Genomic DNA, 54,932 nt, shown 5'->3' with positions numbered 1-54,932 from the left:
CGTTCCAGTAGACGATGCGGCCGCCGTGGGCCGTGTCCACCTGCCCGTCCACGGGGCCGTGCACGGCGCTGCGGTACGGAATGCCCCCAGCCTGAATGCGCGCGAGGATGGCATCGAACTCTGCATCGCCCACTCGAAAGCAGTAGTGGATGGGCGGTATGGGCTCGGGCCATTCGTCGAAATCGATGGTGAAGCCATCGTTCACGAACACGGGCGCAAACGGCCCCACGCCGGTGTCGGACCAGGGCACGCCCAGCAGGTCGGCCAGCAGCCGGGCGGCCGCGATCCTGTCGCGCGCGGGGACCATCAGGTGATCGAGGTGGATGGGCACGGGATATACCTCCGCGGAAATGCGGCGCACAGGCCGCTGTATCCGCATTTTCTGCCTGATGGAGACTTTCTGGCAGGGCATGGGCCTATGTTCCCCCCGCGTTCGCCTCGCACCGCGCCAGCACGGCCAGCTCCTGGCGCAGCAACAGCTCCACCTCCGTGGGCTCGAACTGGTCTCTCAGCAGCGGGATGGCAAAGCGGTACGCGGCATCCTGCCTGCGCAGCACATAGGCCAGCTGCAGGCGTGCCAGCGACTGGCGCAGCGCCTGCGCGTCGGCCGTGATGCCGTGGCCTTGCAGCAGCTGGGCCAGGGCCACCAGGCTGGTCTGCCCGGCCTGGGCCGTGTGGTAGACCACCACGCGGTCCAGGCGGCAGGCGGCCTCGTCCTGGCTCAGGCGCCCCCAGCCGGCCAGTGCGTCCTGCACGGGCTGCGAGGCAAGGGCCTGCGCGAGGTGGCGCGCCTCGATGGCGCGCTCGCCGGGTTGCAGGGCCTCCAGGCATTCCTGGCACAGGATGGCCACGAGGTTGGCGCGCTGGCCGCTGGCGTCCACGAGCTTTTCCACCAGCGTGTCGCTGCCAAAACCCAGGCGCAGGCGGCGCAGCGGCTCGGTGGCCAGCTCGCGGCAGGCGGCGCGCTCCAGCCCGCCGATGGCCAGCACCTCGCCAAAGTTGCGCAGGGGGCTCTGGTAGTCGAGCACGGCGGTGGCGTACAGGTCCCAGAAGCCCGCCAGCATGAACCAGCAGCGCCCTTCCTCGCTGAGCGCGCGCAGCGTGGACAACTGGGCGTAGCCGCTGTTCGACTCGTCGCGGAAAAAGAGGTCGGCTTCGTCGATCAGCAAATACAGGCGCTTGCCCGCGTACTGCGCCTGGAGGTGGTCCACGATGGCTTCGAGCGGCGTGTCCGCCGGCAGGCCGAACTGCAGCGCCATGCGCGGCGCCAGGCGGTGGTCGCGCAGCGAGACGTAGTGGCACACGGTGTGCGGGTGGCCCTGCAGGCGGCGCTGCACGGCCTTGAGCAGGCTGCTCTTGCCCAGCTGGCGCCCGCCCACCACCAGGTAGTTGGCGGGTTCGCGGTTGACCACGCGGGCCAGCAGCTGGGCGCGGCCGAAGAAGGAGCCCTCCCGCGTCACGCCACCGCGCGTCTGGTATGGCGAGATGCGGGTGATGCGCAGTTGCGCGGCCAGCAGGCGCAGCAGCACCTGCAGGGCCTCGCCGCCCACCAGCCATTCGGTCTGGCTGGCGCTGTCCACCATCACGTGCAGGTTGGCGCGGTCATCGGCATGGGCCTGCAGCAGGGGCATCGGCGCGTCCACGCTGTGCCCGCTCAGGATCAGCAGCACGTCGCTGCCGGTCTGCGCGGCGCGCAGCTGGCGCAGCACGGCGGCCTCGTCCACGCCGGGCGTGGGCACGAAGACCAGGCAGCGGTCCAGCGACACGGGCAGGTCCGGCGGGAACTGCCACTCGAACACCAGCCCCGGCAGCGCCCAGTCGGTGCTGGGCTGGCTGCGGGCGGAAACCCGCTCGGCCATCGCGCGCACGAGGCCCCCCGCACCCTCTGCCGCGCCGGGCTGCGCGCACAGCACCGCGCGGCGCCAGTCCACCGGGCGGATGTCGGCCGCGAGCAGCGTGGACTCCCGCCGCCCGGTCCAGCCCAGCAGCCGGTCCAGACGGGGCAGCCGCGCAAGCGGGGTGCGGCGAAGGCGCGCAGGCTGCAGCTGCGAAGGCCCGAGCAGGGGGTGGCGCGCGACCCAGACCACCGCGCCCACGGCGAAGATGGCGGCGCACCAGTAGATGAGCTTGCGCAGGCCTTCGAACGGGTCGCGCTCGGACGGCGGCACGGGCGTGAAGTCGTCGGCCTGCCCCTCCAGGCAGTTGATGGGCAGATAGCCCAGGGGAATGGGCGGGCGCCCGGGGCGGCAGCTCCAGGTGGTCGTGCCGGGCTTGAGCTCCACCACCACCTGGGTGCCCGCGAGCTTGCCCAGTTCGGGGTTGTGGGCGATGTCGGCCTGCAGCACGTAGGGCCGGGGCGACGTGACGCGCAACTGCGGGTTGCCGATGCGCGGCGCATGTGTGCGGATGTCCTCGGGCCAGGCGTCCAGCTCGTTGTGCGCCTGCATCATCGCCACGCGCCACTGCACCAGCTCGCCCCAGACGATGCCCGCGTTCTCGGCCCCCAGCACGGAGCCGCGCGTGGCCGGGTTGAGCTTGGGCGTGAGCAGCGCGCTGCCCACGAACAGCGTGATGGCCGCGATCACCACCGCGCGGACCACGGACCTGGACAGCAGCGGGCTCATGCGGCCGACGAACACGAGTCCAGCACCATGAGGCCCGCGTCGCGGATGGTGGGGCTGCGCCAGTGCAGCCGCGCGGCCTCGCCCGTGCCGCGCACATGGATGAGGTTGCCCCAGAACAGGCGGCGCAGCTCGTCGTCCTGCAGGTAGGGGCGCGCGCGGCCCAGCTCATCGGCCTGCAGCAGCTGCGCCAGCCGTTGCCGGGTGGCCGGTGCCTGCGCGAGGGGCAGCAGGGTCTGCCACAGGCGCGGGCTGCTGGCCAGGTGGGTGCGCAGCGCGGCGCGGTCTGCCTGCGCGCCCTGCAGGCCGCCGCCCGCTCCCTGGTCCACCAGCCACTGCAGGCCTTCCTCGAACAGCGCGGGGTGTCCACCGCTGATCTCCTGCAGGGCCGCCAGCACCGGCTGGGGCCAGGCCTGCTCGGGCCAGCGGTGGCGCGCCAGCTGGGTGAGGTCTTCCAGCGACGGATCGGGCCAGTGGTTGACCTGCGCGATGTTGAGCAGCGACAGGTCGCCGCTGCGGTATTTGAGGTCGGCCAGCGCCTCGCCGCCGCACAGCAGCAGGTGCAGCCGTCCGCTGTGCATCTCGCTCAGGCTGCGCAGGATGCCCGCCAGGGTTTCGCGCAGTTCGGGGGTGCCCTGCTCGAAACGGCTGACCAGGCAGAACAGGCGCTCGCCCGCCAGCAGGCGGCGCTCCAGCGCGGATTCGAATTCGTAGTCGGACGCCACATCGCCAAGCCCGCACTGGCGGCCAATGGCGGCGAAGTACTCGGCCGGCACGGTGCTCACGCTGTAGGGCGGCTGGATGTGCAGCACCGCGCCTTCGCCGTACTGCGCCTTGGCGCGCTGCAGCAGCTCTTGCCTGAACGGCGGCTGGCCCCAGTGGGCGGGCGACAGCAGCAGCGAGATGGGATACGGCACGGCCTGCGCCAGCTGGGCAAACAGCCGGTCCTGGAAGGCAGCGAAGGGCTGCGCCGCGCCCGCCGACTCGGCCTGCAGCGGAAACTCGGGCTCGAAGCCGGCGGCGCTGAGCAGGCGGTTGGCCTCGGTTTCCGTCAGGCGCAGGTAGCGGGTGCAGGCCACCAGTTTTTCTCGCGAGCGGGGGTTGGGCGCCGACAGGCCGTTGCGCCAGTTGTTCACGGCCTCGCGGCTCAGGCCGATCTCGGTGGCCACGCCGGAGGCGCTGGCGCGAATGCGCCGCATGTAGAGCGAGAGAAGCTCCGGAAAGGAATCGTGGGCCATGGCTGTGGGGGTGGGCACTCTGCGCGCCGCGCGGTGAGAGGGCTTTGGAAAGAACACAAACGAAAAGAAGTCGGTGGCTGGCTGGCACGGATTGTGATGCGTGCCGGTGCCGTCCAGCACCCGGCACCTTCCGGCGTTGCCCGCGCAGGCCGCGCTACCAGAGCGCCTGCACCAGGGGCCAGGCCTTGTAGCAACCCAGGCCACAAGCCGCGAGCACCGGGCTGTAGAGCACCAGGGCCCCCAGCACCGCCGTCAGCCAGCCGGTTTCATCCTCCTCGTTTTCGGTCTGCTTTTTCTTTTCCTCTCCCCCCTCCCCCTTGACTGTGTCGAGCGTGGCGGCCTTCTCCGCATCGTCCCCGGGTGCGTCGCCCGTGATCTCCTGCACCAGCATCACCAGCACCACCAGCAGCGAGACACCCAGCACGCCCAGGTAGCCGTACCGCAGCCACGGGCTGTCCAGCGGATAGAAATACGCGGCCAGCACCACGGCGGGCAGCAGGAAGAAGGCGTGCATCTGAAGCCGGTACCAATGGATGCCATCGTCCTTCTTTTCCAGCGCGCCCATCACGAGCTTGTAGGTGATCGCGCCCAGCACGAAGATCAGCCCGCCCCACCATTCGATCTGTGTCAGCATTTTGTGTGTCTCCCTCGGATTCAATGGCTGGACTTGCCGGCGTTGCCGCCCTGCGGCGCTTCGCCACCACGGCCCTCGCTCTCGCCGCCATCTTCGCTGTCGTCGTCGGCGTCTTTGTCCGGGTCGCCGTCCTCGTCGCCATCCCCGTGGAGGTCCTTGTACTCGCTCAGCATGTAGTACAGCGGCAGCACGATGGCCAGCACCAGGCCCAGCCCCAGCCAGAGCCACAGGCCCTTGAACAGCAGCACGGTGACCACCGTGAACGCGATGGCCTGCAGCAGCCCCTTGAAGCCGGCGCGCAGCAGCAGCACCGCGATCAGTCCCTGAACGGGAGAGGTGCCGGTCTTGTGCATTTCCTTGGCCATGTCGATGAAGGCCTGCGCGGCTTCCTCGCCCTTCTTCCTGCGCTCGGCCTCCTGCTTGCGCAGCTTGGACACTGAGACCGGCTTGCCCGGGTCCTTGGAGTGGGCGTGGGCATCTTCCTCGTCGGGCCCTTCGCCAGCCTCACCGGCAGCCACGGGTTCGTCCACGGGCTCCACCACCGCGCGCCACTGCGGGTTGGCCTCGAAGAACGCCTTGCGCGAGACCCACTGGCCCTTGTCGAAGTGCATGCGCTCGGTTTCGCCCACCTGGTCGTAGAACACCTCCAGCACCGCCGACTGCAGGCCGTGGGCAAACAGTGTTTCGAGCGCCCGCAAGGGAAGGTCGTCGTGCGTGCCGGTGTCAAAGCGCAGCAGCAGGTGGGTGCGTTGGGCCAGGACCTCCTGGTTGAACCACTGTTCGTCCCACAGCGCCGCCAGATCCGCGCCCCCCAGTTTCTGGGCCCAGCGCTGCGCCTGTTCGGTATTGCCGGCGGCCAGGTACTGGTAGACCAGCTGGCCGGTCTTGAGCTTGATCGCGTCTTCGAAGAACAGGTGCAGGGTGTGTGCGTTTTGCGACATGGTGCGGCGGTAGGGAGAGTGGGTTCGCGGTGGAAGTACACGAATTGTTACCGGCTTCGCGGGCACCGTCCCTCTCGGCGTTGTCCATCGTCCGGGCCCTGGCACTTGACGCCATGTCAACCACCGTCCTTCAGCGGCACGGCCGTTGGACGGATGCGGTGGGCGCCACGCGCCTCCACGGTTCCAGCACCCGCCGCTTGCCTTGGCGCGCGGGAGCTTCATGCATACTCGACGGCCAGCCCGCCGCGCGGCCGGGCAGCGCCGCGCGGCACGCCACCGGCAGGCCCGCAACCCGTGCGTGGCCCCGCCAGGTTGGCCTGCGGGCCACCACCATCACAAAACCCCGAGGGAGATTCACCATGCGTTCTCACGCACGCTCTGGCGCGCTTTTGCTCTGCGCCACCTTCACGCTCGGCCCCGTTGCCGCCCAGACGGACACCGCCGCCACACCCCAGGCCCGCGCCGCCGCTGTCCGCGCCGCAGCCACGGCCCCATCCCCCGCCTTCAGCGGGACGCGCGAGAAGCTGGTGGTGGCCATGCCCAAGACCTACGCCAAGAGCGAAACCATGCTGCTGTGGGGCGACTACTTCAATCATCTGGCGCGCTGCGGCAACATCGACCTGCAGAACCTGCAGGGCGAGTCGCTGGAACGCAGCACCAACATCGACGTGCTGGGGGAGAAGGACCTCATCGACAGCCTGGTCGCCGGCAAGGCCCAGCTGGCCCAGGTGAACCCCGGCCTGGTGCCGCAGCTGGTGGCCGCCGGCCAGCCCGCGCCGTTTGGCGTGCCGGGCAACAAGGCCAGCGGGCAGCGCAACTCGTACAAGCTGATCCTGATTGCGCGCGTGGACAGCCCGTTCACCAAGCCGCAGGACCTGGTGGGCAAGAAGATCGCGCACACCACGCCCACATCCAACTCCGGCAACCTGGCGCCGCGCGCGCTGTTCCCGGCCATTGGCCTGGTGCCGGACCAGAACTACGAGGTGGTGTTCTCCAACGGCCACGAGCGCTCGGTGACGGGTGTGATGCACGGCTTCTACCCCGCCGCCGCCGTGGCCAGCGACCTGTACCAGCGCATGGTGGTCAAGGGCGATGTGAAGGGTTCGAGCATCCGCACGCTGTGGGAAAGCCCGCCGTTCATGACCGAAACCTGGACCCTGGGCAAGGACGTGTCGCCCGAGGTGCAGGCGCGCGTGAAGAAATGCTCGTACAGCTACAGCTTCTCGCCCAAGCTGCGCCAGCTGCTGCCGGGCAACGACACCTTCTTGCCCATCAACTTCGAGCGCGACTTCGCCACGGTGATGGAGGTCTACAACAAGACCGCGAAGGCGGCGCAGGCCGGCAAGCCCGCCGCCAAGTAGGTGCCCCGCGGCGCCAAGGCGCTGGCGGTTCAGGCCTGCGCGGAGGCGGCCCCAAGCCGCTCGCGCGTGCGCCGCGCGACATCCTTCACCCAGGGCTGCGCGGCCCAGTGCCGCTGGGCAAAGGCATCGATCTGCGCCTGGTAGGTGAGCGAAGCTCCAATCACATCCAGCCCGTCGAGGAACATGCGCCGGTGCCGCTCGGAGATGGTGAACGGTGCGCTGTGCCCTGCCGTGCGCACCTGGCGCTGTTCCACGTCGATCTCCATGGCCAAGGGACCGTTAGTGGCACGGGCCTCGCGCATGAAGGCCTGGGCATCGGCCTCGGTCACCATGGCCAGCAGCAGGCGGTTGTTCATGGCGTTGGAGTAGAAGATCTCGCCAAAGCTCGACGCCACCACGGCCTGGAAGCCGTACTGCTGCATGCCCCACACGGCATGCTCGCGGCTGGAGCCGCAGCCGTAGTTGCTGCCGGCCAGCAGCACATCGGTGCCGGCAAACGCCGGCTGGTTGAGCACGAAGTCTTCGCGCGGCTGCCCGGCGCCGTCAAAGCGCAGGTCGTACAGCAGGCCCGGCGCCAGGCCCGACTTGTCGATGCCGCGCAGGAACTGCTTGGGCATGATCTGATCGGTGTCGAGGTTGGCGATGTCGAGCAGGGCCGCCTGGCCGCGCACGGTGGTGTGGTTGTGGTCGGCGCTCATGCGGTCACCTCCAGGGTTCTTACGTCGGTGATGCAGCCCGTGACGGCGGCGGCGGCGGCCATGGCCGGGCTCATCAGGTGGGTGATGGCGCCACGGCCCTGGCGGCCCTCGAAATTGCGGTTGGTGGTGGAGGCGCAGCGCTGGCCGGGGGCCAGCACGTCGTCGTTCATGGCCAGGCACATGGAGCAGCCGGGCTGGCGCCACTCGAAGCCCGCGGCCACCAGGCGCGCGGCGATGCCCTCGGCCTCGGCCTGGGCCTTCACGGCGCCCGAGCCGGGCACGACCATGGCGCGCACGCCACTGGCCACGTGGCGGGTGCCGACGATGCGGTCCACCTCGCGCAGGTCCTCGATGCGCGCATTGGTGCACGAGCCGATGAACACATGCTGCACCGGCACGCCCGCCAGCGGCTGCCCTGCCGCCAGGGCCGTGTAGCGCAGGGCCTGCTCGGCGCTGCTGCGCTGCACGGCGTCGGTGATGTCCTCGGGCCGGGGCACGGTGGCGTGGATGGCCATGGCCTGGTCGGGGCTGGTGCCCCAGGTGACGAAGGGGGCCACGGCGCTGGCGTCGAACACATGCTCCACGTCGAACACGGCGCCTGCGTCGCTGCCCAGCGTGGCCCAGTAGGCCAGGGCCTGCGTGCGCACGCCGCCGGTGATGTCGGGGGCCTTGGCCAGCACGTAGTCGATGGCGGTGGCGTCGGGTGCGATCAGCGCACCGCGCGCACCCGCCTCCACCGCCATGTTGCACAGCGTGAAGCGCGCCTCCACCGACAGGGCTTCGATGGCGCTGCCGCAGAACTCCACCACATAGCCCCGTGCGCCCTGCGCGCCGATGCGGCTGATGACCATGAGGATCAGGTCCTTGGCCGTGGTGCCCCTGGGCAGCGTGCCGTCCACGCGGATGCGCATGTCCTTGGCGAGGCGGTAGACCAGGGTCTGGGTGGCCAGCACGTGCTCGACCTCCGACGTGCCGATGCCGAAGCCCAGCGCGCCCAGCGCGCCGTACGTGGTGGTGTGGCTGTCACCGCAGATGATGACCATGCCCGGGCGCACCATGCCGTGCTCGGGCGCGATCACGTGCTCGATGCCCTGCAGCGGGTCGTTGGTGTCGAACAGCGGGATGCCGTGGCGGTCGCAGTTGGCCTTGAGGTTGCTGGCCTGCAGGGCCGAAGGCGGGTCCTGGATGGTGCGCCAGCGCACCGGGTGCGTGGGGATGATGTGGCTCACCACCGCCACGTTCTGCCCCGGCACGGGCACGCCGCGCCCGGCCTCGTGCAGGCCGGCAAAGGCCTGGGGGCTGGTGTATTCGTTCATCAGGTGCAGGTCGCAGAACAGCAGAACGTTCTGTTCGTCCAGAACGGCCACGGTGTGCGATGCCACCAGCTTTTGGTAGAGCGTTGAGGGAGTGGTCATGGTCAGCGTCGGGGGTTGTCGTTGGGTGCAGCCTTACCGGTCGGCCAGCAGGAAGGGCAGCGCCGCGTCGAGCAGCGCATCCGGCGCCTCCTCGGCGATGTAGTGGCCGCAAGGCAGTGCGTGGCCGCGCACGTCGGCCGCCACGCGCTGCCACTCGGCCAGGGGCGCAAAGCACTGGTGCACCACGCCCTGCTCGCCCCACAGGGCCAGGAGCGGCATGGCCAGCTGGCGGCCCGCGTCGCGATCGGCGCGGTCATGCACCAGGTCGATGCCGGCGGCGGCGCGGTAGTCCTCGCAGATGCCGTGGGCCGTACCGGGCAGGCCCAGGCAGCGCACGTACTCGGCCAGGGCCCGCGGGTCGAACGGGGCCAGGCCGGCGCTGCGCCGGCCCATCACGTCGCGCACATAGGCGGCGGGGTCGGCCTCGATCAGGCGCTCGGGCAGCGGCGCGGGCTGGATCAAAAAGAACCAGTGCCAGTAGGCACGCGCAAAGGCGTTGCTGGTCTGTTCGTACATGGTCAGCGTGGGGGCGATGTCCAGCAGCACCATGCGCAACACGGCGGCCGGGTGGTCGGCCGCCAGGCGGTGCGCCACGCGGGCGCCCCGGTCGTGGGCCAGCACGGTGAAGCGTGGGTGGCCCAGGTGCTGCATCACGGCCAGCATGTCGGCGGCCATGGTGCGCTTGCTGTAGAGGGCATGCTCGGCATCCCCAGCAGGTTTTGCGGAATCGCCATAGCCCCGCAAATCCGCCAGCACCAGCGTGAAGTGCCGGGCCAGCACCGGCGCCACCTTGTGCCAGATGGCCGAGGTCTGCGGGTGGCCGTGCAGCAGCAGCAGGGCCGGGCCCGTGCCGCCCACCAGCGCGTGGATGTGCTGGCCGTCGGGCGTGGGCACACGGTGGGGGGTGAAGCCGGGGAAAAGCGGGGTCGTCGTGGTCATGGTGTCGTTGAAATTGCGGCGGTGCCTATTCGGCGGTGATGCCCCGCTCCCTGATCAATTTGGCCCACTGCGGCATCTCTTTTTCGATCCGTGCGCGGGCCTGCTCGGGCGTCGATGGAATGGGGTCGAAACCGTCCTTGGCCATGCGCTCCTTGAGCGCCGGGGTGTTGAGCGCCTGGTTCAGGGTGGTGTTGAGTTTGTCGACGACCGGCTTGGGCGTGCCGGCCGGCGCGAACACGATGAACCAGGTTTCAAACGCGTAGCCAGGCAGGCCCGCCTCGGCAATGGTGGGCACGTCGGGCATGAGCGCCGAGCGCTTGGTACCGGTGACGCCCAGCGCCCTGAGCTTGCCCGCCTGCACGTGCGGCTGCGCGGCCGACAGCACCGGAAAGCTCAGCGCCACCTGGCCCGACATGGTGTCGATCATGGCCGGGCCGCCGCCGCGGTAGGGTATGTGCACGATGGGCGTGCCCGCCACGGCCTTGAACAACTCGGCCGACATGTGGAAGGTGCTGCCCGCGCCGGCCGAGCCATACGAGTACTTGCCCGGCTGCGCCTTGAGCAGCGCCACCAGTTCCTTGATGTTCTTGGCGGGCAAGGCGTTGTTGACCACCAGCACATGCTGCGAACTGGCCACCATGCCGATGGGCGCCAGGTCCTTCAGGGTGTCGTAGGGCATCTTGGCCGTCAGGCTGGGGTTGATGGCCAGGGACACGGTCTGCAGGCCGATGGTGTAGCCGTCCGGTGCGGCCTTGGCCACCATGTCCACGCCGATATTGCCGCCCGCGCCGCCCTTGTTCTCGATGAACAGCGAGCCGCCCAGGGCCTTGCCCCATTCATCGGTGATGAGCCGCGCGGCGATGTCGGCGCTGCCGCCCGGCGCATAGGGGACCACGAGCTTGATGGCCTTGTTGGGATAAGCCGCTGGCTGGGCCAGGGCCGCAGCGGGCGACAGCAGTGCCAGCGTGGCGGCGGCCGTTGCCGCCACAGCCAGCCGGCGGGGAAACAGGGACGGTGTCGGGAGGGTGGAATCGGTCATGGGTTGTCTCCTGAGGGTATTTGTTGTGGCTGGATCTTATGAGTGATGTTCAACGCCATAAATACCGTCAAAATCATTTCATTCATAAATTCAACGCACGAATAAGGTACCCATGGACGGCTTTTCGGACCTGCGCTTCTTTGCCTTGCTCATGAAGGAAGGCAGCCTGGCCGCCGCCGCGCAGCAGATGGGCATCACCCCGCCCGCGGTCAGCCGGCGCCTGGCCCAGCTGGAGCACCGGCTGGGCGTGCGCCTTCTGCACCGCACCACGCGGCGCATCCACCTCACGCCCGAGGGCGAGACCTACCTGCTGGATGGTGCCCGCATCCTGGGCGACCTGGAGGCGCTGGAGCGCACGGTGGCCGGCGCGCGCAGCTCGCCGCGCGGGCTCATCAAGCTGGCGGCCACGCTGGGCTTTGGCCGCGTTCACATCGCGCCCGCCCTGTCGGCCTTCTCGCGCGCCTACCCCGAAGTGGAGGTGCAACCGCACCTGACCGACCGGCCCGTGAACCTGGTGGAACAGGGCCTGGATGCCGCCGTGCGCTTTGGCGACCTGCCCGACTCGCGCCTCACGGCCCGCAGGCTGATGGCCAACCGGCGCGTGCTGTGCGCGTCGCCGGCCTACCTGGCCCACGCGGGCGAGCCCGCCCAGCCCGCCGACCTGCTGGCCCACCTGTGCATCGTGATCCGCGAAAGCGATGAAACCTATGGCACCTGGCACCTGCACCAGGGCGGGCGGCAGGAAACGGTGAAGGTGCGCGGCATGCTCAGCACCAACGATGGCGCGGCCGCCACCACCTGGGCCCTGGAAGGCCACGGCGTGCTGATGCGCTCCGAGTGGGACGTGGCAGCCCACCTGGCCGCTGGCCGCCTGCGGCGCGTTCTGCCCGCCTGGGCCTTGCCCGCGGCGGACGTGACGCTGGTGTACCCCACCCGCAGCGACCTGTCGGCCAAGACGCGGGCGCTGGCGGATTTCCTGGCGGCCTGGTTTTCCGGCGACCGGAAGGACCTCGTGGCGCGGCCGGCCGGAGAGCCCTGACATCACCGCCCTGGCCGACAGGTGCCGAGACGCGCCCCCCGTCCTGAAAGGCCGCCCCGCTGCCATTCATCGCAGGCGGGGCGGTGCCCTCCGCCCGCGGTGTCAGGGGAAGGTGAAATCCGTGGTTTGCACGGCACCCTCCGTCAGGACAGGCAGTGCCTGCGTCTTGTCGGCAAAACCACCCAGGCGGGCCTGAACAGCGTAGCGCCCCGCCGCCGCGGAGTCCGCGGCAAACACCAGGCTGGTGCCCGGCGCGGCATAGGGGGCGACCCGCGGCGCGAGGGTAGGTACCGTGAAGCCGTAGGCCCCTGTCACCCCGTCAACGCCCCGGCCGGCCACTTCGATCGTGCCCCCCAACGACAAGGGCTGGAGCACCCGCACCATGGTGTCCACCGGGGCGGTGCCCTTCACCGTCGCGACCGGAGATGGCTGCAGGCTCAAAGGCGCGGCGCCCGCGCCCACGGAAGTCACTGTCTCGGCGGCCACCGGGACCCCCGTGACCACCGTGGTGGTGCGCCCCGCACCCACGACGACCAGCGTGTAGCTGCCCGGGGCCACCGGCTGGAGCAGGAACCTGCCCGCGCTGTCGGGTGTGGTGGCGCGCACCAGCTCACCGTTGAACTGCAGGGAGACGCTGGTGCCCGTGCCGGGTTCCACATAGCCCTGCACACCGGAAACGAAGCGCGGGATCACCGACACCACGGGTTTGAGAAGATACTGGCCCGAGGCGCCAGCGGCCACCACCGACTTGCAGGCATCGAAGTCCAGAACGAAGTCGGCCATCTGATTGGCGCCCACGTCGATATTCACATTCGTCTTGACGCCCGATTGCTGCCCGCTCGGCGTTTTCAGCGCGACTTCCGATGCGCCGGTGGGGACCACTGAATTGGCCAGCGGCTGGGCCCCTGTGTTGCTGGCCAGCACGAGCCGCAACTGCGTGTACTTTCCCGCGGGCAGCGGCACCTGCCCCAGCTCCATGAGCACACCGTTCGTCAGCGTCAGCAGGTCCACCCTGCGTGCCGGGTTCAGCACGATCTCTGACCAGCCCGCATCGTTGTCCGAGGCATTGCTGCTCTGGTGGACGCGCACTTTCTCGACCGTGACATTCACGGCGGAATAGCCGCAGCTGGGGGCATCCGTCATCGCCAGGCGCAACGTGCCATTTCCGCTGGTTTCGCCACCTCCACCACCGCCCCCGCAGGCGGCAAGGCTGGCGATGGACAGTGCACACAGGACGGTGCGCAGACAAGGGTGTGTTTTCATGGGGGTGGCCTCTTTGGTGAGATGTTGGCGGCTGCGGGACCAGGGGAGCGCCCCGAAGAATGTGAAAAATTCACACAAACAACCTTAGAGGCATCCCGGCGCGTGTCTGTAGGACAACACCCAGACTTGGCGACGAGCGGCGCACGCTCTCCGCGCCGCTTTCCACCACATGCCCGCACCGTCCAGCGTTGGGCCACCCATCGGCCCCCGGCCCCTCAGGCACCGTCCATCAGCGTGAGCGACCCGAACGGCATGTGGTGCATCAGCTCGCGCAGCACCAGCAGGGTGGCCGCGAATGCAGCGCGGGCGGGCAACCCCTCCTGCGAAGCCGGACGCCCTTGGGATACGGAGACAAGCCGGTTGAACACATGCTCCAGGGCATCGAGAGTGAGCATGCGCCGCGGCCCTGGCGCAATGCCCGCCAGGGTGGCGATCTCGTGCAGCGCCGGGTCTGCGGAACAAGGCGCGACCACCGCACCCTGCGGCACCCAGGGGCGATGGCGGACATGGGCGGCGTAGACCTCGTCCTCCACCTGCGCAATGGCGGTCTCCAGCTCGAAGGGGGTGGGAAGTACCCCGCGGAAAAAATCGCGCGCCGTCTTCTGGCTGCCCAGCGCCAGGGTCAGCACGACGGAGGGCAGCTGAGGATCCAGCCCCGTCGCCACCACGGTGTGCTCCGCCCCCATGTGCAGGGCGGTGGCCAGCTGCCCTGGCACGGCAAGGCCATGGACCCGGCGGTACAGCGACGCGATATCGACGTCCGCATCACCCCCCTGGGGCGACGGCGATGAAGCCACCGGCGGGGCCGGAGGGGACGAAGGAGATGGCGGGGATGGTGGGGGCATGGACATTCCGCGGTGTGGTGGGCAAGGAGCAGGAGGGCATGGCCCGGGCCCGCGTGGATGGCGGGAAGTCGTTCGTGGATCCGTCCCGTCACGGCCGCGCGGCCTGCGTGACAAATCGCTGGTGGATCTCCACAGTCAGTGCTTCGACGCGCAGCGTGAGCTGGCGCGTCTGTTCGGTCAACAGGGTGTTTTGCTGCAGCAGCTCCAGCACCTGCGCGGCATTCTGCGCGGCAATGGCCTGACGTTGTTCGCTGGCGATGGCCAGCGCCTCGCGGTGCTGCGCATCCGCGTCGGCGTGGTGCTTGTCGCGGGCGGCCTGCCGCGTCTGGGCGAGCAGGATGAGCGGCGCGGCGTAGGCCGCCTGCAGGCTGAACGCAAGGTTGAGCAGGATGAACGGATAGGGATCGAACCTGGCGGCACCCAGCACGTTGATCAAGATCCACGCCGCCACGATCAGCGTCTGCGCACCGAGAAACAGCGGCGTGCCAAAGAACCGCGCAAAGGCCTCGGCCTGCAACGCAAACCGGTCCGTGCCGAAGGTAGGGGCCAGGTGCTCATGGCGCCGGTGAAAGCGCAAGGGGTCCACCCGGGGCGGGCCGTCTTCCAGGGGTGGGGCGTTGTGCGCAGGGTGGGGGTGGGCGGTCATGGGTGTTCCTCTCCGATCGGGGCGCATTCGCCAACAGGCAGCAAACAGGCAGAAGGCGCCTGGCCCCACTCTACGCCTGGACGACTGCCGCCGGTCCGTCAACGCCGCGCTGCCGGGCGTTGAGCCCCGCACACAACCCCTGCGCCGCGCCGACAGGCGCTGCCAGCCTGCGCCTACACGCCGGGGCAGCCACCGTGCCTACAGTCGAACGCACAGACAACCGCCGCGCAGCGCATGCCCACAAAGCCCTGCAACGCACCCTCGAAAGCCGCCACCGCAGGAGCAATCCCATGCGCATCCACGCCATGCCTCGCCGCCACTCCCCCTGGTCCCTGGTGATCGGAGCCACCGCACTGATGGCGCTGCTGGCGCTCACGGCCTGCTCCACGCCACGCACGCCCGAAGGCATCCAGGCCGTGACCGGCTTCGATGTGGACCGCTACACCGGCCACTGGCACGAGGTGGCGCGCATCGACCACTCGTTCGAGCGCGGGCTCACCCAGACCAGCGCCACCTACAGCCGCAACCCCGACGACACCGTGAAGGTGGTGAACCGGGGGTACGACCCGGTGCGCAAGGAGTGGAAGGAGGCCGAGGGCACGGCAAGCTTCGTCGATGCGCCCACGCGCGCGGCGTTGAAGGTGTCGTTCTTCGGGCCGTTCTACGGCGGCTACAACGTGGTGGCGCTGGATGAGAACTACCAGTGGGCCATGGTGGTGGGCTCCAGCAAGGACTACCTGTGGATCCTGTCGCGCACCCCCACCCTGCCCTGGCATGTGCGCGAACACCTGATCGAGCGTGCGCAGTCCATGGGCATCGACGTGGGCCGCATCCTGTGGGCGCCGCCCGCCAGTGAACAGCACGCCAGGCGCGCAGTGATGACCTGAGGCAAGGCCAGGCGCTGCAGGCGTGGAGCCCGTGCGCCGGATGCCAGCACCTGGCCGCGGCGAAGCACCGCGATGCGATGTGGTGCGCCGCACCCAACCGGCATCAAGCCTCTTTTGCTACCAATTAAATAGCGCCCCGCGCTTTCACCACAAGCGCCAGCGGCCATTTCGGCCAGAAACTACTCCGCCCCGGGCACGGTGGCGGCGGCCACCAGGCGCTGGGTGTACGGGTGCCGGGGTGCGTCCAGCACCTCGTCCACGCTGCCGCTTTCCAGCACGGTGCCATCCTTCATCACCAGCACCTGGTGCGCCATGGCCCGGATCACGTCCACGTCGTGGGTGATGAGCAGGTAGCTCAGGCCCTTTTCTTTCTGCAGGCGCTGCAGCAGGCCCAGCACCTGCTGCTGGATGGTGACGTCGAGCGCGCTGGTGGGCTCGTCGAGCACGAGCACCTGCGGTTGCACGATGAGGGCGCGCGCGATGGCCAGGCGCTGGCGCTGCCCACCGGAGAATTCATGCGGGTAGCGCTCGAGCAGCCGCGGGTACTGGGCCTCGGCCAGACCCACCTCGGCCAGCGCGGCCTCGACCCGGGCGCGCCGCTGGGCCACGCCCAGCGCGGGCTCATGCACCTTGAGGCCCTCGCCCACGATCTCTTCGACCGTCAGGCGCGGAGAGAGCGACGAGAACGGGTCCTGGAACACCACCTGCACGCGGCGGCGCAGCTGCTGGTTGGCGGGCGTGTTGCGCGTGGCGGGCTGCTGCCACGCCTGCCCGCCGACCTGCAGCTGGCCGGTGCAGGGCAGCAGGCCCAGGATGGCCTGCGCCAGCGTGGATTTGCCCGACCCGGATTCGCCCACCACGCCCAGCGTCTCTCCGGGCGGCAGCGCGAGCGTGGCGGCCTGCACGGCCACGAACTCGCCTTTCTGGAACCATCCCCGCAGGCCGGGGAGCGGCGTGGGATACACCACGCGCAGGTCCCGCGTCTGGACCACCGGCGGCGTGCCCGCGGGGGAATCGGCGGGTGCCACGTCACGGCGCGGCTGGCTGGCGATCAGGCGGCGGGTGTAGGCATGCTGCGGCGCGCCGAACACCTCGGCCACGGGCCCCTGCTCCACCAGCACGCCCTGCTCCATCACGGCCACGCGGTCCGCGAAGCGGCGCACCAGGTTGAGGTCGTGCGTGATCAGCAGCACCGCCATGCCGTTCTGCCGCTGCAGATCGGACAGCAGGTCCAGGATCTGGCCGCGCAGCGTGACGTCGAGCGCGGTGGTGGGTTCGTCGGCCAGCAGCAGCTGCGGCTCGCTGGCCAGGGCCATGGCGATCATGGCGCGCTGGCGCTGGCCGCCCGAGAGCTGGTGGGGAAAGCTGTTGGCGCGGCGCGCGGGCTCGGGAATGCCGGTCTTGGCCAGCAGCGCAACGGCGGCCTGCGCGCATTGCTCGCCCGTCAGGCCTTTCTTGAGCTGCAGGATCTCGGCGATCTGCGTGCCAATGGTCATCAGCGGGTTGAGCGCGGTCATCGGCTCCTGGAAGACCATGGCGATCTCGCCGCCGCGCACGCCCCGCATCTCGCGCTCCGTGAGCGCCAGCAGATCGCGCTGCCCCCGCAGCATGGCCTGGCCGGTGATGGCGGCATTGCCCGCCAGCCGCAGCAGGCTGAGCGCGGTGATGGTCTTGCCGGAGCCGGACTCGCCCACCAGCGCGAGTTTTTCGCCGGCTGCGATGGTGAAGCTGGCCCCGCGCACCACCTCCTTGGCGCCGAAGCGCACGTGCAGATCCCGCACGTCGAGCAGCGGGGCAGCGGGAGCGCCCCCGGGGGGCAGCGAGGACATGCCGGTGCCAGGCGTGGGGGCGATCATTGATCGGCCTTTCGGGGGTCGAGGGCGTCCCGCAGCGCATCGCCCATGAAGGTCAGCAGAAGCAAGGTGGTGACCAGCACGGCGAAGGTGGACAAGGAAATCCACCACGCGTCGATGCTGTTCTTGCCCTGGCTCAGCAGCTCGCCCAGCGACGGCGTGCCGGGCGGCACGCCCAGGCCCAGGAAGTCGAGCGAAGTGAGCGCGAGGATGGCCGCGCTCATGCGAAACGGCAGGAAGGTCACCACCGGGGTGAGGCTGTTGGGCAGGATGTGGCGCCAGATGATCTGCGCATTGCCCACGCCCAGGGCCCGCGCCGCCTTCACGTAGTCGAGCTGGCGGTTGCGCAGGAACTCGGCGCGCACGTAGTCCGACAGGCCCATCCAGCCAAACAGGGAGAGAAGGATGAGCAGCAGCGAGATGCTCGGGGCGAACACGGCGCTGAAGATGATGAGCAGGTACAGCTCGGGCATGGAGCCCCAGATTTCCATGAAGCGCTGGAACGCCAGATCGGTCTTGCCCCCAAAGAACCCCTGGATCGCCCCCGTGACCACCCCAAGCAGCACGCCCGTCACCGTGAGCGCCAGGCCGAACAGCACGCTCACGCGAAAGCCGTAGAGCAGCTGGGCCAGCAGGTCACGCCCCCGGTCGTCGGTGCCCAGCCAGTTGTCGCCGGTGGGCGCCGACGGGTTGGGCGACTTGGCGAAGTAGTTGAGCGTGTTGGGCCCGTACGGATTGAGGGTGTACAGCGCCCAGTTGCTGCCCTGGCTCAGCCGGTTCTTGATGAAGGGGTCCAGGTAGTCGGTGGGGGTCTCGAAGTCTCCGCCGAACGTGGTCTCGGGGTAGTCCTTGAGCATCGGAAAGTAGGTGTGCCCCTCGTAGCGCACGATGAGCGGCCTGTCGTTGCTGACCAGTTCGGCGCACAGGCTCAGCAGCACCAGGGCACTGAAGATCAACAGGCTCCAGTAGCCCAGGCGGTTGCGCCGAAAGCGCAGCCACGCGCGGCGCGCGGGAGAGAGCGAAGGCGATGGAGAGGCAGGGCTCATCAGGGCTGGCTGTTCGTTTGGTTCAAGCTGGCTGGGCGGGCTGGCGGGCTAGTCAAACTTCACGCGGGGGTCCACCCACACGTAGCACAGGTCGCTGACCAGCTTGGTCACCAGGCCGATCAGCGTGAACAGGTACAGCGTGCCCAGCACCACGGGGTAGTCGCGGCGGATGACGCTGTCGTAGCTGAGCAGGCCCAGCCCGTCGAGGGAGAACAGTGTCTCGATCAGGAGCGAGCCCGTGAAGAACGCACCGACGAACGCGGCCGGAAACCCGGTGATGATGGGGATGAGCGCGTTGCGAAACACGTGCTTCCACAGCACCTGCCGCTCCGACAGGCCTTTGGCGCGGGCCGTGAGGACGTACTGCTTGCGAATCTCTTCCAGGAACGCGTTCTTGGTGAGCATGGCCGTCACCGCGAAGCTGCCCAGCACCATGGCCGTGACGGGCAGCGTGATGTGCCACAGGTAGTCCACGATGCGCGCGCCCCAGGAAAGCTCGTCCCAGTTGGCCGAGGTCAGGCCCCTGAGCGGGAACCACTGCAGCTGCCCGCCAAAGATCACCAGCAGCGCCACGCCCAGCACGAAGCCCGGAATGGCATAGCCCACCAGGATGATCAGCGTGGTCACGAGGTCGAACCGCGAGCCTGCCCGCACCGCCTTGGCCACACCCAGCGGCACTGCCACCAGGTAGCTGATGAAGAAGGTCCACAGGCCCAGACTGATGGAGACGGGGAGCTTTTCCTTCACCAGATCCCAGACGGCCTTGTTCTGGAAAAAGCTCTGGCCCAGGTCGAAGCGCGCAAACTGCCCCAGCATCTGCAGGAAACGCTCGTGCGCGGGCTTGTCGAAGCCGTACAGCGCCTTGATCTGCGCAAGCCGCTTGGGGTCCACGCCCTGGTCGCCCCGGTAGGCCATGCCGCCCGATTCCACGCCGCTCTTGCCCGCGGCCGTGCGCGCTTCGGCCAGGTACTGCTCCACCGGCCCCCCCGGCACGAACTGGATCACCGCGAAAGTCACGAGCAGCACCCCCAGCAGGGTGGGCAGCATCAGCAGCAGGCGTTTGGCGATGTAGGCGAGCATGGGATGGAAAGGGTGACTCTCAGGGCTGCGGCGGCTTCGGGGTCATGGCTTGAGGCTCCACCATGAGTACATGAGCCATTCCTCCGCCTTGGCATAGGGCGGCATCGGCTCCTTGTAGGCCAGGCGCTGCTGGTTGTACACCACGCGGTGCGAGGCCAGCGTCCACTGCGGTATGAGGTAGTGGCTGTGCATGATCACGCGGTCCAGCGCGCGGCAGGCGGGCAGCATCTCCGACTGGCTGCGCGCACGGGTCAGCGCCGTCACCAGGGCATCCACCGCAGGGCTCTTCACGCCCGCGTGGTTGCTGGAGCCTTCCACATCGGCCCCCTTGCTGCCGAACAGCTCCTTCATGGCCTGCCCCGGGTTGTAGGTGCCGGGGTAGTTCAGGCTGACCATGTCGTAGTCGAACTTGTCCATGCGCTGCAGGTACAGCGCAAAGTCCACCGACGAGAACCGCAGCGTGATGCCGAGCTTTTCCAGATTGCGCATCCAGGGGGTGACGGTCCGGGCCCCCGCTTCCTTGCTGTCCAGGTATTCGATCTCCATGGGATCGCCCTTGGCGTTGCGCAGGGCGCCGTCGCGGTACGTCCACCCCGCATCGGCCAGCAGCTGGCGGGCGCGGCGCAGGTTGTCGCGCAGCGAATGGCCGTCTCCCTCCGTCACGGGCGGCGTGTACATGGGGCCGAACACGGCGTCGGGCACCTTGCCGCGCCAGGGCTCCAGCAGGGCCAGCTCCTCAGGCCCTGGCGTACCCGTGGCTTCGCAGCTGGTGTTTCCGAACAGGTCCTTCACGCGCGGGTAGCCACCATAGAACATCTGGCGGTTCATCCACTCGTAGTCGATGGCCAGGCCCAGCGCCTCGCGCACGCGGACGTCCTGGAGGATGGGGCGGCGCGTGTTGAGCACGTAGCTCTGGAACCCCGCGGGCAGCCTGTGCGCCATGTCCTTCTTGACCAGCACGCCCTGCTTGAAGAGCTTGCCATCGATGCGGCGGGCCCAGTCGCCCGCCGAATAGATGGTCATGAAATCGAACTCGCCGGCCTTCATGGCCTCCAGCCGCGCGGTGTTGTCCTTGTAGATCTTGACCGTGATGCGGTCGAAATTGAAGGCGCCGCGGTTGACGTTGAGGTTGCGGCCCCAGTACTGGGGATCGCGCTCGTAGGTGATGTCGCGGCCGAACTTCATCGGCCCGATGCGGTAGGGGCCGCTGCCAATGGGAATGTCGGTCACGATCTCGTCAAAGCGCTTGGCCTTGCCATCGGGCTGGCGCCCCCAGGCGCGGCTGAAGACCGGGATGCCCCCGGCGGTCAACGGCAGTTCGCGGTTGGGCTGCTTGAATCGAAAACGCACGGTGCGCGTGTCAAGCACGTCGACGCCCGCCACCTCCTGCAGCAGCGTGGCGTAGCTGGGCGACGCGTAGGGGCCGATCAGCGTGTCGTAGCTGTACTTGACGTCCGCGGCCTCGACGGGATCGCCGTTGTGAAAGCGCGCCTCGGGACGCAGGCGGAACGTGGCGCTCAACCGGTCGTCGGCCACCTGCACATCCTCGGCCAGCAGGCCATAGGCGGAGGCCGTCTCGTCCATGGAGCCTGTCAGCAAGGTCTCGAACAACAGGTCGCTCAGGTACGCGGGCACCGAGCCCTTCATGGTGAACGGGTTGTACTTGTCGAACGTGGAATAGCGCAGGTTGCTCACCATGCGCAGCTCGCCGCCCTTGGGGGCCGCGGGGTTCACATAGTCGAAATGCGCAAAACCCGCCGGGTACTTGAGGTCGCCCCACAGCGCGTACCCATGCGCGGCCCACGCCGGGACGGCACACCCCATCAGCAGAAAAGTCAGCCAGAACCGCATGCGACAATTCTGCACTACGCCGAAGGTGCCGCCGCGCAGGCTGTGGAGATTCCCCCGCAGGCCGCCAGGGCGCCACGGCCCACGCCAATTTCCGCATTCCACAGGAGAACAACAATGGGTTTTCTGACCGGCAAGAAGCTGCTCATCACGGGTGTGCTGTCCAACCGTTCCATCGCCTACGGCATCGCCAAGGCCTGCCACGCGCAGGGCGCCGAGCTGGCCTTCAGCTACGTGGGCGACCGCTTCAAGGACCGCATCACCGACTTTGCCGCCGAGTTCGACTCCAAGCTGATCTTTGACTGCGACGTGGGCAGCGACGAGCAGATCGAGCGCATGTTCGCGGACCTGGCCCAGGTGTGGCCCAAGTTCGACGGTTTCGTGCACAGCATCGGCTTCGCCCCCCGCGAGGCGATCGCCGGCAACTTCCTCGAGGGCCTCTCGCGCGAGGGCTTCCGCATCGCCCACGACATCAGCGCCTACAGCTTCCCGGCCATGGCCAAGGCCGCCCTGCCCTACCTGAACGACAAGTCGTCGCTGCTCACATTGAGCTACCTGGGCGCGCTGCGCACCATTCCCAACTACAACACCATGGGCCTGGCCAAGGCCAGCCTGGAAGCCTCCGTGCGCTACCTGGCCGAAGCCGTGGGCCGCACCGAGGACGGCCGCGCCATCCGCGCCAACGGCATCAGCGCCGGCCCCATCAAGACGCTGGCCGCCAGCGGCATCAAGGACTTCGGCAAGCTGCTCAGCCGCGTGGCCGACGCCTCGCCGCTGCGCCGCAATGTGACGATCGAAGACGTGGGCAATGTGGCGGCGTTCCTGCTGTCCGACCTGGCTTCGGGCATGACCGCCGAAATCACCTACGTGGACGGAGGCTTCAGCCAGACGGCCGGGCTGAGCGCCGACCAGGTCTGATCCGCCACGAAATACGAACCAGAATTCGCACCAGCGCTTGATGGCAAAGCGCAAGCCGCTACACATTCAATAGCATATGCGCCGCAGAAGCTGCCTGGCATGGCTGGCGTGGGCCACGGCCCTGCCCGGCGCCCGTGCGGCGGATGCGCCCGCGCTGCTGCTGGCCAATGTGCACCGGCCTGGCATGCCGTTGGCGGACTACTGGGTCAGCGAAAAATACGACGGTGTGCGCGGCTACTGGGACGGCCAGGTCTTGCGCACACGCGGCGGCGAGACGATTGCCGCCCCGGCCTGGTTCACCGCCGGGTGGCCTGATACCCCCATGGACGGCGAACTGTGGGCCGGGCGTGGCCGATTCAGCCAGGCGCAGTCCACCGCGCGGCAGCAGCAGCCCGATGACGCCGCCTGGCGCCAGATGCGGTTCATGGTGTTTGACCTGCCCCGGCACGGCGGCACATTCGATGAACGGCTCGCCGCGCTCAACGCCCTGGTCGCGGGCATCGGCCAGCCCTGGGTGCAGGCCGTGCCGCAACAGCGCGTGGCCAGCGACGCCGCCCTGCAGTCGCTGCTGCAGCGCACGGTGCGTGCGGGGGGCGAAGGCCTGATGCTGCACCGGGGCGCCTCGCTGTACCGGTCAGGACGCAGCGACGATCTGGTCAAGGTCAAGACCCACGAAGACACCGAGGCCCGCGTGGTCGCCCACCTGCCCGGCAAGGGCCGTCATGCCGGGCGCATGGGCGCGCTGCTGGTGGAGATGCCTTCGGGCCAGCGCTTCCGGCTGGGCGCAGGATTCACCGAAGCCGACCGCAGCCATCCACCGCCGGTGGGCAGCTGGGTGACCTACCGCTATCGCGGCACGCACGGGGGCGGGCTGCCCCGGTTTGCCAGCTTCGTGCGGGTACGCGAGGACATGCCCGCGCGCTGAGCAGGCATGTCTTGCGCGCATTTGCTATTGAAAATATAGCAATGAGCGCTTGTCATTCAAGCGCTCCCGCCATCTTCATGCCCCAACCAAGAGTCCGCGCGGGCCTTCAGACAATGCGCCCGTAAGGGCCGTCGTCCCCCACCTGCACCAGGTTCTTGGCGGTGGCCAGCGGCTTGGGGTTCTTGCCGGGGGCCTTGTTCGCATCGGCCACGCAATCGGCGTAGTACCGCACCTGGCCGTTCTCGTCCTCCACCTCCACCAGGCCGTGGATGTCGGTCTCGAAGCCCGGGCACAGCTTGGCGAATTCGCGGGCGAACTTGAGGTAGTCCACGATCTTCTTGTTGAACACCTCGCCGGGGATCAAGAGCGGAATGCCCGGCGGGTACGGCGTGACCAGGCCCACGGTGATGCGGCCTTCCAGGTGGTCGATCTCCACCCGCTCGGTCTGGCGGTGCGCGATGTGCGCGTACGCGTCCGAGGGCTTCATGGCGGGCGTGAGGTCCGACAGGTACATCTCGGTCGTCAGGCGCGCGATGTCGTACTTGGCATACATCTCGTGCACGTGCTGGCACAGGTCCTTGAGGCCCATGCGCTCGTAGCGCTTGTGCTGCTGGCAGAACTCGGGAAGGATGCGCCACATGGGCTGGTTCTTCTCGTAGTCGTCCTTGAACTGCTGCAGCGCCGTGAGCAGCGTGTTCCAGCGGCCCTTGGTGATGCCGATGGTGAACATGATGAAGAAGCTGTACAGGCCGGTCTTCTCCACCACCACGCCGTGCTCGGCAAGGTACTTGGTCACGATGGACGCGGGAATCCCGGTCTTGTCGAACTTGCCGTCCAGGTTCAGGCCCGGCGTGACGATGGTGGACTTGATCGGGTCCAGCATGTTGAAGCCGTCGGCAAGCTGGCCGAAACCGTGCCACTTGCTGCCGTTCTTCTTGCCCTTGCCATCGCTGCGGATGATCCAGTCCTCGGCCCGGCCCAGCCCTTCGTCCACGAGCTTGTCCGGCCCCCAGACCTTGAACCACCAGTCGTTCTTGCCGAAGTCATCTTCCACCTGGCGCATGGCGCGGCGGAAGTCCAGCGCTTCGAGCAGGCTTTCTTCCACCAGGGCCGTGCCGCCGGGCGGCTCCATCATGGCGGCGGCCACGTCGCAGCTGGCGATGATGCTGTACTGCGGGCTGGTGCTGGTGTGCATCAGGTAGGCCTCATTGAAGAGGTGCCTGTCGAGTTTCGTGGTCTGCGAATCCTGCACCAGCACATGGCTGGCCTGGCTGATGCCCGCCAGCAGCTTGTGGATGGACTGCGTGGCGTAGGTCACCGAATACTTGGGGCGCGTGCGCTTCTTGCCCATGGCATGGTAGCTGCCATAGAACGGGTGGAAGGCAGCGTGCGGCAGCCAGGCCTCGTCGAAGTGCAGGTTGTCCACATAGCCGTCGAGCATGCCCTTGATGGTCTCGGTGTTGTACAGCACGCCGTCGTAGGTGGACTGGGTGAGCGTGAGCACGCGCGGCTTGACCTTCTTGGCATCCACGCCCTTGAGCAGCGGATTGGACTTGATCTTGGCCTCGATGGCCTTGGGCTCGAACTCGCTTTGCGGGATGGGCCCGATGATGCCGAAGTGGTTGCGCGTGGGCTTCATGAACACGGGGATGGCCCCGGTCATGATGATGCTGTGCAGGATGGACTTGTGGCAATTGCGGTCCACCACCACCACGTCGCCCGGGGCCACCGTGTGGTGCCACACCATCTTGTTGGACGTGCTGGTGCCGTTGGTCACGAAGAAGCAGTGGTCGGCATTGAAGATGCGCGCGGCATTGCGCTCGCTCTCGCCGATGGCGCCGTTGTGGTCCAGCAGCTGCCCGAGCTCTTCCACCGCGTTGCAGACATCGGCGCGCAGCATGTTCTCGCCGTAGAACTGGTGGTACATCTGGCCCACGGGGCTTTTCAGGAACGCCACGCCGCCCGAATGGCCGGGGCAGTGCCAGCTGTACGAGCCGTCTTCGGCGTAGTCCAGCAGCGCCTTGAAGAACGGCGGCTGCACGCTCTCCAGGTAGCTCTTGGCTTCGCGGATGATGTGGCGCGCCACGAACTCGGGCGTGTCCTCGAACATGTGGATGAAGCCGTGCAGCTCGCGCAGGATGTCGTTGGGCAGGTGGCGGCTGGTCTTGGTCTCGCCGTGCACGTAGATCGGCACCTCGGTGTTCTTGCGCCGCACCTCGCCGATGAAGTTGCGCAGGCTCAGCACGATGGGGTCGAGCCCCTCGCCCACGGTGAATTCTTCATCGTCGATGGACAGGATGAAGGCGCTGGCACGGCTTTGCTGCTGCGCGAACTGCGACAGATCGCCGTAGCTGGTGACCCCCACAACCTCGAAACCCTCGGACTCGATGGCCTGCGCCAGCGCGCGGATACCGAGGCCCGAAGTGTTCTCGGAACGATAGTCTTCATCGATGATGATGATGGGAAAGCGAAACTTCATGCGCAGCCTCCGTGCAACCGTGCCCTGCCCGGCCAAAAAACGAAATAGGCGCGAAGTGTAAGGAATAACGTTGACGCGCCTTTGAACTGCCATGCTTTTGACCCAGAATGTGGTGCACTAAACACAAACAACGAGGAGTCGGCTATGGAGGAATCCACCATCTGGTGGCTGGCCGCGGGCGCTGTGGTCGTCGCGGAATTGCTCACGGGCACTTTCTACCTGCTCATGGTGGCGGTGGGCCTGGTGGCAGCCGCCCTGGCCGCGCACCTGGGCCTGCCGGTCACGGTGCAGATCGTGGCCGCCGCCATCGTGGGCGGGGGGGCGGTGGTGGGCTGGTACTACCTCAAGAAAAAACGTCCCGGAGACCCGTCCGCCCGCGCCGACCGCAGCGTGAACATGGACGTTGGCGAGACCATCCTCATCGAAGGCTGGAACCCGGACGGAACCACCACGGTGAAATACCGCGGCGCCACCTGGACAGCCATTCACCGCCCGGGCGTCACGCCCTCCACGGGCATGCACCGCGTGGCCGAACTGGTGGGCAACCGCCTGCTGGTCGATCCGCTGTAGGTAGCGGCCGCCAACGCTTCACTCCCAGAAAAGAAAAGAGAGGTTCTTCATGGAAATTGCCATCGTCATTCTCGTCATTGCCGTGATCTTCATCGCGCGCTCGGTCAAGGTCGTCCCCCAGCAGAACGCCTGGGTCAAGGAACGCCTGGGCAAATATGCCGGCACCCTCACACCGGGACTGAACTTCCTGGTGCCCTTTGTCGACAAGGTCGCCTACAAGCACAGCCTGAAGGAAATCCCGCTCGACGTTCCCAGCCAGATCTGCATCACGCGCGACAACACCCAGCTGCAGGTGGACGGCATCCTCTACTTCCAGGTCACCGACCCCATGCGGGCAAGCTATGGCTCCAGCAACTACATCATGGCGGTGACGCAGCTGGCGCAGACCTCGCTGCGATCGGTCATCGGCAAGCTGGAACTGGACAAGACCTTTGAAGAGCGCGACATCATCAACGCCCAGGTCGTGCAGGCCATCGACGAAGCCGCGTTGAACTGGGGCGTGAAGGTGCTGCGCTACGAAATCAAGGACCTGACCCCCCCGAAGGAAATCCTGCACGCCATGCAGGCCCAGATCACGGCCGAGCGTGAAAAGCGCGCCCTCATCGCCGCCTCCGAAGGCCGCCGCCAGGAGCAGATCAACATCGCCACCGGCGAGCGCGAGGCCTTCATCGCGCGATCCGAGGGCGAAAAGCAGGCCGTCATCAACAAGGCCCAGGGCGAGGCCGAATCCATCAAGGCCGTGGCCGAAGCCAATGCCCAGGCCATCGAACGCGTGGCATCGGCCATCCGCCAGCCCGGGGGCGAGCAGGCCGTCCAGCTCAAGGTGGCGGAAAAGGCGGTGGAGGCATACAGCCAGGTGGCTGCGGACTCGAACACCACGCTCATCGTGCCCAGCAACATGACCGAGGTGTCGGCACTGATTGGCTCGGCAATGAAGATGGTGCAAACCACGGGCACGCCACGCAACTGAGACCTCGCGACAGGCCGATGCCGTCGGCCTTGACCGCATCCAATGGGTGAACGGCACACGCTGGAGGGCACAGGCCACCAGCGTCCGGCGCCAGTCTTTACTTACGACTCCGTGCATGGAGGTTCGTCCAGACCGCCAGCCGTTGCCCTGACCCCTGCACCGAGCCGGAAGCGTCGTGAATGCATCACGGTGCAGCCAACATGGCGTCGGCTAGGATGAGCGGCCATTTCGCCTTCCCACCGAGACACCTTCACGTACAAGAACCCATGGGCGCCACCCTCATCGTCGGCATGCTATGCGTGCATCTGCTGTGCTTTGGCGCCATGTTCCTGCTGATCAGCACGCGCCTGCACGGCAAGAAGATGGGCATGGAAGTGTTCGCCATCGGAAACTTCCTGCTGGGTTCAGCCTACGTGCTGCAACTGGCGGGCGGCCCTCCGGGATGGAACGCGATGAGCGTGGTCAACCATACGCTCACCCTGTGTGCACCAGCCGTCTACGGAGTCGGTGCCATGCGGTTCTTTGGCCGCCCGGCTCCGCTCTGGCGCCCTCTCCTCACACTGGCACTGGCCTACACCGCAGCGCAGGTGGTGGCGCAGTGGACGCTGGGAACAGCGGCCCGTTATGCCATGCTGGCGGGCGCGTCTGCCCTGCTCTTTGCGGCCATGATGGCCACCGTGATCCATGGCGCACGCACGTTTGCCAGAGATCTGCGCGTGGAGATGGTGCTGTTCGCCGCCCTGATCGGCGGCATATTCGCCCTGAATGCGGTGAAGTTCGTGACCGTTCTCCAGAACGGACTGGAGGCACTGGACATGGACAGCCGTTTCCAGACCGTGTTCTATCTGTACATGTCCTTTCTGGCGACCGTGCTGGCACCGTCCATTGTCTGGCTGGTGTTGCGCCGGCTCACCGATGAACTGCGCGCCATGGCGGCCCACGACCCACTGACACGGCTGCTGAACCGGCGCGGCCTGCTCGAAGGGTTGCAGGCGCATTTCCGCTCACGCACTGCAGGTCCTGCGCACCTGCTGATCGTGGACATCGATCATTTCAAACACATCAACGACAGCTACGGCCATCAGGTCGGCGATACCGTTCTGTGCCATGTGGCCGATGTGCTGAGAGAGACTGCCCGCCAGGGAGACCTCGCTTGCCGCCTGGGTGGAGAAGAGTTCGTTGTCATCTGCCTGAACACCGATGCAGAGGGCGCCATGCGCCTGGCGGAACGCACGCGCGCCGCCATCGAAAACACCGAAGTAATGACCGCCGCGGCACCAGGCGGCCCCATCCGCTGCACAGTGACCATCGGCATCTCGCCAGGTTTCGCTGACCCACAGGAACTTGACCGCGCCATGCAGCAAGCCGATGCAGCGCTGTACCGTGGCAAGAATGCTGGACGCAACCGCATCGAGAGGAACGATGATGCCGTACAAGCAAGCCCCTCCATGAAAACAGAACCACTCGCAGCGTCGCCAGCCCACTAAGAGCCACCAGTAAAATCAAGTCGACCACAGAAAACACCCAAAATCACTGCTACAATAGAAGGCTTCGGAGAGGTGGATGAGCGGTTTAAGTCGCACGCCTGGAAAGCGTGTGTGGGCTAATCCCCACCGCGGGTTCGAATCCCGCCCTCTCCGCCAGTTAGCTAAAAAATCAAGGACCTGGACAGATTGATCAATCCGTCCCACGAAGTCCCGCACATCCAAAGCCCCTTCTTCACAGATGGGGCTTTTTTTTGACCTGACGGGTTCAACGCTACCCCGTTGAGGCATGGTGCTCCTCGCTCCTCGAGGCCGAACAGGCTCCACGGGGTTGTCTGTTGCCCTGCATCAACGATGATCCCGCTGATCTCGCCAGTGTTGGAGGCGCCATTGTGCAGGCCCTGCATGCCAGATGCGAGAAGAGCGCAAGGGGTTTATGGTGTTGGCATTGAAACGCCTCATGACAGTCTTTTCCGGCCTCGTCCTCATGGGAACGCATGCCATGGCTCAATCCTTCCAGCCCGTCACGCACCTGGCTTGTCCCGGCGGCGATTTCATCGTCGACGCCCGGCCCTGGGGCGAGAACGAGGCCGGCGGCTCGCGCGCAGAGCTGCGCTACCGCTACCGGGGTGTCGTGCTGGCCGCCATCCACTACGAGGCCTACTACAAGAACCTCGATCCCTGGCTGCGCCAGGCAAGCCCGCACATCTACAACCTGGGCCTGAACCTGGATACGAGCGGCGCCAGCAAGCGCAGCGGCCACGACCGCGGCGACACCTTGTACCTGCCGCCCTCGGCGTTTACGCAGCAGGAGGTGGAGTCCCTGTCAGATTGCCTAGCCCAGCGCCATGCTGCCGCCTTGCGGCGCGACTTCGAGCGCGCGCAGATCACCAGCGGCGCATTCCTGAACCTGATGAAGACGCGCACCGGCACCGGCCGCAACGGCGTGGCGCGCCTGGTGCATGCCGATGCACCGCTTACCGCCATCTACGGCAGCGGCTGGCTGCTGATCCTGGTGGAGCGCGACGGCCGGGTGCTGCTGCACACCAACATGACGGCCAACAACGCGACCGAGTCGGCGGTGTGGGGCCAGACCGCCTCTGGCGCGAACGGCCGGCAGGTGCTGCGCGCGCAGCGCCAGGTGCGCTTCCAGGGCCAGGAGCGAGATGCTGGCAGCTATCTGCCCGAACCCGAAATGAACACCGGGCGGCGGCTAAAAGACGACTATGTGGTGGAGTGGCAGTAAGGCCGGGTCTGGCGGATCCTGATTGCCAGCGAGGAAATTCCACGTGCAAATCCATGAACGAGCCAGCGAGGGGAGAACGAACGCATGAACGCAGGTAAACCGCCTTTTGCCGGTTTCGACCTTGTCGGGTTCTGGGAAGACAGCGACTACGCGCGCAGGGAGTACGGCGAGCCCGCGCCCTCGCCGGAAACCACTGTGGCGGTCGAGGCTGAACTGGGCTACAAACTCCCGGCCAGCTACATCGCGCTGATGCAGACGCAGAACGGCGGCATTCCCGCTCACGGCCGTTTCCCCACCGACCAGCCCACCTCCTGGGCCGAGGACCATGTGGCGATCAGCGCCTTCAAGGGCATCGGATTCGGCAAGCAGTGGAGCCTGTGCGGCAGCCTCGGCAGCCGTTTCAAGATCGAGGAATGGGACTACCCGGACATCGGCGTGTACTTCGGCGACTGCCCCTCGGCCGGCCACGACATGATCGCGCTGGACTATCGCGCCTGTGGCCCTTCTGGCGAACCTTGCGTGGTGCACGTCAACCAGGAGGCGGACTACCGCATCACCCCGCTCGCGGCGGATTTCGAAACCTTCGTGCGGGGTCTCGTGCATGCATCCGAGTACGAAGACGATCCTGAGGACGTGAAGCACGATGCCCTTGCACATGTGCGCAGCGCGCCTTTCAACACGCGGCTGCAGAAACTCTGCGATCAGTGGCCCGATCCGGAGATGCCCGCAAATATTCGCCGCCTGGCCGAGACCATCGTGGAGGACAGGGGCTATTTCACGCTGCATGCGGACACGAATTCGCACCTGATGTACGCCACCCAGTTCCTGCTGCTGAGCCACAGCCGGCCGGTGCGGTCGAAGGAAGGCTTTATGCAGTCCTACCCAGGAGTCATCGCGATGGTGGGCAGCGCACACTTCGGCACCGGCGCCTGGGCACCCGGGTTCGTGGAAGACTGGTTCCAGGCGCGCGCCATGGCAGGTGATCTGCTGCAAGCCGACAACCAATGGCGTTTGAGCCCGGATTTCAGCGCCAGGGTGCTGCAGAGCCTGCGCAACGGGGACGAGGGAGGAGCATGACCCCTACACACACTGTCGATCGCGTGGCGCAAGCCCTGGAATGCGGGTATGACGAGATGTGCACCCTCGTCACCCACTTCACCACCAGCGACCAGCTCGACCGCTTCAGTCGCAGCTACAACGCGAACGACGGTTTCGAGCCTCTGTGTTGCGTGGTGGGTCATCCTGAATGCAGCGCAGGCACGGCCCTCTTCATCTACTGGCAGTTCCATGAATTGCTGGGCGACCCGCAGGCCCGCGCCACCCTGGACGGTGAGCCCGCGCGCTGGAACGCGAATGCACTGCTCTGTGCTATTGAACGACGCTATCCCGACGGCTTTCGACTGCAAGGCATCGCATGCGACCCAATAGCAGACTGCGCCCGGGCGTTTGGCCCGGCCTACGTGGAAAGCATCCGCGCACAGCATGAGGGGTCGCCGCTCATGCAGCCGCCGCCAGCGCCCTCCGATGCAAAAGAGAGTCCCCGATGAAGCCTTCCTTGCGAACAGTACCTGCCTTTGCGTTGCTTGCCACCCTGGGCATGCTCCCTTGCGCTCAAGCCGGCCAACCCACCACCATCCCCGTCGCCGCCTGTGGTCTCGAGTTTGATCTACCCGTGGGCTACAAGACTACCCGCCCCAAGCGGATGGAACTCGCTCCCCACGGGCGCTTGTGCGCAATCAATATCGTCAAGGCCCGGCCCGATCCTGTGCAGCAGGGCGAATGCAAGGACAAGGAAGACGGCGGCCAGCCGCCCTACAACGTGTGCGATTGGGTGATCAACATCGGTACCCCGGGACCGAGTGTGCAGGTGGTGCGCATATGGCCTGGTGGCAGTCCGCTCCTGGATGCATTCATGCGCGAGGAAGACGGCCGATGGATGGTGTCGAATGCCCAGGCCGGCGCACAGCCTGCTGAAGCCACCACCTTCTGCGGCAAACCCGCATGGAAGGGCGAAACCACCGTGCGCATGGGCTGGTCGCGTCAGCGCATCAAAAATTACACGGGCATCTATGCGGGCTCGGGCGGCGCCGATGTCACGCTGGTGCAGTTCGCACCCGACCTCTTCGTCCAATTGCAAAACCCACCCATTGATGAGAAAGGCGAGTTCTCGGTGTTCTGCGCCAGCCTCAAGTTGGGCACCCGCGCACAGGACCTTCCGTAGCCTCTTCTTTCTGCTCCACCTCGCCAGCATCCAGCGCTTCGGATGCAGACGCACTGCCCTGCCGCGACACCCCACGCACCATGGCAAACGACAATCCCATCGTATTGTTCCGTCCCGGCTCGCGCATCGGGCATGTGGAGTGCATGACACCGGCCTTCGCCGGCCTCCAAAAACCTTCTCTGGCCCCTCCTCATGGGAGAGGGCAAAACGCCATGTTCGGACATTCCAGCCAGTTGGGCGCGCAAGACCGGGCCATCGATTTGGGCCTTCACGCCCTGCTGGCGCTGGCTTGCGCGCTTGCATCAGCTCTCGCTGGGGCGGCGGACAAGGTACCGGAGGTACCCCAGCGCGAGTGCGCCCGCATTCTCGCCGTGGCGGCATCCCTCTACCCTGGCCAGGCCGGCAAACTGCGCTGTACGCTCCATGAGCGATCGGCGCACTACACCGTGGTCGGTGTGCACAGCCTCTCACCCGCACCGCAGGGGTACGCCGGCACCTGGACGGGCAGCAGCCTGATAGGGTATTTCGGGCTGCACCGCCCTAGCGGCCACGTACAGGAATGGGACATGGGCGAAAACCGGCCGCGTGCCCGCAACAAGCAGCAACTCAGAGCCCAGCCGGGCCCTCTTCACGGGGCGCCAGAACGCCGTTGAGGCCGGGCGCGGTGACATCGGGGTTTCACACCCGCATGGCCGCGGGCGAATCTGCGCTGCCGTAGCGCACCCCGCCACACCCAAAGCCGGTGCGCGGGTCGTACCCCACCCAAACCTCGCCCCAGGCATGGTGCCCAGAAGCCCAGCCCCGCGCGCCCAGCCAGTCGCGCAAAGCCTTGGCGCGCCGACGCTCCTTGCGTTCGGACCAATCGCTCCAATCCCTGCCATAGCGGCTGTCGTCATCGTGGAAGAGCCAGCATTCGGACAAGGAACCTTGGAAGAACGCCAGCTCGATGCCCACCATGAAACCGCCGTCACTCCAGGCCTTGAGACGATGCCAGGTCCAGTCCGAACCCTGCACCGCCCGGGGTACGCGCGGCACCACGATCAGTGCCGCATGACGGTCCACCAGGACTGCCTCTTGCAGCCCGCACGCGATGTGCAGGCCCTCCGGGTGATGCAATGCAAAGGCAACCGTCATGGCGTTCGCAGAGCGCAAGAAGTAGATCGGTACATTATTCTGCATGACGACATGCAGCCTGGCTGCACGCTGACCATGACCTGCTACCACCTCAAGTCCATCGCCAGGAGTCCGGCACCCGCAATCACCGGACCCATGCAAGGGCAGCATGAGCATTCCGGTCTGCTCGCGCTGTCACAGACACAGGCCGCGCTGGCGGCAGCACAAAGGCCCCGCACGCCGTCCAGGAGGCAGCCATGACATCCATCTTGCCGGACGCGGCACGCCAGTTCATCGAAGCCGCCATCGTCGCGGGCGACATGGCCTTGCCTTTCCACTACCCCCAGCCCGGGCAATGGGAGGGTTGGCAAAGCGGCTTTCGCCACCACGGCATCACCGGCGAAAGCCTGGTCGGCACCGCACCGGGCGAATGGCAGCCGGGCTGGTACGTGGTCGCTCTCAATGGGTTCGGCGATCCGTTCTTCATCGATCTCAACCAGGAGGCGAAAGGCTTTCCCGTCTACTATGCGCCGCATGGAGCGGGGCGGTGGGAGGCGGAGCAGGCCGCACCCAGTCTGCAGCAATTGGGTGACATGCTGGCGGTGCTGCGCGGGCTGGAAGACGACGCCACGGCTGCACAACACGTGGTCGAAGCCGAGGCCAGCCTGGGAACCCGGCTCTGGCGGGAGGTGCTCGAGAACCGCCAGAACCGCGCGGACACGGCAAAGGAACCTGCGTTCCCGCCCGATACCACGGCCTGGCAGCACGGCACCCTGGTCATCTGCGGCATCGGTCCGCAGAAAATGAAGGTCGTGCAATTCCTCAAGCAGACGTTTGGCTTGTCGCCACAAGAAGCGCTGGCCCTGGCGATGCAACCCGAAATTGCCGTTGCGGAGGGCTATCTTGTGCACCTGCGCCGCTCCCAAGACCACTTGCAGGCGCTGGGAGCCACGGTGGAATTTCGACCCCATGGACCCCGTGCCTGAAGGCCTTCCCGCAAGACGCGTTCTTTCGCATCCAAGAGCTCATCGACTTCGTCAGAACGGGGCAGGAGCGCGGCGGCAAGGGCGCGGCAAGCCAACGGCCCTGCGTCCTGTCTCAATGCACCCAGCATGAGACGCGGCGGGCACCCCTTCGCTACCCAGCACTATCCCTAGGGCGCCCACGGATGGGAAGGGATATAACAGCGAACATAAAGTTACAAACGAGCGGTAAGTCACTAGAGGGCATCATGAATCTTGACCTGCTGGACAGAGACACCTTGCGTGTCGTCCTGGCAGTCGCCGAGTTGACGCTCGCTCCTATTGTTGCCTTGATCTGGAAAGGCAACAAGGACGTCAAAGGCGTCAACTGGTGGATTGCTGGGTCGGTATCCACAATGATCGGCTTCTCGATCCCGATATTCGTGGAACTGAAGGCGCCTGCGGCACGCTTCATCAATGACTTCTTCGGCATCATGGCGCTGGCCTTCATGCTCCATGGCACCTTGCATTTTCGCGGCAAAACGAAACTGGCCAGGATCACCTTCCTGGCAATGCCGTGGTTTGCCGTGGTGATGATCGTCACCATGGCAGCTGTCTACGGCAAGGATGCCGCCAGGTACCTCATTCTTGACGCTGTGGTCGTGGCCTTTACCCTGGGCATGGCCTACCACATCGCTCACTGGAACTGGCCGGTGCGCTTCTCCGCACAGAATCTCTCCGCGCTGTATCTCACATCGCTCTCCATCGCATTCTGCTTGCGCTGGAGTTTCATTTTCTTCGCGGAAGACCGCGCGGCGGTCATCCAGAGTCCGTATCACGCGTATCTATACCTGGTCCTGATCTCGTTCACGATTGCCTGGAACTGCTGCATCATTCTCGTGTGCGAGGAAAGCGCCCACAAGAAAGTGGACAGCATCGCCAATACCGATCCACTGACAAGCCTGCCCAATCGCAGGTCCTTTGACGTCATCCTGAATGAGTCCATCGAGCGTGCGAAACGCGAGACCCACAGGTTCGCATTGGCCTTGATTGATCTCGATGAGTTCAAGCAGATCAATGATCGCCATGGACACTCCGTGGGAGACCAGGTGCTGGTGGAATTCGCGCAGCGCTTGAAGAAGCACGCGAGGAACACGGATTTTGTGGCCAGGCTTGGAGGCGATGAATTCGTGATGATCATTCGCGATGCTGAGAATGCAAAGAACCTGCATTTCATCGTCGACAGGCTGAAGCCGCACCTCAACGGCTTCGCCCTGCTGGGCCACAGCCAGCCCATCGAAATCAAGGTCAGTATCGGAGGCGCCGTCTGGCCCCAGGACGGTGAGAGCTCCAGGGACATCCTGCGCAATGCCGACATGAGGATGTACGAGGACAAGAAGCTGCGCAAGGCCCCCGCCTGCTAGTAGCCAGGCACCCGGCCCAGGAATCGCTCCATGTCAGCCTCGCTGGCGAGCGACACGCAGCCTGTCCCTCCATCCGTACGCAGCTGCGCGACCAAGAGACTAAGAGTCACGTCCGATGATGTTGAAGAACGCCCGGATGAGACGCGTGTCCCTGCGCTCGGCCAGGCACACGACGTGTGCATAGGTCCTGATTTGCGCATCGCTGATTCGCACCGCGTGCAAACCTGAACCGGGCACGTACTCCACCTCCGAGACCGCCGCGACGCCCAGTCCTTGGAGCACGGCCTCCCGGATGATCTCCCGGCTGGCAACCTCCATGACGACTGTCGGCTGCACATCCGCAGCCTTGAGCGCCAGTTCTATGGCCTTGCGCGTGGTGGACCCTTGCTCGCGCAATATCAATTTTTCGCCTTGCAGCTCTGCGGTGCGGATGCTGCGGCGGCGGGCGAACCGATGGTCTGCATTGCAGAAAATCACGATGGGGTGTTCGCTGTACGGAACCGACACGAAACGCTTGTCTTTGAGCACCTGCGCCAGAACACCGACGTCCGCCCGGTAGTCCAGCAGCCGGCTCAACACATCTTCCGAGTTGCCGGTTCCTACCGAAATCTGGATCTCCGGGTATCTCTGGTTAAACGCCGCCAGCATCTTCGTCACATGTGAAGGGCCCACGGCCGCAACACGCAAATGCCCCGAACGCAGTTCGCCTGCGTCTCGAAGAATTTGCACGGCTTCTTGCTCAAGGTCGAACATCTGGCGCGAAAGCTGGAGCAATCGCTCTCCGATTTCTGTCGGGCGAATGCGGCGCCCCGTTCGGTGAAAAAGTTCAACTTTGTACAGCTCCTCGAGTTGCTGAACCTGCGTGGTCACGGTGGGCTGACTCACGTGCAAGGCCTGCGCTGCGCGGGTAAAGCTCCCTTCGGTCGCCACCGCATGAAAAGACCTCAATTGCGTCAACCGCATGACAGTCGCCTCCGTGTTATCCCGGGCCAACTATAGATTAAATGAATGGATCGGTAAAAAAACTTGAATTTGCAAGATAGTCCCGCACCACCGACAGTTGCCCCATGCACTGTGCTTGGTAGGCAGTGCAAAAAGAGGTTCAAACCCACCAGACAGGAGACATCGATGAAACTCACGCGCCGATCTCTGTTGGCCAGCGCATCCGTGCTGCTAACCCCGCCGCTTGCCGGCCTCAACCCTGCCAGGGCTGCCAACGTCCTCACGGTAGGCCTGATCCCTTCCGAGGATTCGCGGGCCATGATCGCCAACAGCCAGGCCATGATGGACATGCTGTCCAAGTCGCTGGGCATGCCGGTCAAGCCCTTCGTGGCGGCGGACTACAACGGCGTGATCGAGGCCCTGCGTTCCAAGCGGCTGGATGTTGCCTACCTCGGCCCCTTCTCGTACGTGATGGGCACCACCGTGGCGCCCATCGAGGCCTTTGCCGTGGCCGAGACCAAGAAGGCCGGCCGGGCCTTCTACCACTCCCTCATCGTGGCCCACAAGGACAGCGGCATCAAGACCGTGGCCGACCTCAAGGGCAAGACCTTCGCCTTCGTGGACCCGACGTCCACCTCGGGCCACCTGTTCCCCAAGGCCGGGCTGATGAAGGAAGGCTTCAACACCGACAAGGATTTCGGCCGCGTGATCTTCTCCGGCTCGCACGACTCGAATGCCGTGGCGGTGCAGAACAAGAAGATCGAGGCCGTGGCGATTGCCGACCGCATCCTCGATGCCGCCATCGCCAAGGGCCTGGCCAAGCGCGAGGACCTGGTGGTGGTGTGGAAGTCGGACCCGATCCCCGAGTCGCCCACCGTCTGGCGCAAGGACCTGGATGCGGACCTCAAGAGGCGCGTGCAGGCCGCCTTCCTGGACGTGAAGGACATCCCCTGGTCGGACCAGGGCATGCTCAACGGCTTTCATCCCACGAACGACAAGGCCTACGACATCATCCGCGAGACGGCCAAGATCCTGAACCTCGACCTGAGGGCCATGAAATGATCAGGATCCGTGGTCTGAACAAGCGCTACGGCGACTTCGACGCGCTCACGGGCATCGACCTCGACGTGGCACCGGGCGAGTTCCTGGTCGTGCTGGGCCCTTCGGGTGCCGGCAAATCGACGCTGCTGCGCTGCATCAACCGCCTGGCCGAGCCCACGAGCGGCGAGATCCACATCGACGGGCAACTGGCCCAGTCCGGCGGCGCAAGCTTGCGCGGCCTGCGCCGCCAGGTGGCGATGATCTTCCAGCACTACAACGTGGTGCCCCGCCTGTCGGTGCAGAAGAACGTGCTGACGGGCCGCATGGGGGCGGTGCCTGCGGTGCTGTCGTGGCTGCAGATCTTTCCGCGCAAGGACGTGGCGATTGCGCTCGAATGCCTGCGCCGCGTGGAACTGCAGGACAAGGCCGGGCTGCGCACCGACACGCTCTCGGGCGGGCAAAAGCAGCGTGTGGGCATTGCGCGTGCGCTGGCCCAGCAGCCCAAGGTGATCCTGGCCGATGAGCCGGTCGCCAGCCTGGACCCCAAGACCTCGCGCACGGTGCTCAACTATCTCAAGCAGGCCAGCCGCGAACTGGGCATCACCGTGGTCTGCAACCTGCACCAGATCGACTATGCACGCGAGTTCGGCGAACGCATCGTGGGCGTGTCGGGCGGGCGCATCGTCTATGACGGCGGGCCCGAGGGCCTGACGGACGAGGTGCTCAAGCGCATCTACCCCGGACTGGACGAAAACGACGCCCGCAGCCGCAGCGCCCCTGCCGTGGCAGCCGCAGCAGCGCCCGCGCTGCGCCAGTTGAAACTTGAGGAGGCAAGCACATGAACATCGGTTCCTACACTTTTCTGGTGGCCCGGCCCAGCGGCGGGCTGGGGTGGTGGCCGCGCATCGGCATCGGTGCGCTGTTCGTCGGCGTGCTGTGGTGGGCCGCGCGCGGCGCGCAGGTCAGTTTTGGCGAACTGGCCAAGGGCCTGCCGTGGATCGGCGATTTCCTGGGGCGCATGCTGCCGCCCAACTGGGCGTTTCTGGACAAGCTGATAGTCCCGGCGATCGAGACCATCCAGATCGCCGTGTGGGGCACGCTGCTCGCCGTGCTCCTGGCGATCCCCGTGTGCTTCTTCGCCGCGCGCAACCTCACGCCCAACATGGTGGTCTACCAGTTCACCCGCCAGCTGTTCAACGTGACGCGCGGAGTCAACGAGATCATCCTGGCGCTGGTGTTCGTGGCCGCCGTGGGGCTGGGGCCGTTTCCGGGCGTGCTGGCCCTGGCGGTGCATGGTGCGGGCATGCTGGGCAAGTTCTTCGCCGAGTCGATCGAGGAGATAGACCAGGGGCCCATCGAGGCACTGCGCTCCACGGGGGCCGGGCCCATACAGACCATCATCTTTGCCGTGCTGCCCCAGGTGGTGACCGCATGGATCGCCGTGGTCCTCTACCGCTTCGAGACCAACCTGCGCCAGGCCACCGTGCTGGGCATGGTGGGCGCGGGCGGCATCGGATTCGAACTGGTGGGCAGCATGAAGCTGTTCCAGTACCAGGACACCGCCACCTGCATCGCCGTGATCATCGCCATGGTGATGGTGGCCGACACCATCTCGACCCGGCTGCGTGCCTGGATTCAAAAAGGAGCCCGTTGATGAATACCGTTGTTGACACCGTGCAGGCCAACGGCCGGCAGTATGCCCGACCCCAAGCCCCGGTGGTGGTGGTCTGCGTGGATGGCTGCGAGCCCGACTACGTGACGCAGGCCATACAGGCTGGCGCGGCGCCGTACCTCAAGCGCATGCTGGCGCGGGGCAGTTCGCTGATCGGGGACTGCGTGGTCCCCAGCTTCACCAACCCGAACAATGTGTCCATCGTGACCGGCGTGCCGCCTTCGGTGCACGGCATCTGCGGCAACTACTTCTACGACGTGGCCGCCGACCGCGAGGTCATGATGAACGACCCCGAGTACCTGCGTGCCCCGACGCTCCTGGCCGCCTTTGCCGATGCCGGTGCGCTGGTGGCGGCCGTGACGGCCAAGGACAAGCTGCGCACCATGCTCGGCCACGGCCTCAAGGGCATCTGCTTTTCAGCCGAGAAGGCCGACAAGGCCACGCTGGCCGAGTGCGGCATCGAGAATGTGCTGGAGCTGGTGGGCAAGCCCGTGCCCTCGGTGTACAGCGCTGACCTCAGCGAGTTCGTCTTTGCGGCCGGCGTGCGCCTGATGGAGACCCGCCGGCCGGACCTGATGTACCTGTCGACCACCGACTACGTGCAGCACAAGTGCGCCCCGGGCACGCCGGAGGCCAACGCCTTTTACGCGATGATGGACGGCTACCTCGCCCAGCTCGATGCGCTGGGCGCGGTCATCGGCCTCACCGCCGACCATGGCATGAGCCCCAAGACCGACGCCGCGGGCAACCCGCGCGTGGTCTACCTGCAGCAGGAGCTGGATGCACAGCTCGGCGCGGGCAGCACGCGGGTGATCCTGCCCATCACCGATCCCTATGTGGTGCACCACGGCGCCCTGGGCTCGTTCGCGACCATCTATGTGAATGCCGGCGCCACGCTGGAGGGCGTGCGCAGCGCGTTGCTGGCACTGCCGGGCGTGGAGGTGGTGCTGACGCGGGAAGAGGCGGTGCAACGCTTCGAGCTGGCGGGCGACCGCATCGGCGATCTGGTGGTGGTGTCGGACCACCTCACGGTGCTGGGCACCAGTGCGGCGCGGCACGACCTGAGCGGGCTGACCGTGCCCCTGCGCTCGCACGGCGGCATCTCGGAGCAGAAGGTGCCGCTGCTGTTCAACCGGCCCCTGAAGGGCGTCGCCCCCGGCCGGCGGTTGCGCAATTTCGACGTGTTCGACCTCGCGTTGAACCACGCTCTTCCCTCCGCCTAAAGGTCTTTCCATGCCACATGAATACTTGAACCCCGTACGCAGTGTCTACGGGGCAGGGGAACTGTTGTCCCTGCCAAAGCTGCTGGATGGCCGGCGGGCACTGCTGGTCACCTTTCCGGAGGCCCGCCAGCTGGGCCTCGTGGCCCGCATCGAGGGCCTGCTGGGCGAGCAGCTGGCCGGCGTGATCGACGATGTGCGGCCCAACCCGGATGTCGCGGAGCTTGCGGCGGTCTACGACGCCTTCTGGTCCGGCGAGGCCGCCAGTGCCGAGGTGATCATTGCGGTGGGCGGTGGCAGTGCCATCGATACCGCCAAGGCGCTGATGGTGGCCACGCCCAGCGGGCGTTTCTCCGAGCTGGTGGCGCTGCTGGCGTCCGGCAAGGCCTTCACGCCAGCGCGGACCAAGACGCTCATCGCCGTGCCGACGACGGCCGGTACCGGCAGCGAGGTGACGCCCTGGGCCACGGTATGGGACCGCGGCGCGCAGAAGAAGTACTCGCTGCACCTGCCCGAGACCTGGCCCAGCATCGCGCTGATCGACCCCGAGCTCATGCTGTCGCTGCCCGCCTCGGTCACGCTGCAAAGCGGGCTGGACGCGCTGTCGCACGCGCTGGAGTCGATCTGGAACGTGAATGCCAACCCTGTGTCCGATACCTTCGCGGTGGCGGCGGTGCATGAGATCCTGGAGGCTCTGCCGCAGCTGATGGAACACCTGGACGACGCGACGCTGCGCGGCCGCATGGCCCTGGCGGCCCTGAAGGCCGGCATGGCCTTCTCGAACACGCGCACGGCGCTGGCGCACTCGATCTCCTACGAGATGACGCTGCGCTACGGGCTGCCGCACGGCATTGCCTGCAGCTTTCCGCTGCCCATGGTGCTGGAGCGCGCCATTGGCCAGAACCCGGAGCGCGACGCCGTGCTGGAAAGCGCGCTGGGAAACCTGGCCGGCGCGCCGGCCCTGCTGGCCCGCTTCATCGAGGAACTGGGCGTGAAGACGCGCTTTGCCGACTACGGCGTGAGCGACGCCCAGGCGCAGCAGATGGTGGCCCATGCGCTGACCGGCGCACGCGGCAAGAACTTCATCGGAGCCAACACGGCAGCAATCAAGGAGGCAGCATGAGTTGCATCATGGAAAGCGTGGACTTCCGCGCGGAGGCCCTGCGCATCGGCGGCGCCAGGGTGCGCACGGAGCGCAACATCGACGTCGTCAACCCCTACAGCGGCGAGCGCGTGGGCACGGTGGGCATGGCCAGCGTGGAGGACGTGCGCCGGGCGATGGACATCGCCCATGCCTACGTGCCCACGCTGTCGCGCTACGAGCGCTCGGCCATCCTGAACCGTGCGGCGGCGCTGCTGCGCGAGCGCACCGACGAGGCGTCGAACATCATCACCGCCGAGTCGGGCCTGTGCAAGAAGGACAGCACCTACGAGATCGGGCGTGTGGCCGACGTGCTCAACTTCGGCGCCAACGAGGCCCTGCGCGACGATGGGCAGGTGTTCTCGTGCGACCTCACGCCGCACGGCAAGAAACGCAAGGTGATCACCACGCGCGAACCGCTGCTGGGTGTCATCACGGCCATCACGCCCTTCAACCACCCCATGAACCAGGTGGCGCACAAGGTGGTGCCAGCCGTGGCCACCAACAACCGCATGGTGCTCAAACCCTCGGAGAGGGTACCCCTGTCGGCCTACTATTTTGCCGATCTGCTGTACGAGGCCGGTCTGCCCGTGGAGATGCTGCAGGTGGTGACCGGCGATCCGCGAGAGATCGCCGACGAGCTGCTGACCCACCGCCATGTGGATCTCGTCACCTTCACCGGCGGGGTGGCCATCGGCAAGTACATTGCGTCGAAGGCCGGCTACCGGCGCATGGTGCTGGAGCTGGGTGGCAACGACCCGTTGATCGTGATGGACGATGCCGACCTGGACAAGGCCAGCGACCTGGCGGTGCAGGGCTCGTACAAGAACTCGGGCCAGCGCTGCACGGCGGTCAAGCGCATGCTGGTGCATGAGAAGGTGGCGGCCGAGTTCACCGAGCGCGTGGTGGCCAAGACGAAGGCATGGCGCCATGGCGACCCGATGGACAAGGCCAACGAGATGGGCACGGTGATCGATGAGGCCGCGGCCCGCCACTTCGAGAAGGTGGTGACCGAGGCCATCGCCCAGGGCGCGCGCCTGCTGGCGGGCAATGTGCGCGAGGGCGCGCTGTATTCCCCCACGGTGCTGGACCGGGTGCGCCCGGAGATGACCGTGGTGCGCGAGGAGACCTTCGGCCCCGTTTCGCCCATCCTGACCTTTCGCAACATCGACGAGGCGATCCGCATCTCCAACGGCACGGCCTTCGGCCTGTCGTCGGGCATCTGCACCAACCGCCTGGACGACGTGACCCGCTTTGCCAAGGAACTGCAGGTCGGTACCGTGAACCTCTGGGAGGTGCCGGGCTACCGCATCGAGCTGACCCCGTTCGGTGGCATCAAGGACTCCGGTCTGGGCTACAAGGAAGGGGTGCAGGAGGCGATCAAATCGTTCACCAACTGCAAGACGTTCACGCTGCCTTGGTAGCGGTTTGGAAAGCACCCGACAGTGGAAAGCACCCGACAGGCCCGCTTCTTCAGTGGATGCCGTTCAGAAGGCCGGGTGTGTCGCGCACTGCTTCATAGAAGTCTTGTCCTACACCGTGCAGGCCAGCCCCGTGATAGCTTTGGCCGTTCATTCAAGGAGCCGGCAATGAGCGATGACAAAAGCCAGACGGTACAGGACCGCCGTTTCATCAACCTCAGCGAACCCTGTGAAGTGCGCGACTGGACCTATAGCCTGGGCGTCGCGGAAGCCCCGGCCGGCCCGGCCGCCGACAAGGTCCGCGAGTACCTGGTTTCGCGGTAGTGGGGCCTGCCATGGCGCCCCCAAGGCAACGCGCCCACCCCGGACGCCGTTCTGCGGCATAGTCGCCTCGAGCCACCATGAAGGAGCCCTTGGCCCAGTACAGGAAGAAGCGCAACTTTGCGCTGACGCCGGAGCCCGCGGAAGGCGGTGTGCCGGGCGGCGATGCCCTGCAGTACGTGATCCAGAAGCACTGGGCCAGCCGCCTGCACTATGACTTGCGGCTTGAACTGGACGGCACGATGAAGAGCTGGGCCGTGCCCAAAGGGCCGAGCTACGATCCGGCCGACAAGCGCATGGCCGTGCAGGTGGAAGACCATCCCATCGCCTACAACCGCTTCGAAGGCCAGATTCCGGCAAAGCAGTATGGTGCCGGCCGGGTCATCATCTGGGATCGCGGCTACTGGGTGCCGGTCGGGGACCCCCACGAGGGCTACCGCAAGGGGAAATTGAAGTTCGAGCTTCACGGGCACAAGCTCCAGGGCGATTGGACGCTGGTGCGCATGCACGGCGGTGCAGGCGAAAAGCAGCCACCCTGGCTGCTCATCAAGGAACACGACGGGCTGGAACGCCCCGGCCACGAGTTCAGCGTGGTGGATGAAATGCCCGACAGCGTCGCGGCGGCGCCCGCGGTCTCCGCGCCCCGAAAGGCCCCGGCAAGGTCCGGCGGCGTGGTGCCGTCCGCCAAGCGCCAGGCGAGCGCGATGACGGCGCCCAGAGCGCCGCTCCCGGAGACGCTGTCGCCCCAGCTCGCCACCTTGGTGGACGGTCCACCCCATGACACCACGGGCTGGATCTGGGAGCTGAAGTTCGACGGCTACCGCCTCCTGGTCCGCGTGGAACGAGGCAAGGCGCGGCTGTTCACCCGCAACGGCAATGACTGGACGGCCAGGATGCCGGACCTGGCGACGGCCATCGCCAGGCTTGCGTTGAAGTCCGGCTGGATCGACGGTGAAGTGCTCATGCTCGATGCCCATGGCGTCCCAGACTTTCAGGCGCTGCAAAATGCATTCGATGGCCAGTCCACGCAAGCACTGGTTTTCTATGTGTTCGACTTGCCCTACGCGGATGGCCATGACCTTCGTGCGCTTCCTCTCGTGGAGCGGCGGGAGCATCTTCGCAAGGTCGTGGAAGGGGCACCCACCGACCGGGTGCGCTTCAGCGAGGCCTTTGAAGCGCGGCCGGCCGACCTGGTTTCCTCGGCCTGCAAGCTGGGCTTTGAAGGGGTCATCGGAAAACTCAAGGCGGGCGGGTACGCTTCTCGGCGCAGCGCGGAGTGGATCAAGCTCAAGTGCACCCACCGCCAGGAATTCGTGATCGGCGGCTACACCGACCCGCAGGGATCTCGCACGGGGATTGGGTCCTTGCTGCTCGGTGTCCACGACGACACCGGCGCACTGCGCTATGCGGGCAATGTGGGTACGGGGTTCAGTGAACGCGTCCTGGCCGATCTGAGCCGAAGGCTCCGTGCGCTGCGCGCCAGCGCGAGCCCGTTCGCCAATCCGCGCGCCATCGGGAAAAAAGCCCACTGGGTCGAGCCGAAGCTCCTCGCCGAAGTCTCGTTTGGAGAATGGACAAAGGAAGGCAGAATCCGGCACTCCGTGTTTCATGGCCTGCGCGATGACAAGCCCCCCCAGGCCATTGTCCAGGAAAGGCCGAAGCAGTGGGCGAAACACCCGGCCGCCGCCAGCTCCGGGATCGGTTCGTTGCGCGTATCGCATCCCGAGCGGGTCGTTGACCCATCCACCGGCACCACGAAGATCGACCTCATCCGCTACTACGCCACCGTGGCGCCGCTGCTGATGCCCCACCTGGAAGGCCGCCCGGCTTCCCTCGTCCGTGCACCAGACGGGGTGAGCGGTGAACTGTTCTTTCAGAAGCACCTGGAGACTGGCCGCATGGAGGGCGTGCGGCAGCTCGCGGAGAGCCTTTTTCCCGGGCACCCTGCTCTGCTTGAAATCGCGGGCCCGCAAGGGCTGTTGTCGGCCGCGCAGATGAACACGGTCGAGTTGCATACATGGAATGCCCGCAAGGACAGGATAGGGCGACCGGACCGGATGACCTTTGACCTGGACCCCGGCGAGGGAGTGCCCTGGACCCACGTGCAGGAAGCAGCGACCTTGGTGCGCCTGATGCTCACCGAGCTGGGCCTGCCCGCCTTTCTCAAGACCAGCGGAGGCAAAGGCCTGCACATCGTCGTGCCGATCAAGCGGCTTCATGACTGGGAAACGGTCAAGGGATTCAGCCAGGCGGTGGTGCGGCATCTGGCACAGACGATTCCACAGCGGTTCGTGGCCAAGAGCGGGCCCAAAAACCGCGTGGGCAAGGTCTTCGTGGACTACCTTCGCAATGGTTTCGGAGCGACGACAGCAAGCGCCTGGACGGCCCGCGCACGCCCCGGGATGGGCATATCGGTCCCGGTATCGTGGCCGGAACTGGACATGCTGGGCAGCGGTGCGCACTGGAATATCCAGAACGTAGGGCCACGTTTGCCCGTGGGCAACGGCGCCTGGGAGGGCTATGGGCAGGCTGCGGTGTCGATATCCAGCGCTCTGAAAGCGCTGGACTGAAGCCGCGCCACCCTAAAACTCCATTCGACGAAGACACGCCGCTTCAAAAATCGATGAAAACTCCGCCAGGAACGTCATCGACCGCCCCTGCTTTCGCCTCACGCATCTCTGCGATTGATATAGAAGACGCCGTCCTGTCCCTCGTCCACCTCGAGCTCCATGGGGCTCTTTCCGGTGGCGGCAAACAAGGACCAGGCCGTGTCCGCGATGGCGCCATGGTGGGCCATCACAAGCCCCAGCAGCTTTGCGACATCTTCCTTTGCATGGTGCCGCGGCCAGACCACGTCGACGGCGATGTTCTCCTTGCCATCACTGCAGCTGAAATTGATTTTTGCGTTGACCCCATGCGGGGAATGCGCCTCATCAGGATTTCGGCCCACCATGGCCCTTACCACGTCCAGCGCGGCGCCCGGATCCTCCTCCCCGGCAATGGATTCCCGGACATGCGCTTGATTCAACAGGTCATTTTGCATTTCAACCTCGCATTCTCATCGCCAAGGGGCCCGTTTCTCGGTGCTGTCTCCAGCGCTGGCAATCGCCCCACGGGCCCGTCATGCAAGCTTCATTGAATGCCCCGCGTTCGTGCGCGGATGTCAGTCATATGCCTGCCCGCCAGTCGGACACGTGGTCGTGGCAACACAACCGAAATTGCAACAAATTGCAGAATTTATTTCAAAAAGTGCGATCTGTTGTCATGCGAATCTGCTCTATTCACAATAAGTCACTCCACCCCCCTATGGAGTGCAACATGCCCATGGAGCTACTGTTCGCCCTTGCACAGACCGAGTTGCCCAAGACCGTCGAGAAGCCTTGCGACGTGGACAAGCTTCGGGTGCTGGCGGCCGCGCAGCTTGTTGACGTCCGGCTCCCGGATGTGGGGGCCCGCGACCAGGTGGCGGAGGTCTTCGGCATTTCCCAGCAAGGTCGCGCGGCATTGGCAAAAGCCTATCCCCACCACGCCTTCAGGTTCACTTCCACCTTGTCTTCCGGCTCCATCATTCCCGACTGGCTGCCCTCGCTGGACAGCTGCCGCATGGAACGCGATGCGACACGGACGACATTGGATTCCTAGCACCTGCGGACGTTTTCAAGGTGGGCGTGCAGGATCCGCGCCCCCAACTCACAAAGCCCCTTCCCGCCCACTGCAGCCTGCGCCGAGAACCGCAACGGCCTCGCGCGCATGGGCGGGGCGATGCGCGTCCATGGCCGAAGCGGACATGCCTTCTTCGTCAATGGAGTGCGCGCACTTGTCCCTGCCGGCCTGTCTGGCCCGTTCGGCCAAGCGCACATAGAAGCTCGCGACCTCGCGCAGGTCCTGTTCGTCCAGGTCCTCGATACCGATCATGCGGTTGCTCGCATGCCGATTGGCCGCCAGCAGCTCATTGAGTTTGAGGTGAATGGCCACGCTGTCCTTGTTCTGGCTTTGCTGGATGAGAAACACCATCAGGAACGTCACGATGGTGGTTCCCGTGTTGATGACCAGTTGCCAGTTTTCGGAAAAGTGAAAGATCGGCCCGGTGACGGCCCAGGCCAGCACCATGAGGAGCGCGGCGCAGAACATGCCGGGAGATCCGGCCCACCGCGTGACATGCGATGCGAAATGGTCAAAGGCCGCCTGCACGGAGGTACGGGTGGCGTAAGACGGGCTGCTGGTCGAAGGCATGGCACCCATCGCATCCGTGCCCTCGCCCTGCTGCAGTAGTGGCTCTTTCATGGGGACTTCCTTTCTTGCTGACTGGTCAAGGGCCGGAGGGCTGCCGCCGCCGATCCGCAGCGCACGGCCTGCAAGCAGCCAAGGGGAAAGCCCGGTCGCGCCAGCCCTCGCATGAAGGGCCCTGCCGGGCTGCGGTGATTGTGGGAGTGCGTTGCCCGGCCGGCAGGTCGGAAGCCTTGCCCATCCGCCATGGGCCGGGTCCTACAGATTCACCCCTGCGAGCACCCGGACACCCGGGGGCTCTTCTTCATCCCAGCAATTGCAACCAAAGGCAACAGCGTCCAGCCAGCGCCCGGTATCGCAGTTGTCTGACAGACGCACACCGGTTGCTTTGCTGAAATCTCCGCTATCAGCCATTGAGGCTGGCCCGGGAGGTCATTGCGACTCCCACCTTTTTTGACAAAGGAACCATCATGAAACGCCACCCTTTGCCCCCCGGAGCCCGCGCACTTGCAGCGTTTGCCGGTACGGTCGTGCTTGCGGTACTTGCAGCGGCATCCTTGTTGATGCCCGATGTGGCGGTGCAGTCGGTGGACTCCATGTCGCTCTTGCCCCATGGGCTGGACCAGCTCCTGCCCACGAGCCTGTTCCAGTAGCGGACTGCCGGCACTGGGTTGCCAGGGCACGTAGATTGCCCACATCCGGTGCGCGCTTCTGCACTTTTTTGGCAAAGTAGAAAAAATCATAGCATCGGAGTACCATCTGGCGCTGCACAACGGCATTTCCGTTGTCATTCAAGAATGGAGGACGATCGTGACCACACGTTTTCGAATCTCTGCAGGCCTGAATTCCTCTTCCTCTCACGCCATCGCATGGCGTTGGTCCGCCCTGGCGCTGATCGCGGGCCTCCTGGGCTGCACGAGCCCGCGCGACAGCTCCCTCGAAGAGTTCGCCCGCTGGCATGATGGCGCCCGCGCCCAGGCCCAGGCAGGGACGCTGAGCTGGAGCGAACTCTACAAACAAAGCTTCGACCGCCTGACGGCCCTGCCCCCTTCATTGCAGCAAGACACACGGCTGGAGAACACCGTGCTTCTGCTTTCCACGGCGCGCAAATACGAGGCAAATGAAATCAGCGCCCAGCAGTTTGCCTCGGAGCGGGACCACATCGAAACACAGCTGCAGGCACGGTTGCGCTGAGAATCGCCCCTGGAGTCCCGGCCCGCTAGCGCAAGCCTGCGGCGCCCTGCTCCACGATGGCAATGCGCCGCCGCAGCGCCGATGCCGACTCCGCGTCTCCTGCAGCGTCAGCGCGCTGCGCCTGCAGCGTCAACCAGGCCATCAAAGGCCGCCGCCAGCCCTGTGTGGACGCGGCATCGATGGCGTTGCCAATCACGGCCGGGCTGGCACGCCCTGCCTGAAACAGCACCCCGGCCGCCACCAGGCGCGAGAGCGGATCCTCGATGGCGGACAAGGCCGCCCCATCCCCCGACACGGCCACCTTGCGCTGCGCTTCGGGCAGCAGGCTTGCCCCTTGCGGCGGCAAGCTGCCGGCCAGGTAGTCGGCATAGGCACGCTCCGGCGCCGCCGCATCCGCGCGCAATGGCTCAAAGCGTTCACACGGGCCAGCCACCAGACTGGCGACCTGCGCCGCGCAGCGCATGAGCTCCAGGCGGGCCAGCAGATCCGGGCGGCCCGTGCGGGCGACCTCCGCGCGGGCGCGGTCCCACTCCAGCCTGTCGACACGGTCATTGCCTGACAGATAGGCTTCCAGCGCCTTTTGCGCGGAGGCCTGGGCGTTCATCTGCCAGTCGGGCACCCGGGGCTTGCCGGAGCAGGCGGACAGCAGCAGCACCGCCGCCAGGAGCGCGGCATGGGTCAGGTGCCGCCGCAGCACAGCAGCGGGCGTGGGGATAAGACGCTTCATGGCAGCTTGAGCTCCGTGTCCCGCGCGAAAGGCCATTTGCGGTTGATCTCATTGACCAGGCTCTCCACCTTGCGCAGGTTGCTTTCCACCTCGGCGCGCAATGCGCCCAGGTCGGTCGTGGCTTCCCGCGCATTGGCACCGATGGCCTGCGCCTCCACCAGCACCGCGTCTACCTTCTGCAGGCTCGCGCGGGTGTCGGCCAGCAGGCCCCCCAGCTGGGCCACCGTGGCCCGCACTTCGGGCACCAGCGCGTCCTTGCTGCCATCGGCCCCAAACACCTGTTTGTCGGCACGTGCCGCCATGCCATCCAGGCGCGCGAGCAGTGCGTTGGTGCGTTCCAGCGTGGCCACGATCTTCTTCGCGTCGGCCTCGTTGCCCATCAGCACGCCCAGCACGCCCCCCGGGCCGTTGATGCGGTCGGTCAGCGCCCGCACGTTGGCCAGGCTGCCGCCCAGGGCCGCGTCCTGCGCGGTGAGGGCATTGAGGTTGGACAGCAGTTCGCGGGCCGAGGCCATGAGCTGCGGGATCTCGGCGGTGGCATCACCGCGCAGCACAGGGCGCACGGAGCTGTCCGGCAGGAGCTTGTCGTTCAGCATGCCCGTGTAGGCGCGGATGTTGGTGCCCCCCACGATGCCCCGCACCAGTGTGAACACGCTGGATTCGCGCAGCCAGTGGGCGTCCTTGCGCGGCACGTCCACGATGATGCGGGCGTTGCCGGTTTCGGCCAGTTCGATGCGGCGCACGCGGCCAATGGGGAAACCGGAGAAGGTCATGTCCATGCCCACCACCACGCCTTCGGAGTCGTCGGCGGTCAGCACCAGGGTCTGCGTGGGCTCGAACGCACCGCGCGCGTACAGCAGGTACAGGCCCGATCCCACGATGAGCGCCAGCGTGAACAGCAGCAGCGCCGCCGCCTTGAGCTCCAGGTAGGCTACCGGGCGCAAGGTTTCCACCGGCGGCACCTCGGCGGGCGCAGGTGCCGGCGCTGGCGCGGGCCCGGGGGGCGGTGTGGGGCGGTGGTGGGGGTTCTCGTCGTTCATGGATGCCGGGCGTGGGTCGCGGGGTGTAAGGGTCTGGCGGATGTCGGCAGGCTGGAGTCAGTAGTAGTTGCCCATGAGCGAGGCGACCTCGATCAGCAGCAGGACGGCGAACATGCGGGCCAGGCCTCCCAGCTCCGAATCGGGCTGGGTGCGGTCGCCAGTGTCGTACAGGCCCGCCGCCATGGGAATGAGCGCCACGGCCAGGCTAAAGAACACCGTCTTGAGCACGAACACCATCGTCACGCTGGGCGTGAACACCTGGCCGAACATGCGCGTGTAGCTGGGCGCCCCCGCCAAGTTGAAACCATACACCCCCAGATAGGCCAGCACCAGTGCCACCACGCAGCTGAGCGCGGCGAGCGTGATGCACGCGAATACGCCCGCGATCACCCGCGGCAGAAGCTCGATGCGCACCGGGTCCGAGCCCTGGGCGCGCAGCGCGTCGAACCGGCCGTTCTGCCGCAGGCGGGTGATCTGCGTGCCGTTGGGAATGGTGCAGCGCATCGCCACGAACAGCGCGGCCGTGAGCGGGATCAGCTCGAGCACCAGCACGCGGATCACCATCTCCAGCGCATAGCGCGAAAGGCCATAGCTGAGCGCCGTGACCACGACGATGCGCGTCAGCACCAGGCTGATCAGCGCCGCCAGCACCGTGAACCCCAGCAGCACGGGTGCCGTATCGAGGTACAGATGGCGCGCCAGCGCCCTGCGCGTGCCCTTGCCGTAACTGGACGGAGACAGCACCAGCACGAGCACGACGGCGCCCAGGTACAGGATGCGCCACCACGCGACCGCCCAGCGCCGCGCGGTATTCCACACGCGTTCGGGCAGGGAGAGGCCGGGCAAGCGCGAAATCATGGCCGGATCATAGCGGCGTGACCCGGGCCCGCACCGGCCACGAGCCGCCAGGGCCATTGCGAGTATTTTTGGCCTCCAGCGCTTCATTCATAAGCTCCAACAGCTATCATTTCAGGAGCAATAGGCTGCACGGAGGAAACAGCTCTTCACATCCTCGCGGCCACCCGGCATGGCCGTGCCGCCGGCGGGCCGCCCGGCTGGCCTACACATGGCGCTTTCCCACGCCGGCCGAGGCAGCCACGGCAGACTGCTCATCCGCGCGCGCATGCAGGGCCTCGATGATGTGGCAGTGCGTGTCCGACCCGTCGCAGCGGTTGCGCAGCGCGAGCAGGTCGGCCTCCAGCGTGAGCAGTTCCGCCAGGCGGCCACGCACATGCTGAAGGTGCTCATCCAGCGTGTCGCGCGCGGCGTCGCAGTCCTGCTTGCGGGTCCAGTCCAGCGCCAGCAGGGTGCGCACCTCGTCCAGCGACATGTCCATCGCGCGGCACAGGCGGATGAAGCGCAGGCGGTGCACATCGTCCGCGTTGTACAGGCGATAGCTGTTGTCCTCCCGGACACCGGGCGCGAGCAGCCCTTCCTTTTCGTAGTAGCGGATGTTCGCGGCGGACACGCCCGATTGCCGGGCTGCCTCGCCGATGCGGTACTGGGGAGTTTGTGCAACCGGCTGTGCCATCGCTTGACCTTCAAGTGACTTCAAGGTTTCCAATGATGCCATCACATTGAAAACCCTCCCGGGAGAAAGAAGAACCGCCATGTCCGCACATTGCCATCACCATTCCAACGACGGCCACGACCACGGTGCCCCCACCAGCGCGGACCCGCGCTACCGCCGCATCCTCTGGGTGGCGCTCATCGTCAATGCCGCGATGTTCCTGCTCGAAATCGGAGCGGGCCTGCAGTCCGGTTCGGCATCGCTGCTGGCCGACGCCATCGACTTCCTGGGCGATGCGGCCAACTACGCACTCTCGCTGTGGGTGCTGGCCATGGCCCTGGCATGGCGCGCACGCGCTGCGCTGGTCAAGGGGGCCAGCATGCTGGTGTTCGGCCTCGTGGTGGTGGGACGCGTGGCCTGGGGCGCCTGGCAGGGAATTGCGCCCGAACCCCTGACGATGGGCAGCGTGGGCTTGCTGGCCCTGGCCGCGAACCTGGGCGTGGCGGTGCTGCTGTACGCCTACCGCGAAGGCGATGCCAACATGCGCAGCGTGTGGCTGTGCACGCGCAATGACGTGCTGGGCAACCTCGCGGTGATGGGCGCGGCGCTGGGGGTGTTCGGCACGGGCACGGCCTGGCCGGACCTGGCGGTGGCTGCCGTCATGGCATGGCTGGCCATCACAGGGGGCTGGAGCGTGATCCGCCAGGCACGCCAGGAACTGGCGGGTGGTGCTGCCCGCCCGCAGCCGCAAGGGCACTGAGCCATGCGCGTGCACCTGTCCACCCGCTTGAACGCGCCGCCCGAGTGGGTGGCCACGCAGCTGCAAAGCACCGCCGTCTTTCGCCACATCACCGCGCCCCTCATGCGGTTCCGGCCCGTGCAAGGCGCGCGATGGCCCGCGCACTGGGAACAGGGCGAGTTCGCGCTGGACATGCGGCTGCTGGGCGTGCTGCCCATGGGCCCCCAGACCGTGCGCATTTCCATCGAGCCGCCACCGCAGGCTGGCGGCTGGCCCACGCTGCGCGACAACGGCGACGGCCTGCTCATGCGCCGCTGGGACCACCGCATCACGCTCGAGCCCCTGCCGGACGGCACGACCCTGTACACCGACGACGTGAAGGTCGTGGCCCGCCACCTGCCCTGGCTGATGACGCCGTTGAGCACGGCATTCGCCCAGGTGTTCTACCGGCATCGCCAGCGCCGCTGGCGCAAGCTGGCGGAACAGCACGCGGGGCTGCGGGCGGCAGAACATGCAGCGCCCTCCTGTGCGCAACACAAACGCCGAGCGTTCGAGCATCTGCTCGCCGGTTTTGCGGGCCAGCCGGAGGCCCCCCCGGCGGTGCGCTGGCGGTGGCTGGAGGCAGCGCATGTGCTGGGCCAGTCTTCCCTGCCCCTGCACTGGAGATCGCACTGCGCGATGCTGCGCTACGCGCTGCAGCTGCGGGATTCGCACGAGGCCGCCGGCCAGATGGCGCGGCTCGCGCTGGTACCACTGGGCCACCTGCTGGCCCGCCTGCCCGCCGGGAACATCGGACGCGCGCACGTCAGCGCCTTCCGGCCCATGGCACCGGACCCCGCGGTGGCTGCGCTCATCGAACGGGCGCTGGAGGATGGCACAGCCAGCCGTCCCGGCCCGGCCGTCCGGTAGCCCGGGGGCTACCGGCGATCCGCTGCGGCGGAACTGCCGGTGCCTGCGCGGCGCGGCAGCTCGCTGCAACGCTCGAAAAAGGCGTCCAGCTCGGTGGACTTGTCGAACACCCCATCGGCGCCCAACTCCTCGCACCGGCGGCGCATGTCCGCCGTCGCATAGTTGGACAACACGTAGACATGCTGTCCGGGCCTGCCCTGCCGTGCGCCAGGCGTTGCGCGCAGCCGGTCCCCGCGCTGCAGGGCCTGCAGCACCTCGATCCCGGAGCCTTCGCGCAGGAACAGGTCCACCACCATGAGCTGCCAGTCTTCCCGCCAGTGCGCGACGGCCTCCGTGGCGTCGCTGGCGGTTTCGGCGATGGCGAGGACGCGCGCGTCCGCCAGTTCCTCCAGCGCGGGCACCAGAGTTTCCTGGATGGTTTTGCTGTCTTCGACAAGGATGGTGTTGAGGGGCATCTGGAAGCTGCGTTTTCTGTTGTGATGCTGCCTACAATGTCGCCTGATCCGACCTCCCGGCCTGTAGGCGATGGCGCCGCGTCCCCGATGGCAGAAGTTGATTCTTCATACTCAGCGAGACTTACCTATGCCCAGCGCAACGAAGCAGCCCCAGCCCTCCGAGATCGATGAGGTACTGAACCGCAACCTGGAAACGGCCGAGCAGATCAAGGCCACGGCCAACGAGCTCGATGTCGTGCACGCGGTGCTCACGACACAAATTCCCACCGACGCCCTGCAAGGGGACCTGCAGGCGGCGGTGGAGCGCACGGATCAGCTCGAGCAGCAATTGAGCGACACCGCCGAGGCACTCGACCAGTCCAACGCGCTGCTGCAACGCCACATCGCGGCCAAGCCCCAGTGAGGGGCATGGCCGCAGGCCAGGCAACCCTGGGGCGGCCTGTGCGGCGCCTGGCCCGCCCTGGGCAGGCCCGCCGGATTCGACAGGGACTTCTTATGCCCTGGGCCGGCTTCGCCCCCCGCGGGCTGCGGGGCCCAGGTTTCTCGGGCGTGCTGCATTCGCCTGTTCCAGCCACAGGAGCGAGTCCATCTGCGACAGGAAGCGCCGCAGGTAGTCGGGCGAGAGGCCCCGCATCAGGCTGAGCGACCGCAGCATGAGCTTGTGCGGG

56 protein-coding genes and 1 tRNA gene (2 of these 57 only partly in view) are annotated in these 54,932 nt (G+C 66.5%); 30 read left to right on the top strand and 27 right to left on the bottom strand.

The features are described 5' to 3' along the window. The 5 genes from KW843_RS06990 to KW843_RS06970 form a co-directional block, all read right to left on the bottom strand. Positions 1-331: the 5' portion of a VOC family protein gene (locus tag KW843_RS06990; RefSeq protein ID WP_218294317.1), read on the bottom strand. 62 nt of this gene lie to the left of the window's left edge; 331 of the gene's 393 nt are visible here — the first part of the coding sequence; the start codon lies at positions 329-331; its stop codon lies off the left edge, out of view. 85 nt (positions 332-416) lie between these two features. Beyond that, the gene (locus tag KW843_RS06985) at positions 417-2,624 is read right to left on the bottom strand and encodes an AAA family ATPase (protein WP_218294316.1); all 2,208 of its coding nucleotides are present in this window, start codon (positions 2,622-2,624) and stop codon (positions 417-419) included. Then, on the bottom strand, positions 2,621-3,859 hold the full coding sequence (locus KW843_RS06980; protein ID WP_218294315.1) for a hypothetical protein: 1,239 nt from the start codon (positions 3,857-3,859) through the stop codon (positions 2,621-2,623). Before KW843_RS06980 ends, KW843_RS06985 begins: the two co-directional genes overlap by 4 nt. A gap of 154 nt (positions 3,860-4,013) precedes the next feature. Then, on the bottom strand, positions 4,014-4,493 hold the full coding sequence (locus KW843_RS06975; RefSeq protein WP_218294314.1) for a hypothetical protein: 480 nt from the start codon (positions 4,491-4,493) through the stop codon (positions 4,014-4,016). 20 nt (positions 4,494-4,513) lie between these two features. Further along, entirely contained in the window at positions 4,514-5,434 is a 921-nt protein-coding gene (locus tag KW843_RS06970; RefSeq protein WP_218294313.1) for a hypothetical protein, read from the bottom strand. 359 nt (positions 5,435-5,793) lie between these two features. Between KW843_RS06970 and KW843_RS06965 the strand changes: the two genes are divergently transcribed. Then, entirely contained in the window at positions 5,794-6,795 is a 1,002-nt protein-coding gene (locus KW843_RS06965) for a PhnD/SsuA/transferrin family substrate-binding protein (RefSeq protein ID WP_218294312.1), read from the top strand. Positions 6,796-6,824: 29 nt separating this feature from the next. On the opposite strand, the gene leuD is transcribed toward KW843_RS06965, so the two are convergent. Genes leuD through KW843_RS06945 form a run of 4 tightly spaced genes read right to left on the bottom strand, consistent with a single transcriptional unit; the run spans position 6,825 to position 10,886 of the window. Next, positions 6,825-7,493, bottom strand: coding sequence for a 3-isopropylmalate dehydratase small subunit (gene leuD / locus KW843_RS06960; protein WP_218294311.1), 669 nt, complete (start codon positions 7,491-7,493; stop codon positions 6,825-6,827). Next, the gene (leuC, locus tag KW843_RS06955) at positions 7,490-8,908 is read right to left on the bottom strand and encodes a 3-isopropylmalate dehydratase large subunit (protein ID WP_218294310.1); all 1,419 of its coding nucleotides are present in this window, start codon (positions 8,906-8,908) and stop codon (positions 7,490-7,492) included. The genes leuD and leuC overlap by 4 nt, the downstream gene beginning before the upstream one ends. 33 nt (positions 8,909-8,941) lie before the next feature. After that, positions 8,942-9,847, bottom strand: coding sequence for an alpha/beta fold hydrolase (locus tag KW843_RS06950; RefSeq protein WP_218294309.1), 906 nt, complete (start codon positions 9,845-9,847; stop codon positions 8,942-8,944). A 25-nt stretch (positions 9,848-9,872) separates the two neighbouring features. Further along, entirely contained in the window at positions 9,873-10,886 is a 1,014-nt protein-coding gene (locus tag KW843_RS06945) for a tripartite tricarboxylate transporter substrate binding protein (RefSeq protein ID WP_255594576.1), read from the bottom strand. 112 nt (positions 10,887-10,998) lie between these two features. Between KW843_RS06945 and KW843_RS06940 the strand changes: the two genes are divergently transcribed. Next, positions 10,999-11,925 carry a LysR family transcriptional regulator gene (locus tag KW843_RS06940; protein WP_218294308.1) on the top strand — a complete coding sequence of 309 codons (927 nt, stop codon included), beginning with the start codon at positions 10,999-11,001 and terminating at the stop codon, positions 11,923-11,925. Between the two features lie 102 nt (positions 11,926-12,027). Here the strand turns inward: KW843_RS06940 and KW843_RS06935 are convergent, their stop codons facing one another. The 3 genes from KW843_RS06935 to KW843_RS06925 form a co-directional block, all read right to left on the bottom strand. Then, on the bottom strand, positions 12,028-13,188 hold the full coding sequence (locus tag KW843_RS06935) for a DUF4382 domain-containing protein (RefSeq protein WP_218294307.1): 1,161 nt from the start codon (positions 13,186-13,188) through the stop codon (positions 12,028-12,030). A gap of 215 nt (positions 13,189-13,403) precedes the next feature. Further along, entirely contained in the window at positions 13,404-14,033 is a 630-nt protein-coding gene (locus KW843_RS06930) for a hypothetical protein (protein WP_255594575.1), read from the bottom strand. An 88-nt stretch (positions 14,034-14,121) separates the two neighbouring features. Beyond that, positions 14,122-14,679, bottom strand: a complete 558-nt coding sequence (locus KW843_RS06925) for a DUF1003 domain-containing protein (protein ID WP_218294305.1) — start codon at positions 14,677-14,679, stop codon at positions 14,122-14,124. A gap of 290 nt (positions 14,680-14,969) precedes the next feature. Between KW843_RS06925 and KW843_RS06920 the strand changes: the two genes are divergently transcribed. Then, positions 14,970-15,566, top strand: a complete 597-nt coding sequence (locus tag KW843_RS06920; RefSeq protein ID WP_218294304.1) for a lipocalin family protein — start codon at positions 14,970-14,972, stop codon at positions 15,564-15,566. A gap of 179 nt (positions 15,567-15,745) precedes the next feature. Here KW843_RS06920 and KW843_RS06915 read toward each other — a convergent pair whose 3' ends face one another. The 4 genes from KW843_RS06915 to KW843_RS06900 are packed head-to-tail and all read right to left on the bottom strand — an operon-like array spanning position 15,746 to position 21,396. After that, positions 15,746-17,422: an ABC transporter ATP-binding protein gene (locus tag KW843_RS06915; protein WP_370628448.1), complete on the bottom strand. Its 1,677-nt coding sequence runs from the start codon at positions 17,420-17,422 to the stop codon at positions 15,746-15,748. After that, entirely contained in the window at positions 17,419-18,465 is a 1,047-nt protein-coding gene (locus KW843_RS06910) for an ABC transporter permease (RefSeq protein ID WP_218294303.1), read from the bottom strand. The genes KW843_RS06915 and KW843_RS06910 overlap by 4 nt, the downstream gene beginning before the upstream one ends. Before the next feature lie 48 nt (positions 18,466-18,513). Then, positions 18,514-19,545 carry a microcin C ABC transporter permease YejB gene (locus KW843_RS06905; protein ID WP_218294302.1) on the bottom strand — a complete coding sequence of 344 codons (1,032 nt, stop codon included), beginning with the start codon at positions 19,543-19,545 and terminating at the stop codon, positions 18,514-18,516. A 42-nt stretch (positions 19,546-19,587) separates the two neighbouring features. Next, a complete protein-coding gene (locus KW843_RS06900; RefSeq protein WP_218294301.1) occupies positions 19,588-21,396 on the bottom strand; it encodes an extracellular solute-binding protein in 1,809 nt (602 codons plus the stop codon). Positions 21,397-21,510: 114 nt separating this feature from the next. Here KW843_RS06900 and fabI point away from each other — a divergent pair, with 114 nt between their 5' ends. Together fabI and KW843_RS06890 are read left to right on the top strand one after the other, a co-directional pair. After that, positions 21,511-22,311, top strand: a complete 801-nt coding sequence (gene fabI, locus KW843_RS06895; RefSeq protein WP_218294300.1) for an enoyl-ACP reductase FabI — start codon at positions 21,511-21,513, stop codon at positions 22,309-22,311. A gap of 76 nt (positions 22,312-22,387) precedes the next feature. Next, positions 22,388-23,236 (top strand): DNA ligase, encoded by an 849-nt coding sequence (locus KW843_RS06890; protein ID WP_218294299.1) that lies wholly within the window; start codon positions 22,388-22,390, stop codon positions 23,234-23,236. A 106-nt stretch (positions 23,237-23,342) separates the two neighbouring features. Here KW843_RS06890 and KW843_RS06885 read toward each other — a convergent pair whose 3' ends face one another. Then, positions 23,343-25,715, bottom strand: a complete 2,373-nt coding sequence (locus KW843_RS06885) for an arginine/lysine/ornithine decarboxylase (protein ID WP_218294298.1) — start codon at positions 25,713-25,715, stop codon at positions 23,343-23,345. 144 nt (positions 25,716-25,859) lie between these two features. Between KW843_RS06885 and KW843_RS06880 the strand changes: the two genes are divergently transcribed. The 9 genes from KW843_RS06880 (at position 25,860) to KW843_RS06840 (ending at position 32,859) form a co-directional block, all read left to right on the top strand. Further along, positions 25,860-26,285, top strand: a complete 426-nt coding sequence (locus KW843_RS06880) for an NfeD family protein (RefSeq protein WP_218294297.1) — start codon at positions 25,860-25,862, stop codon at positions 26,283-26,285. Between the two features lie 49 nt (positions 26,286-26,334). Further along, a complete protein-coding gene (locus KW843_RS06875) occupies positions 26,335-27,255 on the top strand; it encodes an SPFH domain-containing protein (RefSeq protein ID WP_218294296.1) in 921 nt (306 codons plus the stop codon). A 266-nt stretch (positions 27,256-27,521) separates the two neighbouring features. After that, positions 27,522-28,742: a GGDEF domain-containing protein gene (locus KW843_RS06870; RefSeq protein WP_218294295.1), complete on the top strand. Its 1,221-nt coding sequence runs from the start codon at positions 27,522-27,524 to the stop codon at positions 28,740-28,742. 66 nt (positions 28,743-28,808) lie between these two features. Next, positions 28,809-28,898, top strand: a tRNA-Ser gene (locus KW843_RS06865). Positions 28,899-29,199: 301 nt separating this feature from the next. Continuing rightward, on the top strand, positions 29,200-29,985 hold the full coding sequence (locus tag KW843_RS06860; protein WP_218294294.1) for a hypothetical protein: 786 nt from the start codon (positions 29,200-29,202) through the stop codon (positions 29,983-29,985). Between the two features lie 84 nt (positions 29,986-30,069). Continuing rightward, the gene (locus tag KW843_RS06855) at positions 30,070-31,062 is read left to right on the top strand and encodes an SMI1/KNR4 family protein (RefSeq protein ID WP_218294293.1); all 993 of its coding nucleotides are present in this window, start codon (positions 30,070-30,072) and stop codon (positions 31,060-31,062) included. After that, positions 31,059-31,532: a DUF4274 domain-containing protein gene (locus tag KW843_RS06850; RefSeq protein ID WP_218294292.1), complete on the top strand. Its 474-nt coding sequence runs from the start codon at positions 31,059-31,061 to the stop codon at positions 31,530-31,532. Before KW843_RS06855 ends, KW843_RS06850 begins: the two co-directional genes overlap by 4 nt. After that, positions 31,529-32,206 carry a hypothetical protein gene (locus KW843_RS06845; RefSeq protein ID WP_218294291.1) on the top strand — a complete coding sequence of 226 codons (678 nt, stop codon included), beginning with the start codon at positions 31,529-31,531 and terminating at the stop codon, positions 32,204-32,206. The genes KW843_RS06850 and KW843_RS06845 overlap by 4 nt, the downstream gene beginning before the upstream one ends. Positions 32,207-32,286: 80 nt before the next feature. Next, entirely contained in the window at positions 32,287-32,859 is a 573-nt protein-coding gene (locus KW843_RS06840) for a hypothetical protein (RefSeq protein WP_218294290.1), read from the top strand. A 25-nt stretch (positions 32,860-32,884) separates the two neighbouring features. Here KW843_RS06840 and KW843_RS06835 read toward each other — a convergent pair whose 3' ends face one another. After that, positions 32,885-33,496 (bottom strand): hypothetical protein, encoded by a 612-nt coding sequence (locus KW843_RS06835; RefSeq protein ID WP_218294289.1) that lies wholly within the window; start codon positions 33,494-33,496, stop codon positions 32,885-32,887. 80 nt (positions 33,497-33,576) lie between these two features. Here KW843_RS06835 and KW843_RS06830 point away from each other — a divergent pair, with 80 nt between their 5' ends. Together KW843_RS06830 and KW843_RS06825 are read left to right on the top strand one after the other, a co-directional pair. Beyond that, positions 33,577-34,305: an SMI1/KNR4 family protein gene (locus KW843_RS06830; RefSeq protein WP_218294288.1), complete on the top strand. Its 729-nt coding sequence runs from the start codon at positions 33,577-33,579 to the stop codon at positions 34,303-34,305. A gap of 245 nt (positions 34,306-34,550) precedes the next feature. Next, positions 34,551-35,705 (top strand): diguanylate cyclase, encoded by a 1,155-nt coding sequence (locus KW843_RS06825; RefSeq protein WP_218294287.1) that lies wholly within the window; start codon positions 34,551-34,553, stop codon positions 35,703-35,705. Between the two features lie 99 nt (positions 35,706-35,804). Here KW843_RS06825 and KW843_RS06820 read toward each other — a convergent pair whose 3' ends face one another. After that, on the bottom strand, positions 35,805-36,668 hold the full coding sequence (locus KW843_RS06820; RefSeq protein ID WP_218294286.1) for a LysR substrate-binding domain-containing protein: 864 nt from the start codon (positions 36,666-36,668) through the stop codon (positions 35,805-35,807). A gap of 165 nt (positions 36,669-36,833) precedes the next feature. Between KW843_RS06820 and phnD the strand changes: the two genes are divergently transcribed. The 8 genes from phnD to ligD all read left to right on the top strand — a co-directional run bounded on the left by phnD (position 36,834) and on the right by ligD (position 46,033). Then, the gene (gene phnD, locus KW843_RS06815) at positions 36,834-37,709 is read left to right on the top strand and encodes a phosphonate ABC transporter substrate-binding protein (protein WP_218294285.1); all 876 of its coding nucleotides are present in this window, start codon (positions 36,834-36,836) and stop codon (positions 37,707-37,709) included. After that, positions 37,706-38,530: a phosphonate ABC transporter ATP-binding protein gene (gene phnC / locus KW843_RS06810; protein ID WP_218294284.1), complete on the top strand. Its 825-nt coding sequence runs from the start codon at positions 37,706-37,708 to the stop codon at positions 38,528-38,530. The genes phnD and phnC overlap by 4 nt, the downstream gene beginning before the upstream one ends. Further along, on the top strand, positions 38,527-39,342 hold the full coding sequence (gene phnE, locus KW843_RS06805; protein WP_218294283.1) for a phosphonate ABC transporter, permease protein PhnE: 816 nt from the start codon (positions 38,527-38,529) through the stop codon (positions 39,340-39,342). Before phnC ends, phnE begins: the two co-directional genes overlap by 4 nt. Next, positions 39,342-40,583, top strand: coding sequence for a phosphonoacetate hydrolase (phnA, locus tag KW843_RS06800; protein WP_218294282.1), 1,242 nt, complete (start codon positions 39,342-39,344; stop codon positions 40,581-40,583). The genes phnE and phnA overlap by 1 nt, the downstream gene beginning before the upstream one ends. 10 nt (positions 40,584-40,593) lie before the next feature. After that, entirely contained in the window at positions 40,594-41,703 is a 1,110-nt protein-coding gene (gene psrA / locus KW843_RS06795) for an iron-containing alcohol dehydrogenase PsrA (RefSeq protein ID WP_218294281.1), read from the top strand. Beyond that, complete coding sequence (phnY, locus tag KW843_RS06790) at positions 41,700-43,145, top strand: phosphonoacetaldehyde dehydrogenase (RefSeq protein WP_218294280.1); 1,446 nt, start codon at positions 41,700-41,702, stop codon at positions 43,143-43,145. The genes psrA and phnY overlap by 4 nt, the downstream gene beginning before the upstream one ends. Positions 43,146-43,310: 165 nt before the next feature. After that, entirely contained in the window at positions 43,311-43,466 is a 156-nt protein-coding gene (locus tag KW843_RS06785) for a DUF3606 domain-containing protein (RefSeq protein WP_218294279.1), read from the top strand. Positions 43,467-43,543: 77 nt separating this feature from the next. Further along, entirely contained in the window at positions 43,544-46,033 is a 2,490-nt protein-coding gene (gene ligD, locus KW843_RS06780) for a DNA ligase D (RefSeq protein ID WP_218294278.1), read from the top strand. 98 nt (positions 46,034-46,131) lie between these two features. Here the strand turns inward: ligD and KW843_RS06775 are convergent, their stop codons facing one another. Then, positions 46,132-46,506 (bottom strand): hypothetical protein, encoded by a 375-nt coding sequence (locus KW843_RS06775; RefSeq protein ID WP_218294277.1) that lies wholly within the window; start codon positions 46,504-46,506, stop codon positions 46,132-46,134. A gap of 275 nt (positions 46,507-46,781) precedes the next feature. Here KW843_RS06775 and KW843_RS06770 point away from each other — a divergent pair, with 275 nt between their 5' ends. Continuing rightward, positions 46,782-47,105 carry a hypothetical protein gene (locus KW843_RS06770; RefSeq protein ID WP_218294276.1) on the top strand — a complete coding sequence of 108 codons (324 nt, stop codon included), beginning with the start codon at positions 46,782-46,784 and terminating at the stop codon, positions 47,103-47,105. Positions 47,106-47,153: 48 nt separating this feature from the next. Here the strand turns inward: KW843_RS06770 and KW843_RS06765 are convergent, their stop codons facing one another. Then, positions 47,154-47,747: a low affinity iron permease family protein gene (locus tag KW843_RS06765; protein WP_218294275.1), complete on the bottom strand. Its 594-nt coding sequence runs from the start codon at positions 47,745-47,747 to the stop codon at positions 47,154-47,156. A gap of 413 nt (positions 47,748-48,160) precedes the next feature. Between KW843_RS06765 and KW843_RS06760 the strand changes: the two genes are divergently transcribed. Both KW843_RS06760 and KW843_RS06755 read left to right on the top strand, forming a co-directional pair. Further along, positions 48,161-48,343 (top strand): hypothetical protein, encoded by a 183-nt coding sequence (locus KW843_RS06760; protein ID WP_218294274.1) that lies wholly within the window; start codon positions 48,161-48,163, stop codon positions 48,341-48,343. Positions 48,344-48,500: 157 nt separating this feature from the next. Next, the gene (locus tag KW843_RS06755; protein ID WP_369642265.1) at positions 48,501-48,884 is read left to right on the top strand and encodes a hypothetical protein; all 384 of its coding nucleotides are present in this window, start codon (positions 48,501-48,503) and stop codon (positions 48,882-48,884) included. 25 nt (positions 48,885-48,909) lie between these two features. Here KW843_RS06755 and KW843_RS06750 read toward each other — a convergent pair whose 3' ends face one another. The 4 genes from KW843_RS06750 to KW843_RS06735 all read right to left on the bottom strand — a co-directional run bounded on the left by KW843_RS06750 (position 48,910) and on the right by KW843_RS06735 (position 52,182). Further along, positions 48,910-49,611: a hypothetical protein gene (locus KW843_RS06750; RefSeq protein ID WP_218294273.1), complete on the bottom strand. Its 702-nt coding sequence runs from the start codon at positions 49,609-49,611 to the stop codon at positions 48,910-48,912. Beyond that, the gene (locus KW843_RS06745) at positions 49,608-50,651 is read right to left on the bottom strand and encodes an MlaD family protein (RefSeq protein WP_218294272.1); all 1,044 of its coding nucleotides are present in this window, start codon (positions 50,649-50,651) and stop codon (positions 49,608-49,610) included. The genes KW843_RS06750 and KW843_RS06745 overlap by 4 nt, the downstream gene beginning before the upstream one ends. Before the next feature lie 57 nt (positions 50,652-50,708). Next, positions 50,709-51,509, bottom strand: a complete 801-nt coding sequence (locus KW843_RS06740) for an ABC transporter permease (RefSeq protein ID WP_218294271.1) — start codon at positions 51,507-51,509, stop codon at positions 50,709-50,711. Between the two features lie 202 nt (positions 51,510-51,711). Next, positions 51,712-52,182 (bottom strand): Cd(II)/Pb(II)-responsive transcriptional regulator, encoded by a 471-nt coding sequence (locus KW843_RS06735; RefSeq protein ID WP_218294270.1) that lies wholly within the window; start codon positions 52,180-52,182, stop codon positions 51,712-51,714. Positions 52,183-52,261: 79 nt separating this feature from the next. Here KW843_RS06735 and KW843_RS06730 point away from each other — a divergent pair, with 79 nt between their 5' ends. Both KW843_RS06730 and KW843_RS06725 read left to right on the top strand, forming a co-directional pair. Continuing rightward, entirely contained in the window at positions 52,262-52,921 is a 660-nt protein-coding gene (locus tag KW843_RS06730; protein WP_218294269.1) for a cation transporter, read from the top strand. A 3-nt stretch (positions 52,922-52,924) separates the two neighbouring features. Beyond that, the gene (locus KW843_RS06725) at positions 52,925-53,809 is read left to right on the top strand and encodes a DUF3703 domain-containing protein (protein WP_218294268.1); all 885 of its coding nucleotides are present in this window, start codon (positions 52,925-52,927) and stop codon (positions 53,807-53,809) included. An 8-nt stretch (positions 53,810-53,817) separates the two neighbouring features. Here KW843_RS06725 and KW843_RS06720 read toward each other — a convergent pair whose 3' ends face one another. Next, positions 53,818-54,264 carry a response regulator gene (locus KW843_RS06720; RefSeq protein ID WP_218294267.1) on the bottom strand — a complete coding sequence of 149 codons (447 nt, stop codon included), beginning with the start codon at positions 54,262-54,264 and terminating at the stop codon, positions 53,818-53,820. A 127-nt stretch (positions 54,265-54,391) separates the two neighbouring features. Between KW843_RS06720 and KW843_RS06715 the strand changes: the two genes are divergently transcribed. Further along, positions 54,392-54,667: a hypothetical protein gene (locus KW843_RS06715; protein WP_218294266.1), complete on the top strand. Its 276-nt coding sequence runs from the start codon at positions 54,392-54,394 to the stop codon at positions 54,665-54,667. A gap of 90 nt (positions 54,668-54,757) precedes the next feature. Here the strand turns inward: KW843_RS06715 and KW843_RS06710 are convergent, their stop codons facing one another. Then, positions 54,758-54,932, bottom strand: the 3' end of a protein-coding gene (locus tag KW843_RS06710; RefSeq protein ID WP_218294265.1) for a DUF2894 domain-containing protein. The gene runs 419 nt beyond the window's last position; the window shows 175 of its 594 coding nt (coding positions 420-594); the start codon falls outside the window, past its right edge; its stop codon occupies positions 54,758-54,760.

It is taken from the genome of Acidovorax sp. sif1233, assembly GCF_019218755.1.
Classification (GTDB): Bacteria; Pseudomonadota; Gammaproteobacteria; order Burkholderiales; family Burkholderiaceae_C; genus Acidovorax.
This window is presented reverse-complemented; position numbering and strand designations above follow the sequence as displayed.

Bases quoted from the DNA above. Each gene is read 5' to 3' on its own strand.
- KW843_RS06850 (WP_218294292.1), top strand. From the start codon at position 31,059: ATGACCCCTACACACACTGTCGATCGCGTGGCGCAAGCCCTGGAATGC.
- fabI (WP_218294300.1), top strand. From the start codon at position 21,511: ATGGGTTTTCTGACCGGCAAGAAGCTGCTCATCACGGGTGTGCTGTCC.
- KW843_RS06760 (WP_218294274.1), top strand. From the start codon at position 48,161: ATGAAACGCCACCCTTTGCCCCCCGGAGCCCGCGCACTTGCAGCGTTT.
- phnC (WP_218294284.1), top strand. From the start codon at position 37,706: ATGATCAGGATCCGTGGTCTGAACAAGCGCTACGGCGACTTCGACGCG.
- leuD (WP_218294311.1), bottom strand. From the start codon at position 7,493: ATGAGCGCCGACCACAACCACACCACCGTGCGCGGCCAGGCGGCCCTG.
- KW843_RS06785 (WP_218294279.1), top strand. From the start codon at position 43,311: ATGAGCGATGACAAAAGCCAGACGGTACAGGACCGCCGTTTCATCAAC.
- psrA (WP_218294281.1), top strand. From the start codon at position 40,594: ATGCCACATGAATACTTGAACCCCGTACGCAGTGTCTACGGGGCAGGG.
- KW843_RS06935 (WP_218294307.1), bottom strand. From the start codon at position 13,188: ATGAAAACACACCCTTGTCTGCGCACCGTCCTGTGTGCACTGTCCATC.
- KW843_RS06910 (WP_218294303.1), bottom strand. From the start codon at position 18,465: ATGAGCCCTGCCTCTCCATCGCCTTCGCTCTCTCCCGCGCGCCGCGCG.
- ligD (WP_218294278.1), top strand. From the start codon at position 43,544: ATGAAGGAGCCCTTGGCCCAGTACAGGAAGAAGCGCAACTTTGCGCTG.
- KW843_RS06930 (WP_255594575.1), bottom strand. From the start codon at position 14,033: ATGCCCCCACCATCCCCGCCATCTCCTTCGTCCCCTCCGGCCCCGCCG.
- KW843_RS06750 (WP_218294273.1), bottom strand. From the start codon at position 49,611: ATGAAGCGTCTTATCCCCACGCCCGCTGCTGTGCTGCGGCGGCACCTG.
- KW843_RS06925 (WP_218294305.1), bottom strand. From the start codon at position 14,679: ATGACCGCCCACCCCCACCCTGCGCACAACGCCCCACCCCTGGAAGAC.
- KW843_RS06860 (WP_218294294.1), top strand. From the start codon at position 29,200: ATGACAGTCTTTTCCGGCCTCGTCCTCATGGGAACGCATGCCATGGCT.
- KW843_RS06770 (WP_218294276.1), top strand. From the start codon at position 46,782: ATGCCCATGGAGCTACTGTTCGCCCTTGCACAGACCGAGTTGCCCAAG.
- KW843_RS06835 (WP_218294289.1), bottom strand. From the start codon at position 33,496: ATGCTCATGCTGCCCTTGCATGGGTCCGGTGATTGCGGGTGCCGGACT.
- phnA (WP_218294282.1), top strand. From the start codon at position 39,342: ATGAATACCGTTGTTGACACCGTGCAGGCCAACGGCCGGCAGTATGCC.
- KW843_RS06725 (WP_218294268.1), top strand. From the start codon at position 52,925: ATGCGCGTGCACCTGTCCACCCGCTTGAACGCGCCGCCCGAGTGGGTG.
- KW843_RS06855 (WP_218294293.1), top strand. From the start codon at position 30,070: ATGAACGCAGGTAAACCGCCTTTTGCCGGTTTCGACCTTGTCGGGTTC.
- KW843_RS06975 (WP_218294314.1), bottom strand. From the start codon at position 4,493: ATGCTGACACAGATCGAATGGTGGGGCGGGCTGATCTTCGTGCTGGGC.
- KW843_RS06745 (WP_218294272.1), bottom strand. From the start codon at position 50,651: ATGAACGACGAGAACCCCCACCACCGCCCCACACCGCCCCCCGGGCCC.
- KW843_RS06945 (WP_255594576.1), bottom strand. From the start codon at position 10,886: ATGACCGATTCCACCCTCCCGACACCGTCCCTGTTTCCCCGCCGGCTG.
- KW843_RS06980 (WP_218294315.1), bottom strand. From the start codon at position 3,859: ATGGCCCACGATTCCTTTCCGGAGCTTCTCTCGCTCTACATGCGGCGC.
- KW843_RS06735 (WP_218294270.1), bottom strand. From the start codon at position 52,182: ATGGCACAGCCGGTTGCACAAACTCCCCAGTACCGCATCGGCGAGGCA.
- KW843_RS06965 (WP_218294312.1), top strand. From the start codon at position 5,794: ATGCGTTCTCACGCACGCTCTGGCGCGCTTTTGCTCTGCGCCACCTTC.
- KW843_RS06775 (WP_218294277.1), bottom strand. From the start codon at position 46,506: ATGCAAAATGACCTGTTGAATCAAGCGCATGTCCGGGAATCCATTGCC.
- leuC (WP_218294310.1), bottom strand. From the start codon at position 8,908: ATGACCACTCCCTCAACGCTCTACCAAAAGCTGGTGGCATCGCACACC.
- KW843_RS06830 (WP_218294288.1), top strand. From the start codon at position 33,577: ATGACATCCATCTTGCCGGACGCGGCACGCCAGTTCATCGAAGCCGCC.
- KW843_RS06890 (WP_218294299.1), top strand. From the start codon at position 22,388: ATGCGCCGCAGAAGCTGCCTGGCATGGCTGGCGTGGGCCACGGCCCTG.
- KW843_RS06970 (WP_218294313.1), bottom strand. From the start codon at position 5,434: ATGTCGCAAAACGCACACACCCTGCACCTGTTCTTCGAAGACGCGATC.
- KW843_RS06825 (WP_218294287.1), top strand. From the start codon at position 34,551: ATGAATCTTGACCTGCTGGACAGAGACACCTTGCGTGTCGTCCTGGCA.
- KW843_RS06845 (WP_218294291.1), top strand. From the start codon at position 31,529: ATGAAGCCTTCCTTGCGAACAGTACCTGCCTTTGCGTTGCTTGCCACC.
- KW843_RS06985 (WP_218294316.1), bottom strand. From the start codon at position 2,624: ATGAGCCCGCTGCTGTCCAGGTCCGTGGTCCGCGCGGTGGTGATCGCG.
- KW843_RS06915 (WP_370628448.1), bottom strand. From the start codon at position 17,422: ATGATCGCCCCCACGCCTGGCACCGGCATGTCCTCGCTGCCCCCCGGG.
- KW843_RS06880 (WP_218294297.1), top strand. From the start codon at position 25,860: ATGGAGGAATCCACCATCTGGTGGCTGGCCGCGGGCGCTGTGGTCGTC.
- KW843_RS06765 (WP_218294275.1), bottom strand. From the start codon at position 47,747: ATGAAAGAGCCACTACTGCAGCAGGGCGAGGGCACGGATGCGATGGGT.
- KW843_RS06820 (WP_218294286.1), bottom strand. From the start codon at position 36,668: ATGCGGTTGACGCAATTGAGGTCTTTTCATGCGGTGGCGACCGAAGGG.
- phnD (WP_218294285.1), top strand. From the start codon at position 36,834: ATGAAACTCACGCGCCGATCTCTGTTGGCCAGCGCATCCGTGCTGCTA.
- KW843_RS06900 (WP_218294301.1), bottom strand. From the start codon at position 21,396: ATGCGGTTCTGGCTGACTTTTCTGCTGATGGGGTGTGCCGTCCCGGCG.
- phnY (WP_218294280.1), top strand. From the start codon at position 41,700: ATGAGTTGCATCATGGAAAGCGTGGACTTCCGCGCGGAGGCCCTGCGC.
- phnE (WP_218294283.1), top strand. From the start codon at position 38,527: ATGAACATCGGTTCCTACACTTTTCTGGTGGCCCGGCCCAGCGGCGGG.
- KW843_RS06740 (WP_218294271.1), bottom strand. From the start codon at position 51,509: ATGATTTCGCGCTTGCCCGGCCTCTCCCTGCCCGAACGCGTGTGGAAT.
- KW843_RS06885 (WP_218294298.1), bottom strand. From the start codon at position 25,715: ATGAAGTTTCGCTTTCCCATCATCATCATCGATGAAGACTATCGTTCC.
- KW843_RS06870 (WP_218294295.1), top strand. From the start codon at position 27,522: ATGGGCGCCACCCTCATCGTCGGCATGCTATGCGTGCATCTGCTGTGC.
- KW843_RS06730 (WP_218294269.1), top strand. From the start codon at position 52,262: ATGTCCGCACATTGCCATCACCATTCCAACGACGGCCACGACCACGGT.
- KW843_RS06905 (WP_218294302.1), bottom strand. From the start codon at position 19,545: ATGCTCGCCTACATCGCCAAACGCCTGCTGCTGATGCTGCCCACCCTG.
- KW843_RS06940 (WP_218294308.1), top strand. From the start codon at position 10,999: ATGGACGGCTTTTCGGACCTGCGCTTCTTTGCCTTGCTCATGAAGGAA.
- KW843_RS06840 (WP_218294290.1), top strand. From the start codon at position 32,287: ATGGCAAACGACAATCCCATCGTATTGTTCCGTCCCGGCTCGCGCATC.
- KW843_RS06720 (WP_218294267.1), bottom strand. From the start codon at position 54,264: ATGCCCCTCAACACCATCCTTGTCGAAGACAGCAAAACCATCCAGGAA.
- KW843_RS06950 (WP_218294309.1), bottom strand. From the start codon at position 9,847: ATGACCACGACGACCCCGCTTTTCCCCGGCTTCACCCCCCACCGTGTG.
- KW843_RS06715 (WP_218294266.1), top strand. From the start codon at position 54,392: ATGCCCAGCGCAACGAAGCAGCCCCAGCCCTCCGAGATCGATGAGGTA.
- KW843_RS06920 (WP_218294304.1), top strand. From the start codon at position 14,970: ATGCGCATCCACGCCATGCCTCGCCGCCACTCCCCCTGGTCCCTGGTG.
- KW843_RS06875 (WP_218294296.1), top strand. From the start codon at position 26,335: ATGGAAATTGCCATCGTCATTCTCGTCATTGCCGTGATCTTCATCGCG.